The organism is Streptomyces sp. NBC_00996 (assembly GCF_045162675.1).
In the GTDB taxonomy this organism is placed as follows: Bacteria; Actinomycetota; Actinomycetes; order Streptomycetales; family Streptomycetaceae; genus Streptomyces.
Genome location: NZ_CP108723.1, coordinates 7,845,710 through 7,902,084, shown reverse-complemented (window position 1 = coordinate 7,902,084; position 56,375 = coordinate 7,845,710). Strand labels below are relative to the sequence as shown.

General features: G+C 70.2%; 54 protein-coding genes and 5 pseudogenes (2 of these 59 running past the window's edge). 26 read left to right on the top strand and 33 right to left on the bottom strand.

Translation table 11 applies throughout. The features are described from left to right. A protein-coding gene (gabT, locus tag OG390_RS37070; RefSeq protein WP_406174003.1) for a 4-aminobutyrate--2-oxoglutarate transaminase crosses the window boundary here: on the top strand, positions 1–176 show its 3' portion. 1,159 nt of this gene lie to the left of the window's left edge; only the last 176 of its 1,335 coding nucleotides appear in the window; its start codon lies off the left edge, out of view; its stop codon occupies positions 174–176. A gap of 198 nt (positions 177–374) precedes the next feature. Beyond that, the gene (locus tag OG390_RS37065) at positions 375–1,199 is read left to right on the top strand and encodes a phosphatase PAP2 family protein (RefSeq protein WP_406174002.1); all 825 of its coding nucleotides are present in this window, start codon (positions 375–377) and stop codon (positions 1,197–1,199) included. Here OG390_RS37065 and OG390_RS37060 read toward each other — a convergent pair. The 3 genes from OG390_RS37060 to OG390_RS37050 all read right to left on the bottom strand — a co-directional run bounded on the left by OG390_RS37060 (position 1,138) and on the right by OG390_RS37050 (position 4,604). Further along, a complete protein-coding gene (locus tag OG390_RS37060; protein WP_406174000.1) occupies positions 1,138–2,958 on the bottom strand; it encodes a chitinase in 1,821 nt (606 codons plus the stop codon). The two genes, OG390_RS37065 and OG390_RS37060, sit on opposite strands and share 62 nt — an antisense overlap. A gap of 175 nt (positions 2,959–3,133) precedes the next feature. After that, a complete protein-coding gene (locus OG390_RS37055) occupies positions 3,134–3,592 on the bottom strand; it encodes a hypothetical protein (RefSeq protein ID WP_406173998.1) in 459 nt (152 codons plus the stop codon). A 283-nt stretch (positions 3,593–3,875) separates the two neighbouring features. After that, complete coding sequence (locus tag OG390_RS37050) at positions 3,876–4,604, bottom strand: SDR family oxidoreductase (protein WP_406173996.1); 729 nt, start codon at positions 4,602–4,604, stop codon at positions 3,876–3,878. A 152-nt stretch (positions 4,605–4,756) separates the two neighbouring features. Between OG390_RS37050 and OG390_RS37045 the strand changes: the two genes are divergently transcribed. Continuing rightward, positions 4,757–5,233 carry an RrF2 family transcriptional regulator gene (locus OG390_RS37045; protein ID WP_406178077.1) on the top strand — a complete coding sequence of 159 codons (477 nt, stop codon included), beginning with the start codon at positions 4,757–4,759 and terminating at the stop codon, positions 5,231–5,233. Between the two features lie 154 nt (positions 5,234–5,387). Here the strand turns inward: OG390_RS37045 and OG390_RS37040 are convergent, their stop codons facing one another. The 7 genes from OG390_RS37040 to OG390_RS37010 all read right to left on the bottom strand — a co-directional run bounded on the left by OG390_RS37040 (position 5,388) and on the right by OG390_RS37010 (position 13,712). Continuing rightward, complete coding sequence (locus OG390_RS37040) at positions 5,388–6,056, bottom strand: nitroreductase (protein ID WP_406178075.1); 669 nt, start codon at positions 6,054–6,056, stop codon at positions 5,388–5,390. Between the two features lie 466 nt (positions 6,057–6,522). Beyond that, a complete protein-coding gene (locus OG390_RS37035) occupies positions 6,523–7,950 on the bottom strand; it encodes an NAD(P)/FAD-dependent oxidoreductase (protein ID WP_406173994.1) in 1,428 nt (475 codons plus the stop codon). Positions 7,951–7,980: 30 nt separating this feature from the next. Beyond that, positions 7,981–8,781 (bottom strand): ABC transporter permease, encoded by an 801-nt coding sequence (locus OG390_RS37030; RefSeq protein WP_406173993.1) that lies wholly within the window; start codon positions 8,779–8,781, stop codon positions 7,981–7,983. Beyond that, positions 8,782–9,705, bottom strand: a complete 924-nt coding sequence (locus OG390_RS37025; protein WP_406173991.1) for an ABC transporter permease — start codon at positions 9,703–9,705, stop codon at positions 8,782–8,784. It abuts the gene before it with no gap. Next, positions 9,705–10,865 carry an ABC transporter ATP-binding protein gene (locus OG390_RS37020; protein ID WP_406173990.1) on the bottom strand — a complete coding sequence of 387 codons (1,161 nt, stop codon included), beginning with the start codon at positions 10,863–10,865 and terminating at the stop codon, positions 9,705–9,707. The genes OG390_RS37025 and OG390_RS37020 overlap by 1 nt, the downstream gene beginning before the upstream one ends. Then, positions 10,862–12,109 (bottom strand): spermidine/putrescine ABC transporter substrate-binding protein, encoded by a 1,248-nt coding sequence (locus tag OG390_RS37015; RefSeq protein WP_406173987.1) that lies wholly within the window; start codon positions 12,107–12,109, stop codon positions 10,862–10,864. The genes OG390_RS37020 and OG390_RS37015 overlap by 4 nt, the downstream gene beginning before the upstream one ends. Before the next feature lie 76 nt (positions 12,110–12,185). After that, positions 12,186–13,712, bottom strand: coding sequence for a gamma-aminobutyraldehyde dehydrogenase (locus OG390_RS37010; protein WP_406173985.1), 1,527 nt, complete (start codon positions 13,710–13,712; stop codon positions 12,186–12,188). Between the two features lie 178 nt (positions 13,713–13,890). Here OG390_RS37010 and OG390_RS37005 point away from each other — a divergent pair, with 178 nt between their 5' ends. Beyond that, positions 13,891–14,511: an NADAR family protein gene (locus OG390_RS37005; protein ID WP_406173984.1), complete on the top strand. Its 621-nt coding sequence runs from the start codon at positions 13,891–13,893 to the stop codon at positions 14,509–14,511. A gap of 206 nt (positions 14,512–14,717) precedes the next feature. Here the strand turns inward: OG390_RS37005 and OG390_RS37000 are convergent, their stop codons facing one another. Further along, the gene (locus tag OG390_RS37000; RefSeq protein ID WP_406173982.1) at positions 14,718–15,404 is read right to left on the bottom strand and encodes a DUF4190 domain-containing protein; all 687 of its coding nucleotides are present in this window, start codon (positions 15,402–15,404) and stop codon (positions 14,718–14,720) included. A gap of 347 nt (positions 15,405–15,751) precedes the next feature. Between OG390_RS37000 and OG390_RS36995 the strand changes: the two are divergent. Beyond that, positions 15,752–16,880 (top strand): annotated as a pseudogene (locus OG390_RS36995) (adenosine deaminase). Between the two features lie 26 nt (positions 16,881–16,906). Further along, positions 16,907–17,590, top strand: a complete 684-nt coding sequence (locus OG390_RS36990; RefSeq protein WP_406173980.1) for a glycerophosphodiester phosphodiesterase — start codon at positions 16,907–16,909, stop codon at positions 17,588–17,590. A 97-nt stretch (positions 17,591–17,687) separates the two neighbouring features. Here the strand turns inward: OG390_RS36990 and OG390_RS36985 are convergent, their stop codons facing one another. Next, positions 17,688–18,329, bottom strand: a complete 642-nt coding sequence (locus OG390_RS36985; RefSeq protein WP_406173978.1) for an NADPH-dependent F420 reductase — start codon at positions 18,327–18,329, stop codon at positions 17,688–17,690. A gap of 69 nt (positions 18,330–18,398) precedes the next feature. On the opposite strand from OG390_RS36985, the gene OG390_RS36980 reads away from it, so the two are divergent. Next, positions 18,399–18,755: a winged helix-turn-helix transcriptional regulator gene (locus OG390_RS36980; RefSeq protein WP_406173977.1), complete on the top strand. Its 357-nt coding sequence runs from the start codon at positions 18,399–18,401 to the stop codon at positions 18,753–18,755. On the opposite strand, the gene OG390_RS36975 is transcribed toward OG390_RS36980, so the two are convergent. After that, a complete protein-coding gene (locus OG390_RS36975; RefSeq protein ID WP_406178073.1) occupies positions 18,737–20,458 on the bottom strand; it encodes an RNA polymerase sigma factor in 1,722 nt (573 codons plus the stop codon). The genes OG390_RS36980 and OG390_RS36975 overlap by 19 nt on opposite strands. Positions 20,459–20,712: 254 nt before the next feature. Here OG390_RS36975 and OG390_RS36970 point away from each other — a divergent pair, with 254 nt between their 5' ends. Continuing rightward, positions 20,713–21,861, top strand: coding sequence for a serine hydrolase domain-containing protein (locus tag OG390_RS36970; protein WP_406173975.1), 1,149 nt, complete (start codon positions 20,713–20,715; stop codon positions 21,859–21,861). On the opposite strand, the gene OG390_RS36965 is transcribed toward OG390_RS36970, so the two are convergent. From OG390_RS36965 to OG390_RS36935, 7 genes and pseudogenes are all read right to left on the bottom strand, one after another. Further along, a complete protein-coding gene (locus OG390_RS36965) occupies positions 21,854–22,384 on the bottom strand; it encodes a hypothetical protein (protein WP_406173974.1) in 531 nt (176 codons plus the stop codon). The genes OG390_RS36970 and OG390_RS36965 overlap by 8 nt on opposite strands. A 37-nt stretch (positions 22,385–22,421) precedes the next feature. After that, complete coding sequence (locus OG390_RS36960; protein WP_406173972.1) at positions 22,422–22,874, bottom strand: hypothetical protein; 453 nt, start codon at positions 22,872–22,874, stop codon at positions 22,422–22,424. Then, positions 22,858–23,349: an RNA polymerase sigma factor gene (locus OG390_RS36955; RefSeq protein ID WP_406173970.1), complete on the bottom strand. Its 492-nt coding sequence runs from the start codon at positions 23,347–23,349 to the stop codon at positions 22,858–22,860. Before OG390_RS36955 ends, OG390_RS36960 begins: the two co-directional genes overlap by 17 nt. Positions 23,350–23,457: 108 nt before the next feature. Beyond that, positions 23,458–24,063 carry a class F sortase gene (locus OG390_RS36950; RefSeq protein ID WP_406178071.1) on the bottom strand — a complete coding sequence of 202 codons (606 nt, stop codon included), beginning with the start codon at positions 24,061–24,063 and terminating at the stop codon, positions 23,458–23,460. Beyond that, on the bottom strand, positions 24,060–24,449 hold the full coding sequence (locus OG390_RS36945) for a sortase-dependent protein (protein WP_406178069.1): 390 nt from the start codon (positions 24,447–24,449) through the stop codon (positions 24,060–24,062). Before OG390_RS36945 ends, OG390_RS36950 begins: the two co-directional genes overlap by 4 nt. A gap of 175 nt (positions 24,450–24,624) precedes the next feature. Then, positions 24,625–25,062, bottom strand: a pseudogene (locus OG390_RS36940) (OsmC family protein); the annotation flags it as partial. A 465-nt stretch (positions 25,063–25,527) separates the two neighbouring features. Then, complete coding sequence (locus tag OG390_RS36935; RefSeq protein ID WP_406173968.1) at positions 25,528–26,901, bottom strand: carboxypeptidase regulatory-like domain-containing protein; 1,374 nt, start codon at positions 26,899–26,901, stop codon at positions 25,528–25,530. 179 nt (positions 26,902–27,080) lie between these two features. On the opposite strand from OG390_RS36935, the gene OG390_RS36930 reads away from it, so the two are divergent. Then, positions 27,081–27,689 (top strand): TetR family transcriptional regulator, encoded by a 609-nt coding sequence (locus OG390_RS36930; protein WP_406173967.1) that lies wholly within the window; start codon positions 27,081–27,083, stop codon positions 27,687–27,689. Positions 27,690–27,811: 122 nt separating this feature from the next. On the opposite strand, the gene OG390_RS36925 is transcribed toward OG390_RS36930, so the two are convergent. From OG390_RS36925 to OG390_RS36915, 3 genes are all read right to left on the bottom strand, one after another. Next, complete coding sequence (locus OG390_RS36925) at positions 27,812–28,252, bottom strand: pyridoxamine 5'-phosphate oxidase family protein (protein WP_406178067.1); 441 nt, start codon at positions 28,250–28,252, stop codon at positions 27,812–27,814. A gap of 144 nt (positions 28,253–28,396) precedes the next feature. Beyond that, positions 28,397–29,083: a helix-turn-helix domain-containing protein gene (locus OG390_RS36920; RefSeq protein WP_406173965.1), complete on the bottom strand. Its 687-nt coding sequence runs from the start codon at positions 29,081–29,083 to the stop codon at positions 28,397–28,399. A 16-nt stretch (positions 29,084–29,099) separates the two neighbouring features. Then, positions 29,100–30,170, bottom strand: coding sequence for a zinc-dependent alcohol dehydrogenase family protein (locus OG390_RS36915; protein WP_406173963.1), 1,071 nt, complete (start codon positions 30,168–30,170; stop codon positions 29,100–29,102). Positions 30,171–30,602: 432 nt separating this feature from the next. Here OG390_RS36915 and OG390_RS36910 point away from each other — a divergent pair, with 432 nt between their 5' ends. From OG390_RS36910 to OG390_RS36895, 4 genes are all read left to right on the top strand, one after another. Next, positions 30,603–31,187, top strand: a complete 585-nt coding sequence (locus OG390_RS36910) for a hypothetical protein (RefSeq protein ID WP_406173961.1) — start codon at positions 30,603–30,605, stop codon at positions 31,185–31,187. Positions 31,188–31,904: 717 nt separating this feature from the next. Next, on the top strand, positions 31,905–32,369 hold the full coding sequence (locus OG390_RS36905; RefSeq protein ID WP_406173959.1) for a Crp/Fnr family transcriptional regulator: 465 nt from the start codon (positions 31,905–31,907) through the stop codon (positions 32,367–32,369). 28 nt (positions 32,370–32,397) lie between these two features. Then, a complete protein-coding gene (locus tag OG390_RS36900) occupies positions 32,398–33,051 on the top strand; it encodes a CBS domain-containing protein (RefSeq protein ID WP_406173958.1) in 654 nt (217 codons plus the stop codon). 129 nt (positions 33,052–33,180) lie between these two features. Then, positions 33,181–33,882: a response regulator gene (locus OG390_RS36895; RefSeq protein WP_406173956.1), complete on the top strand. Its 702-nt coding sequence runs from the start codon at positions 33,181–33,183 to the stop codon at positions 33,880–33,882. A 45-nt stretch (positions 33,883–33,927) separates the two neighbouring features. On the opposite strand, the pseudogene OG390_RS36890 reads toward OG390_RS36895, so the two are convergent. From OG390_RS36890 to OG390_RS36880, 3 genes and pseudogenes are all read right to left on the bottom strand, one after another. After that, positions 33,928–35,672 (bottom strand): annotated as a pseudogene (locus tag OG390_RS36890) (GAF domain-containing protein). Between the two features lie 346 nt (positions 35,673–36,018). Beyond that, entirely contained in the window at positions 36,019–38,397 is a 2,379-nt protein-coding gene (locus OG390_RS36885) for a glycoside hydrolase family 65 protein (protein ID WP_406173954.1), read from the bottom strand. 2 nt (positions 38,398–38,399) lie between these two features. Further along, positions 38,400–39,136: pseudogene (locus OG390_RS36880) on the bottom strand (HAD family hydrolase). A 176-nt stretch (positions 39,137–39,312) separates the two neighbouring features. On the opposite strand from OG390_RS36880, the gene ppk2 reads away from it, so the two are divergent. Next, complete coding sequence (ppk2, locus tag OG390_RS36875; protein WP_406173953.1) at positions 39,313–40,116, top strand: polyphosphate kinase 2; 804 nt, start codon at positions 39,313–39,315, stop codon at positions 40,114–40,116. 5 nt (positions 40,117–40,121) lie between these two features. Here ppk2 and OG390_RS36870 read toward each other — a convergent pair whose 3' ends face one another. The 3 genes and pseudogenes from OG390_RS36870 to OG390_RS36860 form a co-directional block, all read right to left on the bottom strand. Beyond that, on the bottom strand, positions 40,122–40,349 hold the full coding sequence (locus tag OG390_RS36870; RefSeq protein ID WP_406178065.1) for a universal stress protein: 228 nt from the start codon (positions 40,347–40,349) through the stop codon (positions 40,122–40,124). A 30-nt stretch (positions 40,350–40,379) separates the two neighbouring features. After that, complete coding sequence (locus OG390_RS36865; protein ID WP_406173951.1) at positions 40,380–40,664, bottom strand: hypothetical protein; 285 nt, start codon at positions 40,662–40,664, stop codon at positions 40,380–40,382. A gap of 129 nt (positions 40,665–40,793) precedes the next feature. After that, positions 40,794–41,432, bottom strand: a pseudogene (locus OG390_RS36860) (universal stress protein); the annotation flags it as partial. 47 nt (positions 41,433–41,479) lie between these two features. Here OG390_RS36860 and OG390_RS36855 point away from each other — a divergent pair. After that, positions 41,480–41,647 carry a BON domain-containing protein gene (locus OG390_RS36855; protein ID WP_406173949.1) on the top strand — a complete coding sequence of 56 codons (168 nt, stop codon included), beginning with the start codon at positions 41,480–41,482 and terminating at the stop codon, positions 41,645–41,647. Positions 41,648–41,804: 157 nt separating this feature from the next. Here the strand turns inward: OG390_RS36855 and OG390_RS36850 are convergent, their stop codons facing one another. Then, positions 41,805–41,966, bottom strand: coding sequence for a hypothetical protein (locus OG390_RS36850; RefSeq protein ID WP_406173947.1), 162 nt, complete (start codon positions 41,964–41,966; stop codon positions 41,805–41,807). A 91-nt stretch (positions 41,967–42,057) separates the two neighbouring features. Here OG390_RS36850 and OG390_RS36845 point away from each other — a divergent pair, with 91 nt between their 5' ends. The 6 genes from OG390_RS36845 (at position 42,058) to OG390_RS36820 (ending at position 47,709) form a co-directional block, all read left to right on the top strand. Beyond that, positions 42,058–43,254, top strand: coding sequence for an exo-beta-N-acetylmuramidase NamZ domain-containing protein (locus OG390_RS36845; RefSeq protein WP_406173945.1), 1,197 nt, complete (start codon positions 42,058–42,060; stop codon positions 43,252–43,254). Positions 43,255–43,357: 103 nt separating this feature from the next. Further along, on the top strand, positions 43,358–43,504 hold the full coding sequence (locus OG390_RS36840; protein WP_406173943.1) for a hypothetical protein: 147 nt from the start codon (positions 43,358–43,360) through the stop codon (positions 43,502–43,504). Then, entirely contained in the window at positions 43,501–44,481 is a 981-nt protein-coding gene (locus OG390_RS36835) for a GNAT family N-acetyltransferase (RefSeq protein ID WP_406173942.1), read from the top strand. Before OG390_RS36840 ends, OG390_RS36835 begins: the two co-directional genes overlap by 4 nt. Continuing rightward, entirely contained in the window at positions 44,478–45,890 is a 1,413-nt protein-coding gene (locus tag OG390_RS36830) for an ABC transporter substrate-binding protein (RefSeq protein WP_406173940.1), read from the top strand. The genes OG390_RS36835 and OG390_RS36830 overlap by 4 nt, the downstream gene beginning before the upstream one ends. Further along, the gene (locus OG390_RS36825) at positions 45,884–46,843 is read left to right on the top strand and encodes a carbohydrate ABC transporter permease (protein ID WP_406173938.1); all 960 of its coding nucleotides are present in this window, start codon (positions 45,884–45,886) and stop codon (positions 46,841–46,843) included. Before OG390_RS36830 ends, OG390_RS36825 begins: the two co-directional genes overlap by 7 nt. Further along, positions 46,840–47,709: a carbohydrate ABC transporter permease gene (locus OG390_RS36820; protein WP_406173937.1), complete on the top strand. Its 870-nt coding sequence runs from the start codon at positions 46,840–46,842 to the stop codon at positions 47,707–47,709. Before OG390_RS36825 ends, OG390_RS36820 begins: the two co-directional genes overlap by 4 nt. Positions 47,710–47,873: 164 nt before the next feature. On the opposite strand, the gene OG390_RS36815 is transcribed toward OG390_RS36820, so the two are convergent. Beyond that, entirely contained in the window at positions 47,874–49,064 is a 1,191-nt protein-coding gene (locus tag OG390_RS36815; RefSeq protein WP_406173935.1) for a spermidine/putrescine ABC transporter substrate-binding protein, read from the bottom strand. A 101-nt stretch (positions 49,065–49,165) separates the two neighbouring features. After that, a complete protein-coding gene (locus OG390_RS36810) occupies positions 49,166–49,831 on the bottom strand; it encodes a sensor histidine kinase (RefSeq protein ID WP_406173933.1) in 666 nt (221 codons plus the stop codon). Between OG390_RS36810 and OG390_RS36805 the strand changes: the two genes are divergently transcribed. After that, a complete protein-coding gene (locus OG390_RS36805; RefSeq protein WP_406173932.1) occupies positions 49,821–50,246 on the top strand; it encodes a hypothetical protein in 426 nt (141 codons plus the stop codon). The two genes, OG390_RS36810 and OG390_RS36805, sit on opposite strands and share 11 nt — an antisense overlap. Positions 50,247–50,323: 77 nt before the next feature. On the opposite strand, the gene OG390_RS36800 is transcribed toward OG390_RS36805, so the two are convergent. Further along, complete coding sequence (locus tag OG390_RS36800; protein ID WP_406173930.1) at positions 50,324–51,763, bottom strand: gamma-aminobutyraldehyde dehydrogenase; 1,440 nt, start codon at positions 51,761–51,763, stop codon at positions 50,324–50,326. 188 nt (positions 51,764–51,951) lie between these two features. Here OG390_RS36800 and OG390_RS36795 point away from each other — a divergent pair, with 188 nt between their 5' ends. The 4 genes from OG390_RS36795 to OG390_RS36780 form a co-directional block, all read left to right on the top strand. Next, positions 51,952–52,467, top strand: coding sequence for an Lrp/AsnC family transcriptional regulator (locus tag OG390_RS36795; RefSeq protein ID WP_399080988.1), 516 nt, complete (start codon positions 51,952–51,954; stop codon positions 52,465–52,467). Beyond that, the gene (locus OG390_RS36790; RefSeq protein WP_399080990.1) at positions 52,452–53,834 is read left to right on the top strand and encodes an aspartate aminotransferase family protein; all 1,383 of its coding nucleotides are present in this window, start codon (positions 52,452–52,454) and stop codon (positions 53,832–53,834) included. Before OG390_RS36795 ends, OG390_RS36790 begins: the two co-directional genes overlap by 16 nt. 234 nt (positions 53,835–54,068) lie before the next feature. Beyond that, entirely contained in the window at positions 54,069–54,806 is a 738-nt protein-coding gene (locus OG390_RS36785; protein ID WP_406173928.1) for an ABC transporter ATP-binding protein, read from the top strand. Beyond that, on the top strand, positions 54,788–56,375 hold the 5' portion of the coding sequence (locus OG390_RS36780) for a hypothetical protein (protein ID WP_406173926.1). Its footprint extends 119 nt past the window's final position; only the first 1,588 of its 1,707 coding nucleotides appear in the window; its start codon is at positions 54,788–54,790; its stop codon lies beyond the right edge, outside the window. The genes OG390_RS36785 and OG390_RS36780 overlap by 19 nt, the downstream gene beginning before the upstream one ends.

Sequence of the window (56,375 nt, the reverse complement as noted above, 5' to 3'; positions counted from 1 at the left end):
AGCCGAACCCCGAGGCGACCGCCGCGCTGGCCAAGGCCTGCCACCAGGAGGGCCTGCTGGTCCTGACCTGTGGCACCTACGGCAACGTCCTCCGTTTCCTGCCCCCGCTGGTCATCGGCGAGGACCTCCTGAACGAGGGTCTCGACATCATCGAGCAGGCCTTCGCTCGCATCTGACGCCCCACCCGCCCCAGCACAGCGAACCGGCCGACGCCCACGGCGATTCCGCTTGATTCCGGTGCTGGGGCGGGCGACGTCAGAGCGTGTGAAGAACGTGTGCGAGGTGCATGACGGGACGCGATTCCGTCTGTCGGAGCCGCACCCCCTGCCGTAGGTTCTACCCAGATGAGAGATACACCCCGCCCACAGGGGACTGTGGGTGACACCGGGCCGAGGCCTCCCCAGCTTCGCCCTGGTCGTGCCCTCGCGCACACACCCGGAGCTTCCGGCTCCGGATCTCCTCACCGATCGGACAGTCGCCCGCCCCAAACCCCCCGGGGCGCGCGGCATTCCGGTCTGGACGGCCGCCTCGGAACTACCCCCCCTGTTCCGGGGCGGCCGACCTTCCTCCTCGGCCTCCCGGCCCTCCTCCTCGCGCTGATCACCTGGCAGGTCGCGGCCCACGGCCCCCTCGCCCGCGCGGACGAACGCCTCAGCGGCTCCCTGGTCCACCCGGACCACCCCTCGGAACTTCTGGCCGACCTCGGCAACATCACGGTCGCCGTCCCGCTCCTCGCCGTCGTCCTCGTCTACGTCGCCTCGCGCGCCCTCGCCGCCGGAACCCACCGCTGGTGGCTGGAACCGACCGCAGCGGCCGTCCTCATGGCAGCGGTCCCGGCCCTGGTCGTCCCCTTCAAGGAACTGACCGCCCGCCCCGGCCCCCCGGTCATGGGCCCGGGCACGGGCTTCTATCCCTCGGGCCACACCGCCACCGCCGCCATCGCGTACGGCAGCGCGACCCTGCTCCTCCTCCCCTGGCTACGCACACTCCAGGCCCGCCGTACGCTGGTCATCGTCTGCCTCGGCCTCAACCTCGCCGTCGCCTTCGGGCTGGTACGCCGCGGCTACCACTGGCCACTGGATGTCGTGGCCAGTTGGTGCCTCTGCGCGGTGCTGCTGTCCGCCCTGTGGCTCTTCCTCAGCCGAAGTACCCGTCGAAGTTCTTCGAGAACTCCCCACTCCCGTACCGGTCCCAGTTGATCGACCACGTCATCAGGCCGCGCAGGGCCGGCCAGGTGCCGTGGGTGGCGTACGAGCCGCAGTTGGTCCTCTTGGTGAGGCAGTCGAGGGCCTTGTTCACCTCCGTCGGTGACACGTAGCCGTTGCCGGCGTTCGTCGAGGCGGGCATGCCGATGGCGATCTGGTCGGGGCGCAGGGGCGGGAAGACGTTGTTCGCGTCGCCGGCGACCGGGAAGCCGGTGAGGAGCATGTCGGTCATGGCGATGTGGAAGTCGGCGCCGCCCATGGAGTGGTACTGGTTGTCGAGGCCCATGATCGAGCCGGAGTTGTAGTCCTGGACGTGCAGCAGCGTCAGGTCGTCGCGCAGGGCGTGGATGACGGGGAGGTAGGCGCCGGCGCGCGGGTCCTGGCCGCCCCATCTGCCCGTGCCGTAGTACTGGTAGCCGAGTTGGACGAAGAAGGTCTCCGGGGCCATGCTCAGGACGAACTTCGAGCCGTACTTGGCCTTCAGCGTCTTCAGCGCCGAGATGAGGTTGACGATCACCGGCGTGGTCGGGCTCTTGAAGTTCGTGTCACTGGCGTCGAGCGAGAGCGAGTGGCCCTCGAAGTCGATGTCCAGGCCGTCCAGGCCGTAGGTGTCGATGATCTTCGAGACGGACGACACGAACGTGTCCCTCTCCGCCGTCGTCGTGAGCTGTACCTGCCCGTTCTGGCCGCCGATGGAGATCAGGACCTTCTTGCCCGCCGCCTGCTTCGCCTTGATCGCCGCCTTGAAGTCGGCGTCGCTCTCGACCGTCGGGCACTCGGTGACCGGGCAGCGGGTGAAGCGGATGTCGCCCGAAGTGGTGGAGGTGGGCTCACCGAAGGCCAGGTCGATGACGTCCCAACTGTCGGGGACGTCGGCCATGCGGATGTAGCCGGCGCCGTTGGCGAAGCTCGCGTGCAGGTAGCCGACGAGGGCGTGGGTGGGGAGGTCCGAGGAGCCTCCGCCCGAGCCTGCGGACGTGGTCGCGGTCACCGTCGCCGACTTCGCCGACTCGCCCGCGTCGTTCGTCGCGGCGACCTGGAAGGAGTACGCCGTCGAGGGGGACAGTCCGCTCACGGTCGTCGAAGTGCTGCCGGCCGTCCGGACCTCGACGCCGTCGCGGTAGACGGCGTAACCCGTCGCGCCGGTCACCGCGGACCAGGACAGGGCGACGCTCGAGGACGTGACCGTGCCGACCGTCAGACCGGTGGGCGCGGCCGGCGGCTGACCCGCGTCGACGCCGGGGCCGACCAGGGAGAGGTCGTCGGCGTAGTAGGTGCCGGTGCCGTACCAGCCGTGTGTGTAGATCGTGACCTTGGTGGTGGACGCGCCCGTGCGGAAGGTGGTGGTGAGCTGCTGCCAGTCGGTCGCGGACTGGGTCCAGGTGGAGACGTCGGTGGTGCCGGTGCCGCTCGCGCCGAGGTAGACGTAGCTGCCCCGGACGTAACCGGAGAGGGTGTACTGGGAGTCGGGTTTGACGGTCACCGTCTGGGAGCACTGCGCGAAGTCGCTGCCGGCCGGGGTCGCCCGCAACGCCGAAGTTCCGCTCCGAACCGGTGAATTGACGGTGCTGCCCGCCGTACAGGACCAGCTGTCCAGGCCCGACTCGAACCCGCCGTTCTTCGCGAGGTCCGCGTCGGCCGCACGGGCGGCCGACGAGAGTGCGGCGAGGCCGGGTACGGCCAGGACGGTGGCCGTGCACACGGCGATGAGTCTGCGACGCAGGAACGGTCCGGCGCGTCCGGTGCGATCCACAACTGCCTCCGGGCATGGGGGAATTAGGAGGGTGGAGCGCGCCCAACTTGGTCCAGACCAATCCTGTTGTCAAGACCTCTGCACATACAAGGCCTCCGGTACGTACGAGATCGCGGACAAGTACAACGCTTCTGGTACGCGCAGGACCTCCGACAGTTACCAGGGGCCGGCCCTCTCACGGCTGTCGGTCCTCGTCTCCGGCGAGACCCACCCCCGCCTCGTGCATGGCCAGTTCCAGCAGCGCCGGATCAGTGAGCATGCCGGAGCCGTCCGGCGGTATCAGCCAGCGGACCCCGCCGGTCGACCGCCCCGGGTACGGCACCACGATCCAGGTGCCGCGACCCGCCGTGCGCACCCCCGTGCCGAGCCAGCGGGCCGCGGTACCCGCGGGCACGAAGAAGCCCATCCGCGCGTCGCCGAAGTCGACGAGCACCGGCCCCGGTCGGTCGATCACCCTGGAGAGCACGTCGAGGGTCGGACAGCCGAGCTCGCCCGGCAGGATGAGCACGTCCCAGGCCTTGCCCGCCGGCAGCAGCGCGAGCCCCTGTGGATTGCGCTCCCACTCCCACCGGCAGGCCTCGGGGTCCGGAGCTACGGATGCCAGCCACTCGACCGCCGCCTTGGCCCCTGTCATGGCGGAACCTCCCTTTCTCGAGTCGACGCCGGTCGCGTCACAAGAGAGAGGGAGGTCCGGGCCTGGCATTACGCGGGTTCCGGCCACTTGTCGGTGGTGAATCGGGTCACGGTGATCGCGCAGGGCGTACGCGGATCGGGGCGAGGCGCGCACTACATGGTCACGAACGCTTCAACGCGCCCCCACCAGGACCCCTGGCCGCCGTGCCGAGTTCCTGTCATCACCCACGACGGGCCAGGACTTGCCTGTGTGCGGTCCGCGCGCCCGAGACGGCGCGAGGGGTTCAGGAGAGCCAGTCGGCGTAGCGGGTCGGGGCGAGGTGAGCGTCCTTGTCGGTGAGGACGTCACCCTTGACGACGGCGAACATGCCCGCGGTGGGGTCGGTGACAACGGTGCGGTTGTCGCCCTTGCGGGACAGGGTGATCCGGCCCAGTTCGTCCAGGGCGAAGATCTCGGGGCCGCCGATGTTGCGAATGCCCCTCAGCGGGACGCCCGCGGCGACTTCCGTCACTGCGTCGGCGACGTCCTTGGCGGCGATCGGCTGGATCGGCGTGGCGGGCAGCCGGACGGTGTCGCCGTCGGTGGTCCAGGACAGGACGGCGTCCATGAACTCCATGAACTGCGTCGCACGGACGATCGAGTAGGGGATCGGTCCGGCCGCGAGGATGTCCTCCTGGAGCGCCTTGGCCCGGTAGTAGTCCAGCTCCGGGACCTGGTCCGTGCCGACGATCGACAGGATGACGAAGTGGCCGACGCCGCCCTTCCGGGCCGCGGCCAGAAGGTTGTCCATCGAGGTCTGGAAGAAGGCGGGGGAGGCTTCGTCGAAGGTCGGGGAGTTCGTCAGATTGACGACGACGTCGGCTCCCGCCACCGCCTCGTCCAGCCCCTGGCCGCTGATGACGTCGATTCCGGTGGACTGCGAGTGCGGTACCGCCTCGTGTCCGGCGGCGTTCAGATTCTTGACGACCTGCGACCCGATCAGGCCGGTACCGCCGATGACCGCGAACTTCATGACACACCTTTCGTGGGGAGATATGTCCGCAATATGGCATACAACCCCCGCGCGGGCGCTGCATACACCTAACTCGGACACGTTCTATCCGAGACTATAAGCGGACATTCATTGTCCGAGTCAAGCCGACTGGTTAAAGTGACCGAGTGAAGATGTCCGGCGGAGTCGAGTGGGCCCTGCATTGCTGCGTCGTGCTGACGTCGGTCGAGGAGCCCGTCCCCGCGACCAAGCTGGCGGAGCTGCACGACGTCTCGGCGAGCTATCTGGCCAAACAGCTACAGGCGCTCTCCCGGGCCGGGCTGGTGCGCTCGGTGCAGGGCAAGGCGGGCGGCTACGTACTCACCCGGGAACCCGCCTCGATCACGGTGCTCGATGTCGTCGAAGCGGTCGACGGCCCCGGCCAGGCGTTCACCTGCACGGAGATCCGCCAGCGGGGCCCGCTGGCCACCCCGGCCGAGTCGTGCACCGCACCCTGCCCGATCGCCCGCGCGATGACCGGGGCGGACGCGGCCTGGCGAGCGGCACTGCAGGCCGTCTCGATCGCCGATCTGGTTCAGGACGTCGCCTCCACCTCCGGCCCCGCCGCGATGGCCGGCATCAGCGCATGGCTGAGCGCGCCGGACGCGTGAGGATTCGGACGGACGGGAACGCCCGCTCGCCGCTTGATCCAGACGCTGGACTCCGACGCCGGCCGAAGGATCCGATCACGCCCCTTGGAGCGCGCTTCCTCCACATCGGTCAACCGTGAGAAACGACGCTTTGATGGGCTGAGAGCGGGCAGGGTCAATAGCCATCGACGAACGTGACCGTCTCGTCGAGCGGCGCCCTGCCCGTACGGGCGTAGTCCACCGCGACGTCCTCGAACCCGATCGACATGCCACAGAAGAGGATGAGGTCGTCCGGGGGCGACAGGATCTCCGCGACGGTCTTGCGATACACCGACCACGCCATCTGCGGGCAGCTGTGCAACCCTTCGGCGCGAAGCAGCAGCATGACGGTCTGCAGATACATGCCGACGTCGGACCATTGGGGCGCGCCCAGGTCGCGGTCGATGTAGCAGAACAGGGCGGCGGGCGCGCCGAAACAGTTCCAGTTCGCGGCAGCGGCCCTCTGGCGCGCCTCCCAGTCCTCGCGCGAAATACCGAGTGCGCTGTAGCGCTCCTTACCGAAGGCGGATCGGCGCTCGCGGTAGGGGGACTTCAGTTCGGGCGGATACATCTCGTACTCCCGGTCGTCCCAGGGGTCGCCGGCGGCCACGCGCTCGCCGGCGCGCTTCTTGAGCTCGGCCAGCGGCCGGCCGGTCAGCACATAGGCGCGCCACGGCTGGAGGTTCGATCCGGACGGCGACCACGCCGCGGCGGTCAGCACGCGCTCCAGCACCTCCCTCGGGACAGGCCGGTCGGTGAATCCGCGCACCGCCCGTCGGCTCGTCACCGCCTCATAGACGTCCAAGATCACCCATCTCCCCTCGACTTCAACGCACCCACCTTCGTCACGATCACGACCGTATCATTCAATACTATCTCGGGAGACATGTGAGCCCCGCACATCGTGAGGAAGAAGTTGCCCGGCCCGCCGCCAGGGCCAGGACGGCGCGAAGGGGCGACGGCCGTGGCTCTCAAGGCCGGGTTCGCCGCGAAAGCCGCATGCGACGAGGCGCGCCCACGCGGCCGGCAACCGGTGCGTGGGCGCGACGTCCGCTGATGCCCCGCTACCTCACGCCGGCAGGACCGCGGGGCGCGACGGCAGGTGGAGGTGTGCTTCCGGATCGCCAAGGGCGAGGACGGCCTGGACCACTACCAGGAACGTACCTGCCAGGCCCGGGCCCGCCCCCCTCAACGCCGAGGCCACACACCGCAGATGGGGTGGCAGGGGTTGCGGCGCCGCAACCCGAAGTCGGCGTGATCGAAGACAGGCCCTAACTGTCGAAGCCGAGCCCCAGCTTGTCCATCGTCTTCAGCCACAGATTGCGCCGGCCGCCGTGCGAGTCCGCCCGCGCCAGCGACCACTTGGTGAGCGCGATGCCGGTCCAGGCGAACGGCTCGGGCGGGAACGGCAACGGCTTCTTGCGGACCATGTCCAGCTCGGTCCGCTCGGTGCGCTCCCCCGCCAGCAGGTCGAGCATCACGTCCGCGCCGAACCGGGTGGCGCCCACACCGAGGCCCGTGTAGCCCGCCGCGTAGGCGACCTTGCCCTGGTGGGCGGTGCCGAAGAAGGCCGAGAACCGCGAGCAGGTGTCGATCGCCCCACCCCAGGCGTGGGTGAAGCGGAGCCCCTCCAACTGCGGGAAGCAGGTGAAGAAGTGCTGGGCGAGTTTGGCGTACGTCTCCGGACGGTCGTCGTACTCGGTACGCACCCGGCCACCGTACGGGTAGATCGCGTCGTAGCCGCCCCACAGGATCCGGTTGTCCGCGGAGAGCCGGAAGTAGTGGAACTGGTTCGCCGAATCCCCGAGGCCCTGGCGGTTCTTCCAGCCGATGGACGCCAACTGGTCGGCGGTGAGCGGCTCGGTCATCAGCGCGTAGTCGTAGACCGGCACGGTGTACGAGCGGACCCGCTTGATCAGGTTGGGGAAGATGTTGGTGCCGAGCGCGACCCGGCGGGCCCGGATCGAGCCGTACGGAGTGCGTACGGCCATGTCGGCGCCGTACGGCTTCAACTGCAGCGCGGGCGTGTGCTCGTACACCCGCACCCCGAGCTCCAGACAGGCCCGCTTCAAGCCCCAGGCGAGCTTCGCGGGGTGGAGCATGGCGACGCCGCGGCGGTCGTGCAGCCCGGCGAGGAATGTCGGTGAGTCGACTTGTTCCCGTACCGCTTCGGTGTCCAGGAACTCGACGCCGTCCGCGAGGCCCTCGCGCTCCAGCTCCTCGTGCCACTCGCGCAGTTCGGCGGCCTGGTGCGGCTCGGTGGCCACGTCGATCTCGCCGCTGCGCTCGAAGTCGCAGTCCAGGGAGTAGCGGGCGACGGCCGCCTCGATCTCGTCGAGGTTGCGGGCGCCCAGCTCCTCCAGCTTCTTGATCTCGCCCGGCCAGCGGGTGAGCCCGTTGGCCAGACCATGGGTGAGGGAGGCGGCACAGAAGCCGCCGTTGCGGCCGGAGGCGGCCCAGCCCACCTCACGGCCTTCGACGAGGACCACGTCGCGCCCCGGTTCGCGCTCCTTGGCGATCAGCGCGGTCCACAGTCCGCTGTAGCCGCCGCCGACGACCAGCAGGTCGCAGGTCTCGGCGCCGGTGAGCGCGGGCTCGGGGTGGGGCCTGCCGGGGTCGTCCAGCCAGTACGAGACCGGCTGGGCGTCGGAAAGAGACTTCGTCCAATGATTCCCACTTGTCATGGCGCTTGGGGCCATGATTTCAACTCCCTACAAGGGTGACGAGCGTTACGCCTTTTGCTTGTTCCGGCGATTGCCGATGACCATTCCGACCAGGACGAACAGTACGGCGACGAGGAACATGGCCGTACCGATGACATTGATCTGAACGGGTGTTCCGCGCTGCGCCGAGCCCCAGACGAACATGGGGAAGGTGACGGTCGAGCCCGCGTTGAAATTGGTGATGATGAAATCGTCGAAGGAGAGCGCGAAGGCGAGCAGCGCGCCCGCGGCGATTCCGGGGGCCGCGATGGGCAGGGTGACCCGGAGGAAGGTCTGCGCGGGACCGGCGTACAGGTCCTGCGCGGCCTGCTCCAGGCGCGGGTCCATCGACATGACACGCGCCTTGACGGCGGTGACGACGAAGCTGAGGCAGAACATGATGTGGGCGATCAGAATCGTCCAGAAGCCCAACTGCGCACCCATGTTGAGGAAGAGGGTGAGCAGCGAGGCGGCCATCACGACCTCGGGCATCGCCATCGGCAGGAAGATCAGCGAGTTCACGGCGCCGCGCGCCCGGAAGCGGTAGCGGACCAGCGCGAAGGCGATCATCGTGCCGAGGACGGTGGCCCCGATGGTCGCCCAGACGGCGAGCTGCAGGCTTAGGGAGAGCGAGCCGCACATGTCGGCGACCCCGCACGGGTCGCGCCACGCGTCGGTCGAGAACTGCTGCCATTCGTAGTTGAAGCGCCCCTTCGGCTTGTTGAAGGAGAACACCGTGACGATGACGTTGGGCAGCAGCAGATATCCGAGCGTCAGCAGTCCCGCGATGACGACGAGATGGCGCTTGAGCCAGCGTACGAAGGCCATTTAAACCAGATCCTCCGTCCCGGACTTGCGGATGTAGAGCGTGACCATGATGAGGATCGCGGCCATGAGAATGAACGAAAGGGCCGCGGCCGTCGGATAGTCGAGAATCCGCAGGAATTGGGTCTGGATGACGTTGCCGACCATCCGGGTGTCCGTGGAGCCGAGCAGATCGGCGTTCACGTAGTCACCGCTGGCCGGGATGAAGGTGAGCAGCGTGCCGGAGACGACACCGGGCATCGACAGCGGGAAGGTGACCTTGCGGAAGGTCGTGAACGGTGTCGCGTACAGGTCGCCCGCCGCCTCGTGCAGCCGTCCGTCGATCCGCTCCAGCGAGGTGTAGAGCGGCAGAATCATGAATGGCAGGAAGTTGTACGTCAGTCCGCAGACCACCGCGAGGGGCGTGGCCAGCACGCGGTCGCCGGCCGTGAAGCCCAGCCAGTTGGTGACGTCCAGGACGTGCAGCGAGTTCAGGGCGCCGACGACCGGGCCGCCGTCCGCGAGGATCGTCTTCCAGGCGAGCGTCCGGATCAGGAAGCTGGTGAAGAACGGCGCGATCACCAGGATCATGATCAGGTTGCGCCAGCGGCCCGCGCGGAAGGCGATCAGATACGCGAGCGGGTAGCCGAGCAGCAGACACAGGATCGTCGCGGCGCCGGCGTAGAGCACCGAGCGCAGGAACTGCGGCCAGTAGTCGGCGAGCGCGTTCCAGTACGTCTGGAAGTGCCAGGTGACCTTGAAGCCCTCCTCCAGGGAGCCCGTCTGCACGGACGTGGAGGCCTGGTAGATCATCGGCAGCGCGAAGAAGACGATCAGCCAGAGAATGCCGGGCAGGAGCAGCCAGTACGGGACGAGGCGGCCACGCTTGCGGGGCGGCTTCTCCGCGGGCTGTGGCGCGAGCGGTGGCGCCTCGGTGATGGCGGCCATCAGGCTGCCTCCTCGTCCACCGTCTCGACGCCGGCGTCGATGTCCTGGTCCGCGTCCAGGCCGAAGGTGTGCGCCGGGCTCCAGTGCAGGACGACGTCTGCGCCGGGGGTGAGCCGGGCGTCGCGGTCGATGTTCTGCGAGTAGACCTCGAACTCGGGGCACACTGCGCTGTCGATCACGTACTGCGTGGAGACGCCGATGAAGCTGGAGTCGGCGATCTTGCCGGTGATCCGGTTGCGGCCCTCCGGAATCTCGCCCGCGTCGTCGGCGTGCGTGAGGGAGATCTTCTCGGGGCGTATGCCGACCAGCACCTTGCCGCCGGTCGCCGTGGGTGCCGAACATCGCGCCTGCGGCAGCACGAGCTTCCCGCCACCCGCCTGGAGGACGATGTCGTCGCCGCTCTTGGAGTCGACCGCGGCCTCGATGAGGTTCGAGGTGCCCAGGAAGTTGGCGACGAAGGTGGTGTTCGGGTTCTCGTAGAGGTCGGCGGGCGAGCCGAGCTGCTCGACGCGGCCCGCGTTCATCACGGCGACCGTGTCGGCCATGGTCATGGCCTCCTCCTGGTCGTGCGTGACGTGGATGAAGGTGATGCCGACCTCGGTCTGGATGCGCTTGAGCTCCAGCTGCATCTGGCGGCGCAGCTTGAGGTCGAGGGCGCCGAGGGGCTCGTCGAGGAGCAGCACCTTGGGGTGGTTGATCAGCGCGCGGGCCACCGCGACGCGCTGCTGCTGACCGCCGGAGAGCTGGTGCGGCTTCTTGCGGGCCTGCTCGCCGAGCTGCACGAGCTCGAGCATGTCCTCGACCTGCTTCTTCACCGACTTGATGCCGCGTCGGCGCAGGCCGAAGGCGACGTTCTCGAAGATGTCGAGGTGCGGGAAGAGGGCGTACGACTGGAAGACGGTGTTCACCGGCCGCTTGTAGGGCGGCAGGTTCGTCACCTCCTGGTCGCCCAGGAAGACGGTGCCGGAGGAAGGTTCCTCCAGGCCCGCGATCATGCGCAGGGTGGTGGTCTTGCCGCAGCCCGAGGCGCCGAGCAGGGCGAAGAACGAGCCCTGAGGCACGGTCAGGTCGAGCGGGTGTACGGCCGTGAAGGCGCCGTACGTCTTGCTGATCCCGGAGAGGCGGACGTCGCCGCTGCTGTCGTTGGTCATCGTGGTCACGCCCCTGTGAGCTTCGCGAACTTCTCTTCGTAGGCCGTCTCTTCCTTCTGGCTCAGCGAGCGGAAGGCGTGCGACTTCGCGGCCATGGCCTTGTCAGGAATGATCAGCGGGTTGTCCGCCGCGTCCTTGTCGATCTTCGCGAGATAGGGCTTCACTCCGTCGACGGGACAGACATAGTTGATGTAGGCGGCGAGCTCCGCGGCCGGCTCGAGCTCGTAGTAGTAGTCCATGAGCCGCTCGGCGTTCGTCTTGTGACGTGCCTTGTTGGGGACCAGCATGTTGTCCGTGGACGTCAGATAGCCGCTGTCCGGGATGATGAAGTCGACGTGCGGGCTGTCCGCCTTGAGCTGCACGACGTCACCGGCCCACGCGACGCAGGCCGCGAGGTCGCCCTTGGTGAGGTCGGACGTGTAGTCGTTGCCCGTGAACCGGCGTATCTGGCCCTTGTCGACGGCCTTCTGCAGGCGGGCGATCGCCGCGTCGAAGTCGTCGTCGGTGAAGTTCGCCGGGTCCTTGCCCATGTCGAGCAGCGTCATGCCCATGCTGTCGCGCATCTCCGAGAGGAAGCCGACGCGCCCCTTGAGCTTGGGGTTGTCGAGCATGTCGGAGATGGACTTGACCTCGATGCCGTCGAGCGCCTTCTTGTTGAAGGCGATGACGGTCGAAATGCCCTGCCAGGGATACGAGTAGGCCCGGCCGGGGTCCCAGTCCGGGTCGCGGAACTGCTGCGACAGGTTCGTGTAGGCGTGCGGCAGGTTGGAGGCGTCCAGTTTCTGGACCCACCCGAAGCGGATCAGCCGCGCCGCCAGCCAGTCGGTGACGACGATGATGTCGCGCCCGGTGTCCTGGCCGGCCGCGAGCTGCGGCTTGATCTTGCCGAAGAACTCGACGTTGTCGTTGATGTCCTCGGTGTACTTGACCTTGATGCCGGTCCGTTTGGTGAACGCGTCGAGCGTGGGGTGGTGCTTCTCGCTGTCGTCGACGTCCATGTACTCGGTCCAGTTGGAGAAGTTGATCGTCTTCTCCTTGGCCGAGTGGTCCTCGGCGGAGACGCCGCCCTGGGTCTTGCCGGCCGCGGGGATCCCGCAGGCGCTCAGCGCCCCGAGACCGCCGACGGCGAGCGCGCCGCCCGCGGAGGCGCGCAGCAGCGAACGACGGCTGAGGGAGGCCCTGCCGTTCCTGAAGCTGCGCCGCATGGCGGCCACTTGGGCCGGGGTCAGGCGCTCGGGCTCGTACTGCTCCATGCTCGTGGTGCCCTTTCGGGAGGGTCGCGGCCGTGGTCGCGGCCTGGTCTGGCAAAGGGCCCCAGCCGGCGTTCGGCTAGGGGCGGTCCCCGAAGATCGTGCGGTGCCAGTCCTTCCTGGCCACCGCGGTGTTGTCGAACATGACGTGCTTGATCTGCGTGTACTCCTCGAAGGAGTAGGCAGACATGTCCTTGCCGAAGCCGGACGCCTTGTAGCCGCCGTGCGGCATCTCGCTGATGATCGGGATGTGATCGTTGACCCAGACGCAGCCCGCCTTGATCTCGCGAGTCGCACGGTTCGCGCGGTAGACGTCGCGGCTCCAGGCGGAGGCCGCGAGCCCGTACGGGGTGTCGTTGGCGAGCGCGATGCCCTCGTCGTCGGTGTCGAAGGGCAGCACGACGAGCACCGGGCCGAAGATCTCGGCCTGCACGATCTCGCTGTCGTGGGCGGCGTCGGCGACGAGCGTGGGCGCGTAGAACGCACCGCTCTTGAGTTCGCCCTGTGGGGCGGCTCCGCCGGTGACCACGCGCGCGTAGTCGCGGGCCCGGTCGACGAATCCGGCGACGCGGTCGCGTTGGGCGTGCGAGATCAGTGGGCCGAGGTCGGTGTCCGGCGCGAACGGGTCGCCCACGCGGACGCTCGCCATCAGGGCGGCGGTCTTCGCCACGAACTCTTCGTAGAGCGGCCGTTGCACGTACGCGCGCGTGGCTGCCGTGCAGTCCTGTCCGGTGTTGATGAGCGAGCCGGCCACCGCGCCGTTCACGGCGGCGTCCAGATCCGCGTCGTCGAAGACGACGAAGGGAGCCTTGCCGCCCAACTCCAGGTGGAGCCGCTTGACGGTCGAGGTGGCGACCTCGGCGACGCGCTTGCCGACGGCGGTGGACCCGGTGAAGGAGGTCATGGCGACGTCGGGGTGCCCGACGAGGTGCTCACCGGCTTCCTTGCCCAGGCCCGTGACGATGTTGATGACACCGTCGGGGATCCCCGCCTCGGTGGCGGCCTCGGCGAACAGCAGCGAGGTGAGCGGAGTCAGCTCGGCAGGCTTCAGGACGATCGTGTTGCCGGCGGCGATGGCCGGGAGGATCTTCCAAGCGGCCATCTGGAGAGGGTAGTTCCAGGGCGCGATCGAGCCGACGACGCCGATGGGCTCGCGGCGTACGTACGAGGTGTGGTCACCGGAGTACTCGCCCGCGGACTGGCCCTGCAGGTGCCGGGCCGCGCCCGCGAAGAAGGCAGTGTTGTCGATGGTGCCCGGGACGTCGAACTCGCGCGTCAGCTTGAGGGGCTTCCCGCACTGGAGCGACTCGGCCTGGGCGAACTCCTCGGCACGCTCGGCGAGCACGGCGGCGAAGCGGTGCAGCGCGTCGGAGCGCTCGCCCGGGGTGGCACTCGACCAGCCGGGAAACGCCTCGCGGGCGGCGGCGACGGCCGCGTCGACGTCGACGGTGCTCGCCAGCTCGTATGTGTACACCTCTTCGCCGGTGGCGGGGTTCACGACCGCGTGCGTGCGGCCGGAGGTGCCCTTGGTGAATCGGCCCGCGATGTACTGCGCGCCGTCCGCCAAGCGGTCCTGCGCCTGGAAGCGATGGCCCGGTTTGTGCATGTCGCTCTCCTCCGCCGTTCTCCCCGTTGCTGCGGGGGTCGGCGTAGCTCCAGCTCGATTTGAGTGCCGATCCTGACAGAGCAAAGGGACTCCAACAAGTGATTCCGTTGTTTCCTTTTGGTTACGCGACGGAATCTGTCGACCAGGTGTCGAGTCCGGCTGGAAAAGGTGGGACGGAATGTCAGTGGTGCGTGCCAGAGTGGCGTGCATGGGGAAGATCGATTCTTGGGAAGCGCTGGTCAGCGCGGTCCGCTCGGGGGCGAGGGTCAAGTACCTGCACTTCTGGGGGCACCGCCCGCGACCGGACGGTCGGGTGAGCGCGAGCTGTCTCAGCCAGTGGTGGCCGTCACCCTTCGTGGTCGACGATGTCGAGTACGCGACGGCGGAGCACTGGATGATGGCGTCGAAGGCACGGCTCTTCGGCGACGAGGAGGCGGAGCGACGGGCCTTGGCGGCTTCGAACCCCGCACTCGCCAAGAAGGCGGGGCGGCTGGTGCGCGGCTTCGACGAGGCCCTCTGGGAGCGCGAGCGGTTCGGGATCGTGGTCGAGGGCAGCGTCCACAAATTCGCCGCGCACGCCGATCTGCGGGAGTTTCTGCTGGGCACGGGTGAGCGAAGCGAGATGGGGGTCACCCCGGCCGAAGGCTGGGGGAGGGTGCTGGTCGAGGCCAGTCCGATGGACCGCGTGTGGGGCATCGGACTCGCGGCGGACGACGAGCGGGCCTCGGATCCCGAGCGGTGGCGGGGGCCGAATCTGCTGGGGTTCGCCCTGATGGAGGCGCGTGAGCGGCTGGCCTAGGGTCTGTCTTTCGGATCACGCCTGGGCCGCGGGGCTTGGCACGCACATCTGCCGCGTTGTCGTCACTCGCCGACTCCCTCCTCCGCCATGCACCTGCACGCGCCGAGCCCCGCTCACCGGCAGTGGTGAGGCGCCGCAACCCGAAGTCGGCGTGATCCGAAAGACAGGCCCTAGCGGTTCATGGGCTGCGCCGCTCCCTCACGGGGTTACGACTGCTCCATGACGAGGGACGTCGAGAAGCCGTCGCCGCCCGAGTCGCCGTTGCCGCTGTCGTCCGGAACCACGATGAGGTAGACGAGCATCCCGGCCCCGAGGGCGATACCGACCGCTCCGCAGATGATTCCGGCCAGCGCCTGCCCCGGGTTCGTCGCCTCGCCGCGGCGCGCCTTGCGGCGGCCGATCACGCCGAAGATCACACCGAGAATGCCCAGCACGATGGCGAGCGGCCAGAGACAGAACACGACCGCCGCGACAATGCCGAGCACAAGGCCGGCGGTGCCCATGCCGTTGCTCGGCCCGAGCGGCAGCACCGGGGGCCAGCCGTAGCCGGGGACGCCTTGGTGGGCGGGGTGCGGCGGGGCCGGAGCGTACTGCGGGTAGCCGTACCCGTACGGCAGGCCCGGGCCATCGGGGGCGATGGGCGGCGGGGGGACGGGTTCTCCAGGGGCGGGCTGGGGGTAAGGGGTGCGGGCCGCGGGAGCTGCGAAGGGGTTTCCCGAGACGCTCGGGGGCGTCGGGCCGGCGGTGGGCGGGACACCGCCCGGGGGTGCGAAGGGGTTGTCCCAGGGCTGGGGGCCGAGGGCGCCCGCCCCGGGGAGGGAGGCGAAGGTCGGCTGGTCGTGCACCGCGGGAGGCACGGGCGCGGCGCTTCCGCCGTACGGAGCGGTTTCCATGGGCGGAGCCCAAGGGTTCGGCTCGGGGCGGGGGCCGGCGGTGGGCTTGTCCAGGGGGACCTTGGGAGCGGGGGCGGCCTGGTCGGGTCGGGCGTCCGGGGCACCTCCCCCCGCGGGCAGCGCATCGGTCGGATCCGTACCCGGCGCGTGGCCGCCCTCCCCGGGCAGCGCATCGCTCGGAGAGGTCGGACCCCCTTGGCCCGGTGGAGCCCACGCGGCAGCGTCACGTGGCGCTTCCGGCGTCTGGGCGTCGTCGGACATGCGCGGAGCCCCCTCTTCTGTCGTACGTTCCGTCATGCTACGGCCCGAGCCCGAGCCGCGGGGCCCCCGCCTACGATGATCCCTGAATCACCGATCAGCCGATCACCCGCGTCCCGCCGACCACGGTCCGGGACGCCGTTCCGGGGAGGAACCTTGACCGACTACCGCACCGCCCGCGATGACGCCCGCGATCTGCACGCCTTCATCGCCGGACTGCCCAAGGCAGAACTGCACGTGCACCACGTCGGCTCCGCCTCCCCGCGGATCGTGTCCACCCTCGCCGCACGGCACCCGGACTCCAAGGTGCCGACCGACCCCGAGGCCCTCGCGGACTACTTCACGTTCACGGACTTCGCCCACTTCATCCAGGTGTATCTGTCCGTGGTCGACCTCATCCGCACCCCGGAGGACGTACGGCTGCTGACGTACGAGGTCGCGCGCGACATGGCTCGCCAGCAGGTCCGTTACGCCGAGCTGACCATCACCCCGTGGTCCTCCACCCGCCGCGGTATCGACGAACTCGCCTTCATGGACGCGATCGAGGACGCCCGCAAGGCGGCCGAGGCCGAGCTCGGTGTCGTACTGCGGTGGTGCTTCGACATTCCGGGAGAGGCGGGGCTCGAGGCCGCCGAGGAGACCGCGCGGCTCGCCACCGAGGAACGGCTACGGCCGGAGGGACTGGTCGCCTTCGGGCTCGGCGGCCCCGAAATCGGCGTACCGCGCCCGCAGTTCAAGCCGTACTTCGACCGGGCGATCGCGGCCGGACTGCGGTCGGTTCCGCACGCCGGCGAGACGACGGGGCCGGAGACGGTCTGGGACGCGCTGAACGAGCTGCGGGCCGAGCGCATCGGGCACGGCACCAGTTCCGCACAGGACCCGAAGCTCCTTGCCCACCTCGCCGAGCACCGGATCGCCCTGGAGGTCTGCCCCACCTCCAACATCGCCACCCGCGCGGTCCGCACCCTCGAGGAGCACCCCATCAAGGAGTTCGTGCGGGCCGGGGTGCCCGTCACGATCAACTCCGACGACCCGCCGATGTTCGGCACCGACCTGAACAACGAGTACGCGGTCGTCGCCCGTCTCCTCGACCTCGACGAGCTGGGCCTCGCCGCGCTCGCCAAGAACGCGGTCGAGGCGTCCTTCCTCGACGAGGCCGCCAAGACGAGGCTCGCCGAGGAGATCGACACGTACGCCTCGACGTGGCTCGCGCCCTGACGCGTCGCACCACCACAATGGGCGGCATGCGCACCGTGACCGCCGTCGCCCATCGCGGCGCCCCCTACCGTGTCCGCGAGAACACGATCGACTCGCTGCGTTCCGCGCTCCGACTGGGCGCGGACGTGGTCGAGATCGACGTACGACCGACCCGTGACGGCGTGCCCGTGCTGTTGCACGACGCGACGCTGAAGCGCCTGTGGGAACAGGACCGGCCGCTGCGCTCGCTCTCCTCGGACGAGGTGCGCGGGCTCACGGCCGGCGGCGTGCCCACGCTGGTCGAAGCCCTCAAGGAGACGGAGGACAGCCGGATCCTGCTCGACCTGCCCGGCGAACCCGACGGCAGGGCCGTACGCCGGATCGTCGACGTCATCCGCGAGTGCGGGGCGCAAGAGCGGGTGTACTACTGCGCGGGTGCCCCGGCCATGCTGGCGGTGCGCGCCGCCGACCCCGCCGCGGAGATCGCGCTGACCTGGACGAGCAGCGCGCCACCGCGGCCGGCGCTGCTCGAAGCCGTACGGCCGCGGTGGCTCAACTACCGCTTCGGGCTGGTCGACCGAGAGCTCGCCGCCCGCGTCCACCGCGACGGCTACCTGCTGTCCGTGTGGACCCCGGACACCCGCCGCTCCATGCGGCGCCTCCTGGACATGGGCGTCGACTCGATCACGACGAATCGCATCGACGCGCTGTGCGCCCTGCGCAAGGGCTGACTCGGGCGACGGTACGGCGTCACTCGCGTCACGCGGAGGGCAGGACCATGTGCCGGCGCCGGCAGCGCTCCGAGGAGTGGCCCAGCGGCTGCGGGCCTCAGCGCTCGCCCGCGAACTCCCTCGGCGGGGCGATCGCCTGGGCATCCGCCCCCTCCCCCACCCACAGACCGATCAGCAGCGCCGCCGTCGCCTCCAGCAGGCCCGCCCGGGCCAGCTCCCCCGCGTTGAGGGGCTCGCAGCCGAGGTCGCGCGCGAGTCGTCGTACGACGTCGAGCGCGTCCTCGTCGTCGCCGCACAGCGGGACCGCGAGCGGACGGCCGCCGAAGACCGGTGGGGTCATCCGCCAGACGTCCTCGTGGCAGAGGTTGAAGGCCTTGACCACGTGTGCGTCGGGGGCGACGGCCGCGAGCCGTTCGGCCGCGGACGGGCCTCCCGCCGTCTCCAGGACGAAACCCGGGCCCAACGGATTGACGCAGTCGATCAGCACCCGGTCGCGCAGGGCGCCCCGGAGCCCTGTGACGACCTCGGCAACGGCCGCGTACGGCAGCGCGAGCAGCACCGCGTCCACGCCGAACTCGGCCGCCGCCCGCAGATCGCCACCGCATCCGCCGAGCCGCCGGGCGAGCCCGGCCGCGCGTTCCAAGTCCCGCCCGCCCACGCACACTTCGTGACCCGCCCGCGCCCACCGCGTGCCGAGCGCGTCCGCCATGCCGCCCGTACCGAGAATCCCGATCCTCATCAGCCTCATATCCCTTCTGTCGCCGAATCCAGCACGACAGTAGGAATCCGCTCGGGCACCATTCGGTACGTGACGACCGAAGACTTCCTCGCCGACTGCCGGGCCCGGCTCGCCTTCGATCTGCTCGCCAACACCTGGAACTCCGTTGTGCTGTGGGCGCTGCGGCACGGCCGGGTGCGCCACGGCGAGCTGCGCGAGCTCATCGGCGGCATCAGCCAGAAGGTGCTGACCGAGACGCTGCGGCGGCTGGAGTTCAACGGGCTCGTGCTGCGGCGGGCGTACGGCGGTTCGCCGCCTCGGGTCGAGTACGAACTCAGCGCGCTCGGGCGGTCGTTGCTCGACCCCATCGGCGCCTTCGGCGCCTGGGCCTTCGAGCACGGCGACGAGGTCATGGCCGCGCAGGAGCGCTATACGCGGGAGCGCTGAGCGACCGTCGCCGGATCGATGGGGGTGGAGCGGGTCAGGTACTGCGGTACCGGGGCCGTGTTCTCGCCGTTGTCCCGGACCAGGCCGTAGCGGATCGCGCCCTGGGCCGGGCCGGTCGTGACATCCCTGCTCGCCTCGTCCCAGCTCGACGGAAAGACGATCAGGCCGTAGTCGGCGCCCCGTTCGTTCACGGTGAGGGTGACGGTGCCGTCGAGGTAGTAGTACTCGTTCTGCCACATCTGCTGGGTGCCGGACGGCAGTACGGCGTATCCGATGTCCGGCCCGCCCATGCCCGTGGCGTAGCCGTCGGGGCTCCCCGCGAGGGCGTCGTCCATCCGTCGGCCACCGCCCGACGCCACGTGGAAGAGCTTCCCCTCGAGGCCGGTCCAGGCCGGCATGACCAGTGCCCCGGGCCGGGACCTCGGCGAGATCTGCCAGCGCACCAGGACGTATCCCTTGCCGCTGAGGGTCACGCTGTCTCCGCGGTGCTGCATCACGGCCTTCGCGCCGCCGGTGCTGGTGATCCCGGACTCGGGCCGGTGCGGCAGGGCGCCGGGTCGCGCGTCCGGTTCCGGAGCCCGGTCGACGGCATCGACGACCGTGCCGTACACGTCGGTCCTCGTCGGCGACGGTGAGGGCGAGAGCGAGGGCGAGGGCGAGGGCGAGGCGGACGGCGTGGCTGACGGAGTACGCGACGGGGGGCGGGCCGTACTCGCCGCCGTGGGCGAGACGGCGGCCCGCGAAGGCGGTTTGTCCGGGGTCTGCGTCACCACGTACGCGCCGCCGGCCACGATCGTCGCGCCGGCCGTCACCGCCACGGCGGGCTTGCTGAGCGCGCTGATCACCTTGGCGGACCATCCGACGCCGGTTGCGGCCGCCGCCGTCTTGCCGCCGAGGGCCAGCGAGAGCGTGAAGCCGACCGGCACCGGCACGAGCGCGATCCCGACGAGGAGCCGTTCGGCCGGTACGACGACCTCGCGCGCACCCGAGCAGGACGCGCAGCCCCGGACGTGCCGGGCCAGCCGCTTGCGCCACACCGAGTCCGGCCGTCCGTCCCAGCGGGCGGTCACCTCGGGCAGCTCGGGGCAGGACGAGTCGAGTGCCCGGACTATGCCACGCGCGGTATCCAGGCGCTCCTTCATGCGCTGGACGCGGACGGCGGCGTGCTGCCGGCTGATACCCACGGCGGCCGCCAGTTCCCGCCGGGTGAGCTCGCCCGCGACCTCCAGCCACCACAACGACAGCAGCTGACGGTCCTCGTCGTCGAGCCAGCGCACCGCCTCGGCGACCTCGCGCCGCTGCCCCTCCAGCTGGAGCCGCAGTACGGTCAGTTCGGCGAAGTCGGCGGCCTGGTCGCCCGCGCTGTCGTCGAGCGTCTCGGAGGTCCGGCGGCGCGCCCGGTCCCGTATCTGGCGCATCGCGATGGCCACCAGCCAGGACCGGAAACTGTCCGGATCGCGCAGCGTGCCGAGGTTGTCGACGGCGCGCAGCATGGTCTCCTGCACGACGTCGTCGACGTCCGCGTGGCCGTTCAGCGCGCGGCCGACGATGTTGTAGACGAGGGGCAGCCAGCCCGCGACCAGCTCGTCGAGCGCGCGCCGGTCTCCGGCCTGCGCGGCCGCGACGGTGGAGCGCCACTCCCGCCCGTCCACGTCCGTCCCTCCCCTGGTCTCTTCGCCTTCGGAACGTACCTTCTTGGCCATGGCCGCGGCGTACGGGGCCATGGCCACGACGTTTCACCTCGGGAGACGGAAGCGGACGCTCCGCGATAACAGTTTTTTGCGAGGGCGGTCAGGGCGAGACCTTCGCCCCGCGAGAACCGTGTCCAGGCCCCCTAGGGGCGACCCTTGCGCCGATGCGGGGGACGGCGCCCTCCTCAGTGACGATCCCCGGGGACCGCGTACGGCCGGAGGATGAACACCCTCTTCGATCGCCACACAGTCCGCAGGAGTACTCAATGGCCGTACGCCGTCCCGCAGTTGCCCTCGCCGTGGTCCTCGCCCTCGGTCTCGCCGCCGGCCCCTTGAGCGCGTCCGCGCTCGCCTCCCCCGGCACGGTCGCCACGCGGACGGCCGGACCCGACACCGGGGCCCTGCGCGCCGCTCTCGCCGGGCTCCCGGACGCGGACGCGACCGCCGCGCTCGTACGGGTCGGGGGCACCGACGGACGCTGGCGCGGCAGCGCGGGCGTGCACGATCTGGCGAGTGGACGGGACGCCGACCCGAACGCGTTCTTCCGCGCCGGTTCCACCACGAAGGTCGTCACGGCGGCGGTCGTGCTCCAGCTCGCGGCGGAGGGCAAGGTCGACCTGGGCACCCCCGTGCAGCACTACCTGCCCGGACTGCTGTCGAGCGCCTTCAAGCCCATCACCGTACGGCAGTTGCTGAACCACACCAGCGGGATCCAGGCGGGCGACGGCTTCGGCGACTCCTTCGAGGACGCCTACGCACACCGCTTCGACACGCTGACGCCGAGGGAGGTCGTCGCCTCGGCGGTGGCGAAGGGCCCGGAATTCTGCCCGGGCAAGCAGCAGGATTATCTGAACATCAACTACACGATCCTCGGCATGCTGATCGAGAAGGTGACCGGGCGCACGTACGCACAGGAAGCGACCCGTCGGGTCCTCCGACCCGCCAGGATGCACCACTCGTCCTTCCCCGGCACCGACCCGCGCATCCACGGACCGCACAACCACGGCTACCAGGCGGTGAAACGGGCCGGCGGTTCGACCGAGTTCGTCGACGTCACAGACTGGAATCAGGCGGACCGCTGGGCGGCGGGCGACATGATCTCCACGACGGCGGATCTGGAACGGCTGATCACCCACCTCTTCCGGGGCGATCTGGTCCCCGAGCCGCAGCTGGAGGAGATGTTCACGGTTCCCTCGGGCATCAAGGACGCCGACATGAGCGCGGGACTCCAGCGCTTCGAGTACGGGGGCAGGATCTACTGGCTCAAGTCGGGCGCCCGGTACGGCTACAGCACGGTCGTCGCGGCCACCCGGGACCTGTCGCGCACCCTCGTCTACTCGGTCAACACGACCGACGCCAAGGGCGAGTCGATGAACCCGGTGGCCCAGCGGATCGCGCTGGCGGCGCTCAAGTAGCCAGAGCCGGAGCGGCCTGACCCGGGTTCGGGGTGAGCGCCTCGAGCCGCTTGATCTTCTTCCGTACGACGTACAGCGGGATCACCCCGATGACGCCGAAGGACATGTCAATGAGGGTCCACCAGAAGGGGATTGCGCGGATCGGTCCGCAGATCAGCGCGAGCGGGACGATGCCGGCGCAGGCGATCATGCCGAACTCGACGACCCAGATGTTGCGGACCGGATCGCGGTAGGGCCCGTAGAAGGCGACCGCGATCACGAGATGCGCGAACGCCAGCCAGTCCGTTCCGTACAGCACGAAGGGGTACTTGGCGTCGGTGGCGTCGAGACCGCGGCGTACGTGCTCGATCCAGTCCATCAGGACGGGCAGGTGCTCGGGCACCGACAGGGACCGCAACAGGTCCTCGGTCCAGTGCAGTTCGTGCACCAGGGGGAATGCCGTGGCGCCGCTGAGCACCAGGCAGACGACAAAGGTGACCAGCCATGCGCGGATGCCCTTGAGGAGGGCGGCTCTGTCGCTCATGGCAGGAGCGTACGCCCCGACTTGAACATGTTCAAAACTACTTCGGTGCGGGGGTCGGTGTCGCCGACGGCGCACGGGTGGGCACGGCCGTGCTGGTCGGGGTGCCGGGGCTGTCGGTACGAGTCGTCGCGCTGGGACGGGGGGTGGTGCTCCGAGTGCCGCTGCCGGGGCGGGGGCTGACGGGCTCGGGCGACGCCGGAGTGGGCGCGACCGAGGGACTGCTCGCGGGCGGCGGAGCGAGCGGGACCGTCGGGGACGCCGGTGCCTCGGAAGTGGTCGCCAGGCGCAGCGGCAGCGCGACAAGGGCGGCGACGGCGCACGACAGGCCGACCCCGACCGCGGTGCGCAGCAGCCTGCGGCGGGCCGCACCGCGGCGGATCGCCTCGTAGCGGCCCGCGGGTGGGCCGAGGTAGTCGGAGGAGGGCCGCAGGATCACGGCGAGGGGGTCGTCCGGTTCGAAGTCCGGTCCGTCGTCAGAGTGTGTGATCAAGGCTTCTCCCCAGGTGGGCGCGGAGCAGTTCGCGGGCCGCGTGGAGGTCGGCCTTGATGGTTCCTTCCTTGCGCCCGGTCAGCGCGGACACCTCCCGGATCGGCATGTCAGCGTAGTAGTGCAGCAGGATCGGGACGCGCAGTCGTTCCGGCAGCGACTGCACGAGCAGGCGTACCGACGGGTCGGCCTGTTCGGTCTGCGGGCGGACCGCGGCTTCGGCGGTGGCACGGCGCACGGCTCTGCGTTCGCGTTCGAGCTTGCGCCAGTGGTCCCGGACGAGGTTGGCCGCGGTGACGTAGAGGAAGCCACGGGGCTCCGCCACGGAGGTCCAGCGGGCCCAGAGCCGGGTGAACGCCTCCGAGGCGATCTCATGGGCCGTCTCGTCGTCGTCGACCAGCCGGCGGCACCAGCCGGCGAGACGCGGGTAGAGGGCGGCGAACAGCTCGGACGCTGCCTTCTCGCGGGACCGTTTCAACGCTCTCCATGGTCGTGAGGGCACTCGTGGGGACTCGAAGAGAAGTCGTGGGGGAAGAGCCCGGGCCGTCGGCGCAGGTTCCGTCGGCCCGGGATCCGGGAGGGCGGGTCAGGGAGTCGCGGAGCTCAGCGCCGCGAAGACGATCACGTTGTCGAGGTATCCGTCACCGGTACGGGGGCCGCCGCACGTGATGAGTCGCAGCTCGGGCCGGTTCACGTCCCCGTAGACCGCGTCCGCAGGGAACTCCGCCTTGGCGACGGTCCGTACGGAGGTGACCGCGAACTCCGCCGTCGAGCCGTTCTCCAGGCGCACCACGATCCGGTCACCCCGACCCAGCCGCGCGAGGTGACGGAAGACCCCGTCCCCGTAGGCACCGACCGTGACATGGCCGAGGATCACCGACGGGCCGATCCGACCCGGCGTCGGCGAATGCCGGTACCAGCCCGCCCGGTCGTGTGCCGCGATCGGAGGCACCTGCACGCTGCCGTCCGCGGCCAACCCCAGCTGTACGACCGGGGTGTCGACCCCGATGGCGGGGATCCGCAGCGTGGCCGGCACCGAACGCCCGAGGGTGGGCGCAGCCTTGTCGGGGGACGATGGCGGCGCGCTCCTGCGGTGTGCGGTCGTGGCCCGGCCGGCCCCGTGGCCGCCGCAGCCCACGAGCAACGAGGCCAACGCCGCGGTGGCGAAGGCCCGCCTGGAGGGCAGGGTCATGCCCCGGTCGCCCGCCGACGCCGTACGACGAACACCGCCGCGCCTCCCACGGCGAACACCGCGGCAGCACCCCCGCCGATCAGCCCGCCCCCGGCTCCGGACTGCTTCGACACCGGTGCCACACCGGTGTTCGGCGCACCGCTCGGTACGACGGAGACCTGGCTCGGGGCCGACGCCCGCGTCGGTACGGCGCTGGGAGCCGGGGCGGCGGTGGTCGGCGCGGAGCTGGCGGTCGGGGTCGGGGCGGTGGTGGCCGGGGCGGGTGCGGAGGTGGCGGTCGGGCGGCTGGTGGGGGTGGGGCTCGCCCCGTCTGCGAACGCGGGCACCGTGCTCGCCAGCACGGCGGTGCTCGCGAGTGCCATGGCGCTGAGGACAGTTCGGCGCATGAATCGCTCTCTTTCGTCGGTCCGCCCACCCGATGACTCGGCGGGCTGGGTCACGGATCGAGCGGAGAGACGAGGCGGCGGCGGAGCGGGTTGTAAAGGGATGGCAAAGCTGCCGGAAGCCGCCGCGTCGGCGAGCGGCAACGCGGTGGCTACGCAGTCGTGTTCGGCGTGGCCAGGCGTCCTCGACCGTCGCGGTGACGGGCGTACCGATCTCGACCGTGCGGCTGACGGTGCAGAGCCGGTCGTGGGAGGTCTTGACCGCCCTGGGCAGGATCGCGCGGGCGCGATCGCCGAGTTCGCCGTCCGGGAAAGCGACGGTGAAGGTCACCGCGAGATGGGTCATCCGGTTGCCGAGCTCGTCACTGATCTTGTCGCCGGTCACGGTGACGGTGAACCCGGTGGGCTCCGCGTGGCGGCCGGTGGCGACATCGACATCGGCCGCGGTGCAGCCCCCGATCGCGGCGAGCAACAGCTCGACCGGGGTGAAGTCGGAGCCGCCGTGGGGATCGGAAGCGGTGCCGAAGCTGATCTCGCCACCGCGTGGGTTCGTCGCGGTGAAGTGGCCGGCGCCGGTCCGCTCGATGGTCACCGAGCGCAGGGTGTTTTCGGTCATGGCGACGACACTAGGGCCTGTCCGGCGGATCAGGTCGGAGGGGACCAGCGGCGCCTCATCAGCGCAGGTGAGCGGGTCCTGGTGCGTCCAGCTGCAAGGAGGGGGAAGGCGACGACGCGATGGGGGTCCCCCGCGCGAGCGAAGCCGAGCGTGGGGGAGTCGGCAACCGACGACAACGCCGCCGATGAGCGCACCAGGACCCCGCGTCTCCGACACGAACCGCCGGACAGGCCCTGGTGTCGTGCGGCGCAGACAGCCGTGGATGTCGGCCCGGTCGAGGCGGGACCTTGTGCGCGGCCGGCACGCCGCCGAGGCGGCACGCGGGACGGCACTCCGAACACGCCGGAGCGACGACACCCGGGACAGCCTTCCGACCCGACCGGAGCGACGGCACCCGAGACAACCCTCCGACCCAACCGGAGCGACAGGACGCGAGACGGCGCTCCGGTTGTTGCCGCGCAGTGCCTAGTGCGCCTGTCGCGACACCTCCTGCCGGCTGCGCAACGCGAAGTCCGCGCGGGCAACCGCACCGGGCCGCAGCAGCTTCTGGTGGACCATCGGATTCCGGCCGGCGGACGAGACCACGACGCTGAGGTATCCCTCGGGGAGACCGGTCGCGGCGTACTCCCCGTGTTCGTCGGTGACGGTACGCAGCAGTTGCCGACCCGCGGTGTCCATGACGAGCACTGCGGCACCGCGGACGGGGCGCAGCTCGGAGTCGTGGATGGTGCCGACCAGCATCGGCACCGGCTCGCCGAAGTGATGGTGACGGTGGACGGGCAGCGCGGTGGGAATCGGCATTTCCAGCGCCGGGTCGTCCACCGGGGGCTCCTCCACCTCCTCCTGGTCGCCGTCGGCGGACAGTCCGGCGGCCCTGCGGTTCCGGAGCCGGGCGTCGAGGCCGAGCAGGACGGCGCCCGCGGCGATCCACGCGCACAGCACCAGAACGGGCTTGAACACCCCGGCGCCGTCGAAGTAGAGGACGCCGCGCAAGGCGTCGAGCGCGTTGGCCAGGGGCATCACTGCATGCACGTGCTGGAAGAACGTCGGCAGCATCGGGGCGGCCACCGCGCCGCCGCTGGTGGGGATGCTGAGCACGATGAACAGGCCCATGCCCACCGCGGGAAAGAACTGCCGGGTGAAGAGGGCCAGACCCGAGGCGGACGTGGCCACAGCCATGGTGAGCAGGAAGGCGATCGCCATGGCGGAGGGGTCGGCGGGCAGGTAGCCGAGACCTGTGCCGATCAGATGGCCGGCAACGCTGAACAGGGCGGCGGCACCCACGATCGTCAGCAGTTTCCTGCCCCGGGTGAACGTCACCGCACGCAGCAGGGTGGTCGCGAGGATGTAACCGGGGACGCTCCAGGCGATTCCGAAGTAGAGCAGGGTCGAGCCCAGCAGGTCCTTGCTCGCGGTGGGCGCCACGTCCTCGACCGTGAGCCGGTGGTGACTCCGGGCGGCGACCTTGGTGAACACGGTGCGCAGCATCTGCTCGAACGACATGCCGTTGGCCTTGGCCACATACAGCACCGGATGCCGGCCGTGGCCGACGAAGCCCGCCGCGGCATGCCGGTCCAGCACCGCCTGCCGGGCTGCTCGCTCGTCGGTCACCGCCGTGATGTCGAAACCGCCGGGGTGCTGCCGCCGCAGCTCGCTGTCGACCCGCCGCGCGCCGGCCCGATCCGCGACCGCCACCTTCACATGGTGGGGCTGTGGTGCGTGAAGGGCGGGGGCGAAGCAGAACAGGAAGCCGAGGAAGAGGATCACCGGAAACCACAGCGCCTCAGCCAGCACTCTGGCCGAGGCCGGTCCAGGGGGCCGCTCGGTCTGTTCCGCCATGGGGGCCCTCCTCGGACTGCTCGCTGCTCGAACCAGGGCTGCCGGAAGGACCTGATCCGGCCCGGGTCGGCAGCCCAAGGGCCCATGATAGACAAACTTGCAGCACTGCATTTTTGCAGTACTGCAACCAATCCTGGACGACAGTAGACTCCGGCGGTGTGATGACACCCGTGACACCCGTGACGAGCAGCCCCCCGGAGGGATTGCGCGAGCGCAAGAAGCGGGCGACCAGAAGAGCTCTGCAGGCCTCGGCGGTGACCCTCTTCCGCCGGCACGGCCCGGACGCGGTCACGGTGGAGGACATCTGCGCGGAGGCAGGTGTCTCTCCCCGCACTTTCTTCAACTACTTCTCGACCAAGGAAGAGGCGGTCTTCTCGCTGGAGGAGGGCATCCCCTCCCTGATCCAGCAGAGGATCACCGACCGCCCCGCGCACGAGACTCCGCTGGAGGCGATCCACGCGGTGCTCGCCGAGCGCCTGGGCGAACTCACCACGGGCGGGCTCCTGCTGGGGCGCGCGGCGCTGCTGCGCGAGCGCCCCGAACTGCTGCCGCGCATCACCCAGACGCACCGTGCGGTCGAGGACGCGGTCATCGCGGCGGTGGCGGCACGCACCGGCCTACCGGAGAGCGACCTGTACGTCCGCACCACCGCGGCGGTCGCCTTCGCCGCCCAGCAGGCGGCCGTCACCTGCTGGCAGCCCGGCTCCGGCGACGACGCGGTCACCGTGCTCAACAGAACGTTCGACCTGGTCCGCAGCGGGCTCTCATGGGAGCCACCGACCCGCTGAAGACACGGCCGCACGGCGTGAACTGTGCCGGCCACTCTGCCGAGTCGTGGGGGTACAACGGCCCGACGAACCTCATGGGACGGTCGAAGGCCGGGTCACCGGCCCTAACCACGAGACAGCGCTCAGGAGGAGAGGTCGGCCCCGTAGAGCGTGCGTCCTCCGACGAGTTGACGGCCGGTGACCAACTCGGACTCGATGCGGATGAAGACTTCCTCACGCACAGCCACCCACAGGTGCGGAACGCTCAGGGACAACCGGGCGTGCTCGGCGGGGTCGGTCACCACCGTGGCGCAGCCGGTCACCACGACGCTCCAACCGGAGTGGGTCGTCACGTCCACCTCGTCCGCTTCGAAGGCGACCACCACACCATCGACGGCAGCGGCCAGCTCCGAGTCGGCGGAGGTGCGCAGCAGTACCGCGGAATCGTTGTCCAGGCAGAAATTGACGGGCAGGACCGCGGGCAAGGCGTGACGCGTGTGGACGATGCGGCCGATCGGTGCCCGCTGCAGCAGACGGAGGCACTCCTGCCGGTCGAGCTCATGGAAGTCGTCGTGGGGATTCATCACGGAGGTCACTTTCACGCGGTACAGCGGTACGTCTTTCATCCTGTGCAGCGGCCAGGGACGGAGGCGAGGGCCCATCGGTCCAGGGCGGCCGGAGAGTGGCCGGGGAGTGCCCGCCCCTGTGGACCCTGCGGTCGACCGGGGTCAGCGCACCGCGATCCGGCGGCCGGTGATGCTCTCGGGCTCGATACGCACCCACACGTCACGCTCGCCGCCCGCCCATGGACGGCTGTACGCAAGCGCCTCCAGCCGTTCCACGGCGTCCGGCTCCCGCACGGCTCGGGCGCGGCCGCGTATGAGCACGCTCCAGCCCTGACTGAGCGCCTCGTCTATGTGGTCGACCTCGAAGGCGACGAGCGCCCCGGCGGCTGTCGCGGGAACGGCGTCGGGTGCCGTCCTGAAGGTGATCGCGCCATCGACGACGTTGTAGTTGAGGGGCACGATGATCGGCCCGTCCGGCGTGTCCGTCGCGAGCCTTCCGATGCCGTGCCTCGAGAGCCGTGCCCGGCACTCCTCGGCGCTGAGTTCGATCAGCTCGGGGCGCCGGGCCGCCCGACCGGTACCCGGTGGCAGGTCGGCATCACCGCCATGCAGGGCGGCCACACTGGTCGCCAGTGCGTCGGCGAGCCGGATGAGGACGGCGGTCCCGGGCATCGCGGTGGACTGTTCCTCCAGGTACTGGACGTAGCCAGGAGTCGTGCCCGCCCGTGCGGCCGCCTCCTCCCGGCTCATACCGAGCTCCTCGCGTCGCCTGGCGATGCGACGCCCGATATCGCTCTTTGCGCCGCCCGCCGTGGTGGAAGCCATGCGCGGCGCTGCCTGTTCGGACATGATCCTTCACTTCCTGTCAGGGCATCCTGACTGTGAGGGCGTCGTGCTGCGGCCCGCCGAGGACGACCTTGAGCGCGCCGGTATCGGCGGCCCCCGAGAAGACGTCGTACGCCTCCTCCATGGCGTCCAGCGGGAAGGTGTGGGTGACCATGGACGACGCGGGCAGGTGGCCGGCGGCCATCATGCGCAGCAGGGTCGGAGTGGAGTGCGTGTCGACCAGGCCGGTGGTGATCGTCACGTTCTTGTTCCACAGGTCTTCGAGGTGCAGTGTGGCGGGCTTGCCGTGTACGCCGACGTTGGCCACGTGCCCGCCGGGCCGCACCATGCGCGTACACGTCTCGAAGCTCTCCGGCACCCCGACCGCTTCGATGACCACGTCGGCTCCGAGGCCCTGCGTCAGGTCGGCAGTCAGCTGCTCGGCCTCGTCGCCGGCCACCGCCACGGCGTCGGCACCAAGGTGTTTGGCGGCATCCAGCCGGCCGGGGGCGAGGTCCACGGCGATGATCTTCTCGGGGGCGAAGAACCGCGCCGTGGCGATCGCGGCCAGGCCGATGGGCCCCGCACCGACCACGACGACGGTGTCTCCGGGCCGCACCCGCCCGTTCAGCACACCCACCTCGTAGGCGGTGGGGAAGATGTCGGCGAGCAGCACGGCGTCCTTGCTCTCCAACGCGCCGGGCAGCAGATGTGTGGACAGGTCAGCGTGCGGCACACGCACGTACTCGGCCTGTGTGCCGTCGATCAGGTGGCCGAGGATCCAGCCCCCGCCGTCGCGGCACTGCCCGTACATGCCTTCGCGGCAGAACCGGCAACGGCCGCACGCCGTAATGCACGAGAGCAGGACACGATCGCCGGGGCGGACCGTGCGGACGTCGCTGCCCACCTCGACGATCTCCCCGACGGCTTCGTGCCCGAGCACGGTGCCCGGGCGTACCTCCGGGACATCTCCCTTGAGGATGTGCAGGTCGGTTCCGCAGATGGTGACTGCGTCGACGCGGACGATCGCGTCGGTGGCCTCCTGGATGCCGGGGTCGGCGACGTCCTCCCATGCGGCCCTTCCGAGGCCGTGGAACACGAGTGCCTTCATGACGATCCCTTCCTGGGCCTGACCGATGCCCTTCCTGGGCCTGACCGATGCCGGTCGTGAGCGACGACGACGAGCAATCGGCCTCCTGCAGGCGCTGCTCCGCTCCGGCCGGAATAATGGGCTGTGGCCAGGTTCCGCTGAACGGCCTCCTGGCGCGCGGAGTGACCTTGTATGTCCAGCCTGACCGTGGCGGATGCTGTTCACATGGGCCGGTCGGCCCCCATTGCCGGACCGAGGGGGCCCGTCCAGAGGGACCGACGTCTGTGCGTGAGCGCACCGAGCCGGCCGCTCCTCACCACCTTGGGCTGGACAGCCCGATGCCCGGCGAGTGGCGGCGCCGGACGGCCCAGCAATGCCGTCCGGTCGGCCTCTGCCGTCACTCGCTCCCGAAATGTCACGTTGCTGTCCTCGACGACGAGGAGGTGCGGTGCGATGCGCAGGACAAAGTGTGCGGGGCAGCTGCTGTGGCGGTGGCGCAGCAATCCGTTGCGACGGCACAACGACGTCGTCGAGGCCTGGATCATTCTGGTCGTCTGGACCGTCATCGCATTGGGCGGCACTCTGGTCGGCGTGATGGCAGGCCATGCCGCCGACGAGTCCTTCGGGCAGCTGCGCCACGAGCGGCACTCGGTCTCAGCCGTCCTCGTCGAGAACACGGCACGGATTGCGCCGACGGCCGAGGGCACGGCCCATGACTGGGTCAGGGCGACGGTCCGCTGGACGACCCCGGACGGCTCCACCCGTACCGGCCGGGCCCTGGTGGACTCCGGGCACCGGGCCGGATCGAGGGTCGTCATCTGGCTGGACAGCGGCGGCCGCCCCACCACGGAGCCGCCGACCGCATGGGCGGCGGCCTTCGAGGCGGGCATGCTCGGTGCGGGGGCCGCAGCGGCCTTCGCGGGCCTCGCGTTCGCTACCGGCCGCGTCGCGCAGTGGCGGCTCGATCAGCGCCGCTACGCCGAGTGGGGCCGTGAGTGGGACCGACTCGGAGCTCAAGGGGGCCGCAAGACCACATGACCCGGAGAGGTTGGCCCCGGCAATACTCCACCGTCCAGGCGGAGTCGACGTTGCGGGGCCGCCCCGTGAGGGTCGCCCCACCGCGGCACGAGCACGCACCGAACACGGCCGGTCACACAGGTCGACCGGCCTCCCAGCTCGGTCCCTGACGGCCCGTGTGACGTCATGGCACTGCTCTACGTCATGGGCCGGAGCGGATAGGGCCGCCGGCAGCACCCGCGGGGTCCGTTCGAGCACCGCGGATCGTGGGGAAGGTGCTCCATCGTGCGGGATCACCGCGACCGGGGCAGCGGCACCGTGCACCGCGCCGCGCGGCACCGCTTCCTCGGCGGCCGGTCCAGCGTCCGTGAGACGGTCTCGCCGCCGTGCTCCTCGCAAACGAGGGAGAACCGTCGATCCCCGCGGCGACGTGCCGCATCATGATCCGCACCCCTGCCTGCCCGTGGATTCCTCTGCTGCCCCGAGCCCGGTATCGGGGCGAGCACGGGTGCAGGGGCCGGGCCGGGCAAGCCTTTTCGAGGGGCTCTTCGGCCCAAGGCGGCCCTGCGTCCACGGCACGAGCGGCGTCGCTCCCGCACGGTGCCGGCAAGGACCCGGCTGTCTGCCCCGGCCGTTGCCATGCGGCCCCTCTGCGGGGCCGGGTGGCCCATGGTGGAAGCAGGGCGTCAAGAAGAGATTGGAGTTGGCAGAACCACGCCCCAGGAAGAGGCCAGGACCATGAACGCTTCCCCCACTTCGAACAAGCTGCGAGCGTTGCCGGCCGAGCACAGCGAGCGCCTGATGGGCGTCGCGAAGGAGGTGTCGTTCCCCGAGGGAACCCGCCTGTTCGAGGAGGGACGGCGCGCGGACCGGTTCTGGATCATCCGAACCGGCACAGTGGTCCTCGACATCCATGTGCCCGGCCGCCGCGCGGCCGTCATCGAGACGCTCGGGCACAACGAACTCATCGGCTGGTCCTGGCTGTTCGGGCCGCACACCTGGCACCTGGGCGCCGAGGCCACAAGCCCCGTGCGCGCGTACGAGTTCGACGCCGACGCGGTACGGGCCATGTGCCAGGCCGATCCCACGCTGGGAATGGAAGTGGCCCAGTGGCTGGGAGACATCGTCGCCCGCCGGCTGCGTTCGGCCAGGACCCGGCTGCTGGACCTCTACGCACCGTACGGCAGCGGAAGCGCTCGCTGACCGCTTCGGAATCCACCAGGGAGTCACCGTGCATGGCAGCCCGCACATCGTGAGCGATGTGATGACCCACACCGTCGCAGCCGTCGGCCGCGGGGCCGACTTCAAGCAGATCGTGCAGCTGATGGAGCAGTGGAAGGTCAGTGCCCTTCCGGTCCTGGAGGGCGAGAACCGAGTGGTCGGCGTCGTCTCCGAGGCCGACCTGCTGCACAAGGAGGAGTACCGCGACAGCGACCCTGACCAACTTCGGCGCCTCTCGGACCTCGGCAAGGCCGACGCGGTGACCGCGGGAGAGCTGATGACGTCGCCTGCTCTCACCGTCCAGGCGAACGCGACCCTGGCACAGGCCGCCCGGATCATGGCACACGCCAAGGTCAAACGGCTCCCCGTCGTCGATGACACGGGCAGGCTCGAAGGTCTCGTCAGCCGCAGCGATCTCCTCAAGGTGTTCCTCAGGGACGACGAGGACATCGCCGAGGAGGTCCGCAGGGAAGTCGTGTCGTACCTGTTCCGTGCCCCGTTGTCCCCGGTCCGTGTACAGGTGCACGATGGCGTCGTCACACTCGCGGGCCAGGTCAGGGACACCTCCTTGGTGCCCGTGGCCGCACGCCTGGTGCGGGCCGTCGAAGGTGTGGTGGACGTGGACTTCGAGCTGACCGGCCCGGTTCGCCGGCCGCAGCCGTGACCCGCGGCCGAACGAGACAACCACACTCCGGTTGGGCCGGTCGGCCCTAGTGCGTCCGGTCCCCCAGGGTGATGATCGTCGTCACAGGCAGCTCATGGTCCGCAGTCCACCAGTGAACAAGGGGGCGTCATGGCCGACGCACGTACCTTTTCGGAACAGAACCCCATCCGGGTCTTCCTGTTGGACGACCACGAAGTCGTACGCCGCGGTATCACGGACCTCCTGGACGCCGAGCCGGACATCTCGGTCGTCGGCGACGCCGACAGTGTCGAGCACGCCCTGGTGCGCGGTCCGGCGCTGCGTCCGCATGTGGCCGTCCTCGATGTCCGTCTGCCGGACGGTGACGGAATCAGCGTCTGCCGGGAACTGCGCAGCCTGATGCCGGAGCTGGCCTGTCTGATGCTGACGTCGTTCGACGACGAGGAAGCCCTGCTCGACGCGATCATGGCCGGAGCCTCGGGCTATGTGCTCAAACAGATCAAGGGCTCCGACCTGGTCTCGGCAGTACGCACGGTCGCTTCCGGTCAGTCGATGCTGGACCCCACGACGACCGCCCGGCTGATGCGCTCCCTGCGCGCGGACCCCGCCGAGGCACCGGCCGTGGCGCCCGAGCTCGCCAGTCTGTCGCCCCGCGAGCGGGACATCCTCGCGCTGATCGGGGACGGACTCACCAACCGCGAGATCGGCAAGAAGCTCTACTTGTCCGAGAAGACGGTGAAGAACCATATCTCCCGGCTGCTGGCCAAACTGGGCGTCCAGCGCCGCGTCCAGGCCGCGGTACTGGCCAGTCATCTCGAACACTCCGACGCCACCGACCACCCGACGCGATGAGTCCTCCCGGCCGCGGACCGCGGCCGCCGCCGCAGGCTTCGCCGGTCAGCGTCCGGCCGCGGCTCCGTCCGAGCTCACGGGAACGCGCCACACGAGCCGTGTGCCGCCGCCCTCCGGCCGTTCACCGAGCGTCAGCGTGCCTCCGATTGCAACGGCACGCTCCTCCAGGTTCTTCAGACCGCTGCGTCGGACGTCACCGGGCACCCCGCAGCCATCGTCCGTCACGGTGAGCGTCAACTCACCGCCGGTGCACTGGAGTCGGACGTCCACGGCTTGTGCTCCGGAGTGCCGGGCGGCATTGCTCAGCGCCTCGCCCAGTACCGCGACGGCATGATCCGCGACCTCGCCGGGAACGTCGGTCTCGACGAGTCCCTCGATCCGCAGCGCGGGCGGGAACCCGAGCGATGTGGTCGAGGCCTTCACCGCCTCGGACACCCGTCCGCGCAGGCCGCTCCCCTCCCTCGTGCCCGATCCGTGCGGGCGGAGGCCGAAAATCGTGGAACGAATGATCTTGATGGTGTCGTCGAGGTCGTCGACGGTCCGTGCCAGGCGTTCCATGCCCTCGGGATGCTCCATGAAGGGCTGCGCACTCTGCAGGGTCATGCCGGCCGCGAAGAGCCGCTGGATGCAAGGTCGTGCAGGTCGCGGGCGATGCGGTCCCGGTCCTGGAGCAGCGTGATCTGCTCCGCGTCCCGGCGCCGTTCGGCCAGCTCCAGCGCCAGGGCCGCCTGATCGGCGAAGCCGAGCAGCGGCCCGGTGTCCACGTCGCCGAACGGCCTGCCACCCGGCACACGGCCCAGCAGGAGCACACCACGCGCCTTGCCGCTGGTGCCGAGGGGCACCGCGACCACGGGCCCGAGCCCGGCCCACTGGGTTTCACCCTCACCCGTGCGGGCATCGCGCCGTACGTCGGTGCTGACCACCGGCTCCGCCGTGTTCAGCGCGGCCCCCAGGAAACCGTCCGTCGCGGACATCACCAGGCCGCCGAGTTCCTCCGCGCCGAGGCCGACCGCCAGCGCCGGCCGCAGTGCCTCCTCTCCCGGTACCCGCTCAGCGATCACGCCCATGTCCGCGGAGACGATCTTCCGCGCCTCGTCGGCGATGAGTTCGAGCACCTCCGCGCTGGGCGCGCCGGTCAGGAGCATGCTCGTGACCTCCCCGCTGGCCCGCTGCCAGCGTTCGCGGAGCTTGGTCTCCTCGTACAGCCGCGCGTTCTCGATGGCCACTCCGGCGGCCGCTGCCAGCGTCGACAGGACGGACTCGTCCTCCGCGTCGAACTCCGTGTCACTGCGCTTCTCGGTGAGGTAGAGGTTTCCGAACACCTCGTCGCGCACCCGGATCGGCACGCCGAGGAAGGAGTGCATCGGCGGGTGATGGGCCGGAAAGCCGTAGGACGCCGGGTGCTCCGACAGTTCGGGCAGCCGCAGCGGCGCCGGATGGCGGATCAGCTCGCCGAGAATGCCATGGCCGCTCGGTAGATCACCGATCTCCGCCCGCTGTTCGTCACTGATGCCCACCGCCAGGAACTCGGACAGTCGACGGTCGTCGCCGATCACACCCAGCGCTCCGTACTCGGCGTCCACGAGCACGACGGCGGCCTCGACGATGTGCCGCAGCACCTGCGGCAGATCCAGCTCCCGCCCGACCGACAGCACCGCTTCCAGCAGGCTGTGCACCCGGTCCTGCGTGCCGCGCGCCGCGTCGATCCGCGCCTGCAGTTCGTCGAGCAGCTCATCCAGCCGCAGCTTGGGCAAGTACTGCTGGGAAACCTCGGGCCCATCCCCGCTCATCGCTTCCTCCGACCGACTCGGCGGACCAGACAGCTCGGACCAGTTCTCCCACTCTCACCGTACTGTCTGCGGCCCCGCCGACAGCAGCACTGGCCGGGACGGGGATTCACACACCTGGTGGAAGCGATCCTGCGGCGGCCGGAACCGCCGACGCGGGTCACTCCATGCAGCCGCACGGACGCGGGCGTCGAGCCATGGCGATGGTGTTGTCGGCGTGCACGGTGACCGGTGCATGCGGGACAGGAGCAACAGGAGCTGTTCGAGGCCTGCGAGACCACGCTGCGCGCCGTGCCGGCGCACACCGAGTGCCCGGTGGCCGTGGTTCCCCACTGACGAGGGCGCCCGCTCATCGGTCCGGCAGGGTCAGCGTGCAGGACTCGCCGGGAGCGACGGAGACGATACGGTCCGAGAGGGCGATGTCGATGGGATCCAGGTCCGAAGCGGGCACAGTGACCCACAACTGGCCGGAGCTCAGCTGCATTCGTACGCCTCGATGGCCGCGGTAGCGGATCGTGAAGCCGTACTGGGACAGCTCAGGCAAGGGCACGGGGTCGAGCCGCAGCGCGCCGTCACGGGTTTCCAAACCGGTCAGCCCGCGCTGTACGAGGTCGACGGTGCCGGCCATCGCGCCGAGGTGGATGCCCTCGCCCGTGGTGCCGCCCTGGAGATCGGCGATGTCCCCGTCCAGAGCCTCGTGCACATACGCCCACGCCTCGGCGCGCCGGGCCCGGGCCAGTACCCACCCGTGCACCAGGCTGCTCAGCGTGGAGCCGTGGCTGGTGCGGCGCAGGTAGTGGTCGACCGTGCGACGCCAGAGCGTGTCGTCCAGCTCATGTCCGAGCCTGCGGAACAGGCTCCCGAGCTCAGTGGGCGAGAAGAGATAACCCAGCATGAGGACGTCCGCCTGCTTGGACGCCTGGTAGCGGTTGACGGTGTCGCCTTCGGCCTCCAGGATCCGGTCGAGCCGCCGGATGTCGCCGTACCGCGCGCGGTACCCGGCCCAGTCGAGCTCCTCCAGAGCGCCGTATCCCTCGAACTGGCTGATCACCCCGGAGTGGAAGGGCACGTACAGGTTCCTGGACACGTCCTCCCACCTTTCGAGTTCGGCGGAGTCGAGACCGGTGCGTTCGTAGAGGTCACGGCGTGGAAGTTCGGGCAGCTTGTGCAGCGCGTCGAGGGTGCGGGCCAGCACCCAGGCGGCGGTGACATTGGTGTACGCGTTGTCGTCGAGCCCGGGCCGGTCGATGCCGGGGTAGGCGTCGTGGTACTCGTCGGGGCCGACGACGCCGCGGATCCGGTACCTGCCGAGCGTCCCCTCGTATGCCGCGAGGCCGGACCAGAACCGGGCGATCTGCACCAGCATCTCGATGCCCTTGGTGTGCAGGAACTCCGCGTCGCCGCTCGCCTCGCAGTACTGCCACACGTTGTACGCGATCGCCGAGCCGACATGGTGCTGGAGCCGTGAGTGGTCGGGCAGCCAGCGCCCCGAGCGCGGGTTGAGGTGCAGTTGCTGTGTTTCCTCCCGGCCGTCGCTGCCGCTCTGCCACGGGTACATCGCACCGGTGCGTCCGGCGTCGCGGGCCGCGCGGCGGGCCTGCTCCAGCCGGCGGTGCCGGTAGGTGAGCAGGGCACGGGAGACCTCGGGAAAATGCAGGTTCAGATACGGCAGGACGAACAGCTCGTCCCAGAAGACGTGCCCTCGGTAGGCCTCGCCGTGCAGCCCGCGCGCGGGGACGCCGACGTCCAGGTCCGCCGTGTGCGGCGAGAGCGTCTGGAGCAGATGGAAGAGGTGCAGCCGCAGCACCGGGCCTGCGCTGTTCGGCACGTCCAATTCGGCGTTGCGCCAGAGCTGTCGCCAGGCCGTCCGGTGCGAGGTCAGCAGTGTGGTGAAGTCCGCGGCTCGGCCGACCCGGTCGAGGGCGGCGTGCACCGGATCCTTGATCGCCGGGTCGTGGGAGGTGTGCAGGGCGACCGTCTTGTCGACCGTCACCGTCCGGCCGTCGGTCAGGGACAGCCGCAGGAGATGGGCAGCGCGTGCGTTCCGGTGCCCGTCGCGCGTCTCGGCGGGCGTGTCGGTGACGGTACGCGCTGCCAGGCCGAATCCGATGTCGGACGTGCTGGTACGGCAGCCCAGCCAGACCGTGTCCGGCGCCGAGGTCCCGGTCTCGACGTGGGTGAGGTGCTGGGAGGCGAGTGAGCGATAGCGCTCCACTCCGGTATTGGCGACCGCCCCGTCGAGCGCCGACTCGATCTCGATCTCGCCCGACCAGCCCTCCGCCGTCACCTGCGTGCGCAGCAGGGCGAGATGGGGGTCGGCCATGTGGACCAGCCGAACCTGCCCAAGGGCGAGACACCGGCCGACACCGTCCTCGTAGCGCAGTGCACGTGCGAAGGTGCCGGCCCGCAGGTCCAGGGTCTGGCGATGGTCGAGGAGCTTGTGGGTGTCGGGGGAGAGCCAGTTCCCCGAGGCGGTACGGAGACGGAGCGGGAGCCAGTTGGGAAGGTTGACCATGTCCTCGTTCTCGACCTGACGTCCGGCCACCTCCGAGGTGAGCCGGTTGTAGCAGCCCGCCGCGTACGTGCCCGGGTAGTGGACGGCGTCCGCCACGCACTCGGGGGCTGCGCCGCGGGTGGCGAAGTAGCCGTTGCCGAGCGTGCACAGCGATTCGCGCAGCCGTTCCTGCGCGGGGTCGTAGCCCTCGTACTCCCAGGTCCAGTCGCGCATCCTCAGTCCTCCTGTGCGAGTAGCTCCGCAAGGTCGTCGACCACCAGGTCCGCGCCGTGCTTCAGCAGCGCGGCCCGCGTCGCGGGGGTACCGGCCCCGTCCACGCCCACGACGAGCCAAAAGCCCCCGCGTCGCCCGGCCTCGACTCCGGCGAGGGCGTCCTCGACGACGTCCGCACGGTCGGCGGGGACGCCGAGGCGGCGGGTCACCTCCAGGAAGAGGGCGGGGTCGGGCTTGCCGGGCAGTCCCGGCCGGGCCGCCTCTCCGCCGTCCACCATGACATCGAAGAGGCCGCGCGCTACGGCATGTTCGAGGAGTGCACCAGCGTGTCGGGAGGCGGAGGCCGCGGCGAGCGGAATTCCCGGCGGACCGCAGGACGCGCAGCAGCCGGACCGTACCCGGGTAGGCGTCGACGCCCTCGGCTCGCAGTCGCTCCGTGAACAGCCCCTCCTTGAAGGCAGCGACGGCTCGGACCTCGGCGTCCGAGGGCCGCAGCCCCCGGGCGTCGGAAGGCCGCGGCCCCGTCGAGACGTGACGTGCCGTCGACGTACTGCAGGTAGTCGCCCGACGCGTCGAAGGGACGCCGGCCACGCAGGCCGGGAAAGGCGTGGAAGGCCGCCTTCCAGGCGGCGGCGTACACCCGCGCGAAGTCGGTGATGACACCATCGGTGCCGAAGACCACGGCCGCCGTACCCCGCAACGTGCCGGGTACAGCGTTGCCGCGCCGTTCCTTGCTCATCGGTCGTGCGCCACCGGAGCAGATGGGCCGACGGGTGGATCCGGCCCAGGGCAAGGTAGTTGGCGGCCCGCCAGTGGACGTCCAGGGTGCGCGGTTCCGCATCGGTCAGTACGGTGCTGTCCTGGTGTTCGACCTTGGGCATGGTGACTCCGTGGTCATCGGGCGGAGGAGGTGGCATGGCCGACAAGAAGGCGGCGACATTGCCGCGCGCGGCGTACGAGCGGGAGCTGCTGCGTCTGCAGACCGAGCTGGTGAAGCTTCAGGAATGGGTACGAACCGAGGGCGCCCGGCTCGTAGTGGTCTTCGAGGGACGGGACGCGGCGGGCAAGGGCGGCACGATCAAACGCGTCTCGGAACATCTCAACCCGCGGATCGCCCGGACGGCGGCGCTGCCCAAGCCGACCGAGCGCGAGCGCACGCAGTGGTACTTCCAGCGGTACGTCGAGCATCTCCCGGCCGCCGGGGAGATCGTGCTGTTCGACCGCAGCTGGTACAACCGCGCAGGGGTCGAGCATGTGATGGGCTTCTGCACCAAGGAGGAGCACCAGCTCTTTCTGCGCCAGTGCCCGATCTTCGAACGCATGCTGGTCGAGGAGGGCATCCTGCTGCGCAAGTACTGGTTCTCGGTGAGCGACGCGGAGCAGCAGAAGCGGTTCCGGCGACGGCTGAAGGATCCGACGCGGCGCTGGAAGCTCTCTCCGATGGACCTGGAGTCGATCACCCGCTGGGAGGCGTACTCCCGGGCGAAGGACGAGATGCTGGCGCATACCGACATCTCGGAGGCCCCGTGGTTCGTCGTCGAGAGCGACGACAAGCGCCGGGCCCGGCTGAACATGATCGCCCATCTGCTCGGCTCCGTTCCCTACGAGGAGGTGCCGCCGCCGGTTCTGGAGCTTCCGCCACGCCCACCGTCGACCGGCTACGTGCGGCCGTCACGTGATCTGCAGACGTACGTCCCCGATTACGCGGCGGGCCTCTGAGCCCCTCATGCCCGTTCTGGTACGACCGCGACCGCGACCGGGCAGGCGGAGCGTTGCAGGACCGGGTGCGCGACCCGACCGCGCCGGCGTCCGATGTGTCTCTCGCGGCGCGGCGCGCCGACGACCAGCAGGTCGGCGTCGGCCGAGGCGTCCGGCAGGACCCGGCGGGCGGTGCCCTCGGCGTCCCTTCGGTGCAGCTCGACGGCCGGATGCTCGGCTGCGGTAGTGCTCAGCGCCGACTCCAGGCCCGCGACGGCCCGCTGCTAGTGAAAGCGGGCCGGTTCACCCGCGAGCAGACGGTGGTCGGCGCTCTCGTGAGCCGGGTAGCGCCAGGCCCGCACGGCGTCCAGGGCGACCTTGCGGACCTCGGCCTCCTCGAAGGCGAACCGAGCGGCCGCCGCACCGTACGGCTCCTCTTCCACCCCGAGGACCACGCGTTGGTGTGTCCCGGCCCTTGCCTGGTTGTCGTGGTTGCCGCGCAGCACGATCACGCTCGGCTTGACCGGTCGGTCGCCGTGCGCGGCGTGGATGTCGGTGTGGCCCAGCACGGAGGTCTCCACCCGGCCACGGACCTGGCCGGGGCCGGGCTCGGGGTCGGGGCGCTCCTCGATGGGCCAGGGGCCCGCCGAAGGCTCGTACGACTGCTGCCTTCCTGGGGGGATGTGCCTCCTCGGTGATCACTCGTGCGGGACGACGGCGGCGGGGGCGCAGGCGTGGTGCAGTACGGCGTGTGTGACGGGCCCGATGTGCGCACCCACGGGCGAACGGCGGACGCGGCGACCGACGACGACCAGGGAGGCCTCGCGGGAGGCATCCACCAGGTGGTGGGCCGCCTTGCCGGACAGCGAGTCCTCGGCGACGTCCACCGCGGGGTACTTCTGCCGTCACGGCCGCACCGCCTCGCTCACCGCGGCGGCTTCCTTCGCGGCGATGTGAACGTTCATTTCGAGGTCCGGGGGCATGCCGTACGCGATGCAGGGCGGCTCGTTCCAGCCGTGCACAACACGCAGAGACGTACCGCGCAGGAGGGCCGCTTCGAAGGCGAAGCCGATCAATGAGCCGTCGGGGTCCGCGGAGTCGAGTCCCAGCACGACCGGCCGGAAGGGGGCCGAGGCGGACGGGACGCCGGCCGGGTTCACCGTGTGCTCGTCGGCGGCCTGCTCCCCGGCACGTACGAGGACGACGGGGCGCTCGGCGTGTGCCACGACGGCCAGGCCGACGGAGGCGACCATGAAACCGCCCGCTCCGCTCATTCCGCGGGAGCCGAGAACCAGCAACTCGGCGTCCTTCGCGGCGCCCGGCAGCACCTCTGCGGGCCCGACGGGCGCCCAGGACAGCCGGCGGCGAGGAGGAACCGGTACGCGTGCAGGTCGCCGACGGCGTGGTCACCCTGACCGGGCAGTCCGACGACCCCTCGCTCCGGTCGGTGGCCACCCGTCTGGTTCGGGCTGTCGAGGGCGTGGTGGACGTGAAGTGGCAGCTTTCCGGGGACTCCGACACGCAACACGCTGCAAGGGCTCAATCGCGTTGAAGCACCGTGCCGGCCGCACGCCGACGATCCGTCGTCGGCCCGCCGACCTCTCGACGAGGTGGCGGCCGCTTCCGCACGACCTCCCCCTCCAAGCCCGCGGCCACCCCGTCGGACGGCACTTGGCAACGCGCGCGACCTGCGCTGATGCCAAGTAGCTTCAGCCACTCCCGTTGGACCCGTCCGGCTCGACGTGCTCCCCGCCGTTCGAGCCCAGCGTGAAGGGCACCGCCGGCGGCTCCCCCTTGGAGTAGTTCCGGCGCTCTTCTCGCCGCCGCGCCGCTCCGGCCGCCGCGAGCGATCCCGCGGCCGCCTTCGGCATGAACTGTTGGTGAGTAATTGCATAATTCTCGGACATACCAGTAAATTTCCAGCTGCCGCTTCGAGATGTCACCGGCAGACGGGGGCAAAGGATGAGCACGGACGACCGCGTCGCGGTGACGACCGGGATCGCACGACTGCACGCGTCGCCCGGACTCGCCGGGCCCGGCCGGCTCGGGCTGGTGACCAACCACACCGGCGTCCTCCCCGACCTGCGCCCGGCCGCGCCCGCGCTGCTCGACGCAGGAGCGCGGTTGGTCGCCCTGTTCGGTCCCGAGCACGGGCTGCACGGGACCGAGCAGGCCGGCGAGAGCGAGGCCGCTCAGGCGGACTCCACCACCGGCCTGCCGGTCCACGACACATACCGGTGCAGCGGCGAGCGCCTCGACAAACTGCTGCTCGGCAGCGGCGTCGACGCCCTGGTGTTCGACCTGCAGGACATCGGGGCCAGGTTCTACACCTATGTGTGGACCATGTTCGACCTGATGGTCGCGGCGGCCCGTACGGGCGTACGGTTCGTGGTCGCGGACCGGCCGAATCCCCTCGGTGGCCTCGTCAGCGAGGGCCCACTGCTCGACCCGGCGTGGGCCAGCTTCATCGGACGCGCCCCGATACCCGTCCGGCACGGCCTCACCTGCGGCGAACTCGCCCGGCATCTCAATGCCTCGGTCGTTCCCCAAGTGGCCGGCAGTTCTGCAGACTTGACGGTGGTCGAGGCTGTCGGCTGGCAGCGCGCCATGGACGCGAACGCCACCGGCCTGCCGTGGGTCGCGCCCTCGCCGAACATGCCGACGCCCGCCACTGCCACCGTCTACCCCGGCACCTGTCTGTTCGAGGGGACGAATCTCTCGGAGGGCCGTGGTACGACGCAGCCCTTCGAGATCGTCGGGGCCCCGTACATCGACGCGCGGTTCGCGCCCTCACTCGCCGAACTCGCCCTGCCCGGAGTGCACTTCCGTGATCTGCGGTACGTACCGACCTTCCACAAACACGCCGGACGGCCGCTGCGCGGGGTCCAGCTCCACATCACCGACCGCGAGGTGTTCGCCCCCGTACGTACCGCCGTCGCGATGCTCTCCACGCTACGGCGGCTGTACCCGGACGACTTCGCCTGGCTCACCGCGGACGGCGGCGCGGAGCGGACCGGCCACCGTCACTTCATCGACCTGCTGTGGGGGTCCGACCGGTTGCGGCGCGCCGTCGACGCGGACGACGACCCGCTGCCGCTGTGCGATCCGCCGGCGTCGCCCGCCCGGTGGGCCGGCGACGACGTGCTGCTCTACCCCTGAGATCTTCTGCCCCGACGCCGCGCACAGCGCCTCCGCCTACGCCTACGCCGCGGACGCCGTCCGCACCACGGTGTTACGCGAAGGGGGACTGCGCTCGGGCGAGATGGCCGGTCGCATCGCCCGACTCGCCCTCGTCGACTGCGTCCTGACCGCCGTGGCGCAGCGCACCCCGCACCAGACCGAGGCAGCGCTGCGGGCGACGTTCGACGCCGTCCGCGGCCTGCGGATGGAAGGACAACCCCGTCGATGACCGATCGCACGACGAAATCCCGGGCCGAGACGCGTGGCTTTCGCGCGGGCGACGGCCCACGGTTGGTGGAGGCGTGGCGCCGTAGTGCGCCGGCCGACTCCATCACCCCCGACCGCTTCCGCTCCCTGGTCCTGCTCGACGCCAACTTCGATCCCGAGGGGCTTCGGGTCGCCGTCGACGGCGACCGTGTCGTCGGCGCCGCCTACGCGGTACGCCGTCTGACGCCGATGACCGGCACCGACCTGGAGCCGGAGCAGGGCTGGATCCCGTTCTTCTTCGTCGACCCGGCCGCCCGCGGGCGCGGCCTCGGCCGCCGGCTGCTGACCGAGGCCCTCGACTGGCTGCACAGCCACGGCCGCACCCGGGTGGACTTCTCCTCGTACACCCCGAACTACGTCCTCCCCGGCCTGGACGCCGAGGCGTACCCGGTAGCGGCCGGGCTCCTGGAGTCCCTGGGCTTTCGCACCCTGTACGAGGCGGCGGCGATGGACCGCGGCCTGGTCGGCTATCGCATCCCGGAGGAGGTCGCGCGCCGCTCGGCCGAACTGACGGCGCGGGGCTACCGGTTCGCCACCCCGCGCGACGACGACCTGGTGGACCTGTTCGCGCTCGCCGGGAACCACTTCGGCCCGGACTGGGCGTGCACGATCCGGGAGTGTCTGGCCGCGGGCACGCCGCTCGACCGGATCGTCGTGGCCCGGGACCCTTCGGGCCGCCTGGTCGGCTGGGCGATGCACGGTGCGTTCGATTCGGTGGACGAGCGGTTCGGTCCGTTCGGCGTACTGGAGGAGATGCGCGGCACCGGACTCGGCCATGTCCTGCTCCACCTGGTCCTGGAGCGGATGCGGGCGCGCCGTGCGCACTCCGCGTGGTTCCTGTGGACCAGCGAGCAGTCCTCGGCGGGCCACCTGTACCGCAAGACCGGTTTCACCACGACCCGGGTGTTCCGCGTGATGCGCCGGGAGGCCACCCGATGACGCCGTCACGCCGCATGAGTGGTCTGAGCCCCGGTCAGCCATCCTGCCGCACCGGCGACCTGAGCCCCGGTCAGCCACCGGGCCGCACGGTCGGCCTGAGCCGCCGTCACTTCGCGCTCGGGCTCCCCTCGGCGCTGCTCGCCTCCGGCTGCGCCGCGCCGCACCAGGGCACCGGGCGGCCCGGGGATCCGATCGTCCTCACCCTGCTCTCCCACTACGCGAGCGGGGAGCTCAAGGAGGCCCTGCAGGGCCCGGTCGACGAGTGGAACGCCCTGCACGACCGGGTCAAGGTACGGACGACGGCCGTCGAGTTCACGGACCTGCTGACCACCTTCATGGTCCGGCAGGCCGCGGGCCAGGGCGCCGACATCATCCACCCGTACTGCCTGTGGAACGGCCAGCTCGTCCGGGCCGGCGTCCTGCGGCCCGCTCCGTCCGAGCACGCCGAGGAGATCACCCGCGGCTTCGGCGGGGCCGCGGTCGGCGCCTCGACGGTGGGGGGCAAGGTCTACGGCTACCCCACCGAGGTGCAGACGTACGCCCTCTACTACAACAAGCGACTGTTGCGCGAGGCAGGCATCGACGGCCCTCCGCGCACCTGGCGGGAGCTGGAGGAGACGGCCTACCGCACCGCCAAGCGGGACCGGTACGGCAACACGCTGGTCCAGGGATTCGGGCTGTCGACCTACGACGACTCCACCACCGTCGGCCAGACGCTCGCCCTGCTCAACGCCGCCGGTGGAAGGTTCGTCTCCGCGGACGGCAGGAGCACCGCCATCGACTCGCCGGCCGGCCGGGCCGTGTTCGACCTGGAACACCGCCTCGTCTTCAAAGGCGCGAGCGCGCCCGGCGTCAACGTCTACAAGGCGTTCCAGTCCGGGCAGGTGGCCATGGTGGTCAGCGCCGGCTGGTGGACCGGGAGCCTGAAGGCCGAGATGGGCAAGGACTACCGCGATGTCGGCGTCGTGCCGCTGCCCGTCCCCGAGACGCAGGACGAGCGCGCCACGCTCTCCACCGGCTTCATGCTGGGGGTCAACACGGCCAGTGAGCACCCCCGCGAGGCCTGGGAGTTCCTGCGCTGGCTCAACACCGAGAAGGTGGGCGTGAAGAGCGCCAAGAAGGGCGCGACGGCGACCCGGATGAGCTCCCTGCAGGCGTCGGTCGGCTCCCTGACCGGCCGCGCCGACGACATGCGGACGCTGCTCGGCCAGGGCAGTGATCCGAACCTGCGCCCGTTCCTGGACGCGCTGGCGTACGCGGTGCCGGAGCCCAATGTGCCGGGCGCGCAGCAGGCCAAGTCGCTGCTGCGCAAGAACATCGAGGCGTTGTGGACCGGTCAGCAGTCGGTCGACGAGGCACTGCGCACCACCCGTCGTCAGGTCGATCAGGAGGTGTCGCGCTCATGGTGAACGTCCTGGCGCCGGAGACGACCGAGCGGGCGCACAGCCCGCGGTCGGCCGCGCCCGCCGTCGACGGCCGCGTCCGGACCCGGCGCCGCCAGGCCGTCGTCGCCTATCTTTTCCTGGCGCCGACGCTGCTGTTCTTCGCGGTCTTCCTGATCCTGCCGCTCGGCTTCGCGCTGCTGCTGTCGATGTCCCGCTGGGCGGGGTTCGACCTCAGCGACATCGATCCGGTCGGCCTGGAGAACTTCACCGGCCTCTTCGCTGACGGATCGACGTTCCTGGCGCCGATCCTCACCAATACGCTGCTGTTCGCCCTGGGCACCGTGGCCCTCGCCCTCGCCGGCTCCGTGGTGGTCGCCACCTGCATCGACAACCTGCGGTTCCAGGGGCTGTGGCGCACCCTGTACTTCCTGCCGATCGTCACGACCGTCGTCGCCGTCGGCAACGTATGGAAGTACATGTACGAGCCGGGCGGCCTGGTCAACGGCGTCCTCAACGCCCTCGGGCTCGGCTCGGTGGCGTTTCTCCAGGACCCGGACACCGCGCTGCCCTCGGTCGTGGTCGTACAGGCCTGGGCCTCGGTCGGCTCGGCGATCCTCATCCTGACCGCCGGGCTGAAGTCCATTCCCGAGTCGTACCACGAGGCCGCCGCGCTCGACGGCGCCGGGCCCGTCACCGTCTTCTGGAAGATCACACTGCCGCTGCTGCGACCGTCCCTGCTGTTCGTGTGCATCACCCAGTTCCTCACCGGCCTGCAGTCGTTCGCACTGATCACCGTGATGACCAAGGGCGGGCCGGGTGACGCGACAGATGTGGCCGCGCTGGAGATGTACCGGCAGGCCTTCTCGTACGGCGACTGGGGCACTGCGAGCGCCGCCGCCTTCGTGCTGTTCGTGGTGGTCCTCGCGGTCACCCTGGTGCAATTGTGGATCTTCCGGAGCAAAGGGGAGGACGCATGATCCGCCGCCGTTTCCCGTGGTTCTCGTACCTGCTGGTCGTGACCGGCGCCGTGCTCACGGTGGTGCCGTTCCTCGACATGGTGATGACGTCCTTCAAGGGGCCCGGCGAGTCCGGCACGCTGCCGTACCGGTTCCTGCCCAAGGCGTTCGACCTGTCCAACTACCGGGCGGCCATCGACCAGCTCGATCTGCCGGTGCTCTTCCGCAACAGCGTCACCGCCACCGCCCTGATCACCGGATCGGTGCTGCTCACGTCGTCACTCGCCGGCTATGCGCTCGCCAAACTCCGCTTCCCCGGCCGGAACTTCATCTTCCGCCTCGTGCTGTCGACAATGATGTTCCCCCCGTTCCTCTTCTTCATCCCGCACTTCCTGATCCTCGTGCACTGGCCGCTGGCGGGCGGCAACGACCTGTTCGGGCGCGGCGGCGCGGGCCTGACCGTCAGCATCGCGGCGCTCGCCATGCCGTTCCTCGTCAACGGCTTCGGGATCTTCCTGATGCGCCAGTTCATGGTCTCGATCCCGGACGAGGTCCTCGAGGCCGCGCGCATCGACGGGGCCGGTGAGTTCGCCGTGTGGTGGCGGATCGTGGTGCCGCAGACCAAGCCGGTGCTGGTGACGCTCGGGCTGCTGACCTTCGTCGACGCCTGGAACGAGTACATCTGGGCGCTGCTCGTCTCGACCGCCGACCCGGACGTGATGACCCTGCCCGTCGGCATCCAACTCCTGCAGGACTACGTCGACCCGACCCGCACGATGCCCATCGTCATGGCGGGCCTCGTCCTGAGCATCCTGCCGGTCCTGATCCTCTTCCTGCTGCTGCAGAAGCACTACATCCGCGGCGTCATGCTCAGCGGCCTCAAGTAAGAGCGAATCCGTGACTGGCGCGAAGACGAGGACGATCCTCGCCCTCGGTGACCACATCGGCGGCATGGACCTCACCGCAGGCCCCCTGCCGGCCGAGCACATCTCCGGCTGGACATCCTGAGTGCCGACCAGAAGTCCTCGTCACACACATCACGACAGGACTGTCAGAGCCCCGCGATCGCGTTCCAGCGCTTCGCGAACTCCGTGCGTTCGCCGGACGTGATGTCGCGGGCGATCGCGAGGCGCTTCCGCATGGTGGCGTCGGGGAAGATCAGCGGGTCCTCGGCGAGGGCGGCGGTGTCCTTGTCCTTGGAGGAGGCGAGGACGTCCTGCGCCGCGGGGACGGGGCAGACGTAGTTGACCCAGGCGGCCAACTCGGCGGCGACCTCCGGCTCGTAGTAGTAGTCGATGAGCTTCTCCGCGTTGGCCTTGTGACGGGCCAGGTTGGGAATCATCAGCGACTCGGCCCACAGCTCGGCGCCCTCCTCGGGGACGACGAAGCGGATGTCGGGGTCGTCGGCCTGGAGCTGGATCACGTCGCCGGAGTACGCCTGGCAGGCCAGGACATCGCCACTGGAGAGGTCCTTGATGTAGTCGTTGCCGGTGAAGCGCCGGACTTGGCCGCTGTGGACGTGCTTCTCGACCTGGTCGCAGACCTGGTGGAAGTCGTCCGCCGTCCACTTGGTGATGTCGACGCCGTTGCCCTGCATCAGCAACGCGAACGCCTCGTCCAGGCCGGAGAGAAGGGTGACCCTGCCCTTGAGGTCGTCGGCCCACAGGTCGGACACGTGCTTGATCTCGCGGCCGACCTTGCGGCGGTTGTACGCGATACCGGTGATGCCCGACTGCCACGGCACGGAGGATTTGCGTCCCGGGTCGAAAGCGGGCGAACGCAGCAGCGGGTCAAGGTACTTGGTGACGTTCGGCTGCTTCGCCCGGTCCATCTCCTGGACCCAGCCGAGACGGACGAAGCGGGCACACATCCAGTCGCTGATGACGATCAGATCGCGACCCGTCCGCTGGTGGTTCATCAGGGACGGGCTGATCTTCCCGAAGAACTCGTCGTTGTCGTTGATCTCCTCGACGTAGTCGACGGAGATCCCGGTGCGCTTCTCGAAGGCCCCCAGGGTGGGCCGCTTCGTGGTGTCGTTGTCGTCGGTGTCGATGTACAACGGCCAGTTCGCCCATGTCAGCCGCTTGTCACGGGCGGAGAGGTCGGCCCCGGCCCGGTCGCCGGGTGACACATAGGCGGCGGGCACCCCGCATCCGGCCAGGGCGCCGAGCGCGGCACCACCGCCGAGGGCGCGCAGCAGGGACCGGCGGGACAGGGGCGAGAACTTCCGAATCACTGGCACCCGGGCAGCATGCCGCCACCGCCCGTGGCCGGACAATGGACGCTGCGTCGAGCGGTCGTCCCCCGGCCCGACACCCTGTCGATCAGTCGGCAGAGGTCCGATCAGGTCGTACGGCGCCCCCTGGCGACCGGTGGCGCATGAGTCGGCGCGTACCTCGGGAGCGTGACCCTCACACTCAGCCCGCCCTCCGCGAGGGGCCACGCCTCGACCCTGCCGCGGTGGGCGACGGTGACGGCCGCCACGATGGACAGGCCCAGGCCCAGGCCGTCGCGCCCACGGACCCGTTCGGCGCCGAGGCGGCGGAACGGCTGGAAGAGTCCGGTCACCTGGTCGGGCGGGATCACCGGACCGGTGTTGGCGATCCGGAGGACGGGCTGTCCGCCTTCCACCCCGGTCCACGGGCGGACCCAACTCTCCTCGGCCTCGGGACGGTTGTGCCGTACGGCGTTGTCCGTCAGGTTGACCACGAGCCGCTCGATCAGCTGCGGATCCCCGAGTACGGGCGCGGAGTTGAGGTCGGCCTGGACCAGTCGCCCGCCCCGCGTTCTCCGGCCGGCCCTGCGGCAATCGCTCGCGGACGATCTCCGCCAGGTCCAGGAACTCCCGCCGCTCAACGCCCTGTTGGCTGCGCCTCCGGCCACCCGGCCACGACGGCTCGCCCTGGCCGTCGCCATGATCTCGGCAGTCACGCTCGGCACGGTCAGCGCGTCGGCGGCCACGGCGTCCGGCCCGTCAACGGTGACGTGCGCGGCGCCCGTGTCGTCCAAGCGCCCTGAGCCTTCGAAGGGAACAGCACTGGCGATCGCGTACAGGCCGACCAAGCACGCCCCGGGCGATGTGAACACCGCGAACGACAAGTTCGCCGCCTGTATGCGCGACCGGGACCAGGAGCACTTCCCGGACTTCCACGCGTCGAAGGACGAGGACGGGCACGTACGCCTGGACGTGAAGGTCACCTGCAAGGACTTCGACCCGCCGACGGATGCCTACCAGGACGCCCTGGACGCATGCGCGCCGATCCTGGAGAAGGCGGGCATCACCTTCCCGGCGACGCCCGACCTGCCGCCGCTGCCCGAGCCGCGCAAGGGACCGCGCCCTGGCACGTCACTGCCCGTCCGGCCCGGAAAGCCCGTCGGGAAACCGGACCTTCCGTCGCTCACCGGCGTCATCGAGAACGCCTGACCACCACGGGGGGGGAACACCGCGGCCCCGGACGGGATCACCTCCCGTCCGGGGCCGCGCGGTTCACGTCGTGCGGACTACGAGTCCAGCGACGTCATCACGTGCTTGATGCGCGTGTAGTCGTCGAAGCCGTACGCCGACAGGTCCTTGCCGTAGCCGGACTTCTTGAAGCCGCCGTGCGGCATCTCGGCGACCAGCGGGATGTGGGTGTTGATCCACACGCAGCCGAAGTCGAGCGACTTCGACAGGCGCATCGCGCGGCCGTGGTCCTTGGTCCACACCGAGGAGGCGAGGGCGTAGTCGACGCCGTTGGCCCACTCGATGGCCTGGGCCTCGTCCGAGAAGGACTGGACGGTGATGACCGGGCCGAAGACCTCGTTCTGGATGATCTCGTCGTCCTGCTTGAGGCCCGAGACGACGGTCGGGGCGTAGAAGTAGCCCTTCTCGCCGACCTGGTGGCCACCGGCCTCGACCTTGGCGTGGGCGGGCAGCCGCTCGATGAAGCCGGTGACCTGCTTGAGCTGGTTCGGGTTGTTGAGGGGCCCATAAAGGACATCCTCGTCGTCCGGCCGGCCCGTCTTCGTCTCGGCGGCGGCCTTGGCGAGCGCGGCGACGAACTCGTCGTGGATGGACTCCTGGACGAGGACGCGGGTGGCGGCCGTACAGTCCTGGCCGGCGTTGAAGAAGCCCGCCACCGAGATGTCCTCGACGGCCTTGGCGATGTCGGTGTCCTCGAAGACGACGACCGGGGCCTTGCCGCCCAGCTCCAGGTGGACGCGCTTGACGTCCTTGGCGGCGCTCTCGGCGACCGACATACCGGCGCGCACGGAGCCGGTGATCGACGCCATCGCCGGGGTCGGGTGCTCGACCATGGCGCGGCCGGTGTCGCGGTCACCGCAGATGACGTTGAAGACGCCCTTGGGGAGGATGCCGCCGATGATGTCGGCGATCAGGACGGTGGAGGCGGGGGTCGTGTCCGAGGGCTTGAGGACGACCGTGTTGCCCGCCGCGAGCGCGGGGGCGAACTTCCATACGGCCATCATCATCGGGTAGTTCCACGGCGCGACCTGGGCGCAGACGCCGATCGGCTCGCGGCGGATGATCGAGGTCATGCCCTCCATGTACTCGCCGGCCGAGCGGCCCTCGAGCATGCGCGCGGCGCCCGCGAAGAAACGGATCTGGTCCACCATCGGCGGGATTTCCTCGGAGCGGGTCAGCCCGATCGGCTTGCCGGTGTTCTCCACCTCGGCCGCGATGAGCTCCTCGGCCCGCTCCTCGAACGCGTCCGCAATCTTCAGGAGGGCCTTCTGGCGCTCGGCCGGGGTCTGGTCGCGCCAGGCCGGGAAGGCCGCGGCGGCGGCCGCCATCGCGGCGTCGACGTCCGCCTGTCCGGAGAGCGGCGCGGTCGCGTACGCCTCGCCGGTCGCGGGGTTGACCACATCCGTGGTCCGTCCATCGGCGGCATCGCGGAACTCTCCGTCGATGTAATTGCGCAGACGACGCAGCTCGGTGCTCACTGCCCGGCCCTCCTGTCGGATGTCCAACGACTCAGGTGTCCACTACCTGAGATGCCTGAGGCCCCACCCTAATCCGTGCGCCCACGTTTTCAACACCCCTGGTCGCCCCAGAACTGCGAAATCCGCAAGACACGTCCCCGTAAACAACGAATTTCATCGCCGCGGCCTTGCGGAACTGTCGAGACGTCGTGCACAGTGAGCTCGTGGCCAGTCGAAGCGCAGACCCCAGGGACTCCCGCGAGTCCAGGAACGGCAGTCCCCAGCTGGACGCCGTCTCCCTCGCCATCATCGAGCAGCTGCAGCAGGACGGACGCCGCCCGTACGCCGCGATCGGCAAGGCCGTCGGCCTCTCCGAGGCGGCCGTGCGTCAGCGCGTCCAGAAGCTGCTCGACCAGGGCGTGATGCAGATCGTCGCCGTCACGGACCCACTCACCGTGGGTTTCCGCAGACAGGCGATGGTGGGCATCAATGTCGAGGGCGACCTCGACCCGGTGGCCGAAGCGCTGACTGCCATGTCGGAAGTCGAGTACGTGGTGATGACCGCGGGCTCGTTCGACATCCTCGCCGAGATCGTCTGCGAGGACGACGACCACCTGCTGGACGTCATCAACAAACGCATCCGGGCCCTGCCCGGGGTGCGCTCCACCGAGAGCTTCGTCTATCTGAAGCTCAAGAAGCAGACCTACATGTGGGGAACCCGATAGCCGTGAGCACCAAGGACCTCAGCAAGACCGCGTACGACCACTTGTGGATGCACTTCACCCGCATGTCCTCGTACGAGAACGCGCCCGTTCCCACCATCGTCCGTGGTGAGGGCACCTACATCTACGACGACAAGGGCAAGAAGTACCTTGACGGTCTCGCGGGCCTGTTCGTGGTCCAGGCCGGCCACGGCCGCACCGAGCTGGCCGAGACCGCCTTCAAGCAGGCGCAGGAGCTGGCCTTCTTCCCTGTGTGGTCCTACGCCCACCCGAAGGCCGTCGAGCTGGCGGAGCGCCTCGCGCACCACGCCCCCGGCGACCTGAACAAGGTCTTCTTCACCACCGGTGGCGGCGAGGCCGTCGAGACCGCGTGGAAGCTCGCGAAGCAGTACCACAAGCTCACCGGCAACCACACGAAGTACAAGGTCATCTCGCGTGCGGTCGCCTACCACGGCACCCCGCAGGGCGCCCTGTCCATCACCGGCCTGCCGGCCCTGAAGGCCCCCTTCGAGCCGCTGGTCCCGGGCGCGCACAAGGTGCCGAACACGAACATCTACCGCGCCCCGATCCACGGCGACGACCCGGAGGCCTTCGGCCGCTGGGCCGCCGACCAGATCGAACAGGAGATCCTCTTCGAGGGCCCGGAGACCGTCGCCGCCGTCTTCCTGGAGCCGGTACAGAACGCCGGTGGCTGCTTCCCGCCGCCGCCCGGCTACTTCCAGCGCGTGCGCGAGATCTGCGACCAGTACGACGTGCTGCTCGTCTCCGACGAGGTCATCTGCGCCTTCGGCCGCCTCGGCACGATGTTCGCATGCGACAAGTTCGGCTACATCCCGGACATCATCACCTGCGCCAAGGGCATGACCTCGGGCTACTCCCCGATCGGTGCCGCCATCGTCTCGGACCGCATCGCCGAGCCGTTCTACAAGGGTGACAACACCTTCCTGCACGGCTACACCTTCGGCGGCCACCCGGTCTCCGCGGCCGTGGCACTCACCAACCTCGACATCTTCGAGCGCGAGGGCCTCAACCAGCACGTCCTGGACAACGAGGCGAACTTCCTCCAGACGCTCCAGAAGCTGCACGACCTGCCGATCGTCGGTGACGTCCGCGGCAACGGCTTCTTCTACGGCATCGAGCTGGTGAAGGACAAGGCCACCAAGGAGACCTTCACGGACGAGGAGTCGGAGCGCGTGCTCTACGGCTTCGTCTCCAAGAAGCTCTTCGAGTACGGCCTCTACTGCCGCGCCGACGACCGCGGTGACCCGGTCATCCAGCTGTCGCCGCCGCTGATCTCCGACCAGTCGACCTTCGACGAGATCGAGGGAATCATCCGTCAGGTGCTGACGGAGGCGTGGACGAAGCTGTAGTCCGTTCCAGGACGCTCCGGCCCTCCGGCCGACTGACCAACACCGGCCCCGGTGCCGCCCGTTCGAGTGAGAATGGGCGGCCCGGGGCCGCGTGCTGTCCGGCCTCCCGGCCCCGACTCCCTAGCGTGCGCAGTGACCGATCGGCCCTGCCTTCGTTCCCCCGACCGGGGGACTGAGCGACCTTCCCGAGGCCGCTCGGGCAGCGCAAATCAGATCTGAACCGAGGTGTACGCGATGGTGGTCCCGCCGGACAACGACGTGCTCTGGGCACGCGCCCTGCACGTCAAGCACAACGGCTCGCCCGCGCTCAGCGGTGTCTCGCTGGGAATCCGCGACGGCGAGATCCTGGCCGTCGGCGGCCCGCGTGGCAGCGGCAAGACGACCCTGCTCCAGTGCCTGTCGGGCCAGCTGCTGCCCCAACAGGGCGAGGTCTGGTTCAACAGCATGCCCGTGCACACCATGGGCCCGCTGACCCGCGAACGGCTGCGCCGCGACCGCTTCGGCTGGATCGATCCGGCACCGGTCCTGGTCCCCGAGCTGAACGCCTGGGAGAACACGGCGCTGCCGCTGATGCTGCGCGGCTGGGGACGCCGGGCAGCCAAGACCACCGCCCTGGAGTGGCTGGAACGCCTCGACATCGGCGGCTGCGCCCGCAAGCGCCCGCACGCCCTGCTGCAGGCCGAGCGGCAGCGCGTGGCCATCGCCCGCGCCCTGGCCCCCGCCCCGACCGTGCTCTTCGCCGACGAACCGACCGCCCCGCTGCACCGGGCCGACCGCGCCCATGTGCTGCGCACGCTCACCACGGCGGCCCGCTCGCACGGCATCACGGTCGTCCTCGCCACACACGACGCGGACGCCACGGCGCTCGCCGACCGCACGGTGTCACTCCTCGACGGACGGCGCGTGAACACGGTCCACCTGCCCCCGGTCGCCGAGCCGGAAGGCCGGGCCGCGTGCTCGCTCTCCGTCTAGCCCGCGGGGCCCGGCCCCTTGTCCAGCTCCGTCGGCTCCTGGTCGCCGCCGCATCCGGGGGCACCGGCTTCCTGCTGCTGTGCACGCTGGGGTACGCGATGACGCACCCGGACGCCTCGGCCGCCAGTGTCCTGCGCCTGGCCTGGTGCGCCGCCCCGCTCGCCGCCACGGTGTACTTCGCGCTCGCGGTCGCCCGCACCGACCCCGGCACCCGCCCCCGCCCCGGCCTCTCGGCCATCGGCCTCGGCCCGGGCCGCCTGATGGCCGTCTCCGCCGTCACCACGGCCCTCTCCACCGCCCTGGGCTCGATGCTGGCGCTGCTCTTCTTCCTGCAGCTGCGCGGCGATCTGACGGGCATGCCGTTCGACGGCGCGGCGGCGGAGTTCCTCGCCGCCGACGTGTCCCTCCCGCTGCCCGCGGCCCTCACCCTGCTCAGCCTGGTCCCGATCGCGGCCTCCGCGACCGTGGCTCTGGCCCTGCGACCGCGCGGCGGGAAGCCACAGGACGCCACGCGGTCGTACGGCCGCACCTGGATCACGGCACGGCAGAACGCGACGCGCCATGCCACCGGACGCGGGACCCGGCAGGGCGGGCGCCCCGTGCGGGGCAGTGCATCCGGTCCCGCCGACGGCCTCGAGCACGCGGGGGCGTACGGCGGCACGGACGCCCTCGGGGACCCGGGCGCACGCTCCGGCACCCATGGGAGCGGGGGCTCCGGCGTTCACGAGGACGCGGCACCGTACGCCGGTGGCGATGCCCACCGAAGCCCGGGCACCGATACCCGCGGCCTCTCCGGCACCGACCGCGACACGGCTGCCGCCCTCGAAGGCTCCGACTTCCACTGGACCGCGGAGGCGTACGCCGCCACAGACGCCCACCAGGACGACTCCTGCGACCTCCGCCCTGCCGCCCTCACGCACCGGCACGCGGCCGCCGACGACCGGTCCGGCGTCCCCACCCCCCACGGCACGTCGGACGCGTCCGACGCGTCCGACGGGTCCGACGGGTCCGGCCGATCGAACCGCTCGCGGCGCAACCCAGCTCCCGAGCCGGCCCACCGTCGGCTCCTGCCCCCGGAATCCACCCCGAGCGGCCTCCCCTGGGGCGCGGCCGCACTCGCGGCGGGCCTCGCCGTGGAGACATATGCGAGCCGTTCGGGCCGCCCGGCGCCCGGGCTCGCGCTGCCCGGCGGTTTCGTGGGCGGGCCGGGCGGGGTGCTGGTCGGCTGGGTGCTGACCGCGGTCGGCCTGGCGCTGGCGGGTCCGGCGATCACGTATCTGTGCGGGCGACTGCTGCAGGCGGTGCGGCCCGGCGCGCTGCGGCTGATCGCCGGGCGGGTGCTGCAGGCGGAGTCGCGGCGCATCGGGCAGCCGCTCGGCGTGGTGTGCGCGGTGGCGTCGGGCGGATACGCGACGGCGACGCTGTACGCGGGCGCGCGCCCGGACTTCGGGCCGCTGACCACCCTCGGCGCCCTGCTGGTCGCGGGGTGCACGCTGCTGACCCTGGCGACAGCGGCCGTCGAGGCGAAGCAGGCGCGCGCGGACACCACGGCGCAGCTGCTGCGGCTCG

Coding starts and splice junctions, on each gene's coding strand:
- OG390_RS37030 (WP_406173993.1), bottom strand. CDS start 8,781: ATGGCCTTCGTACGCTGGCTCAAGCGCCATCTCGTCGTCATCGCGGGA.
- OG390_RS37035 (WP_406173994.1), bottom strand. CDS start 7,950: ATGGCCCCAAGCGCCATGACAAGTGGGAATCATTGGACGAAGTCTCTT.
- OG390_RS36845 (WP_406173945.1), top strand. CDS start 42,058: ATGAGCACGGACGACCGCGTCGCGGTGACGACCGGGATCGCACGACTG.
- OG390_RS36885 (WP_406173954.1), bottom strand. CDS start 38,397: ATGCGCGACTGGACCTGGGAGTACGAGGGCTACGACCCCGCGCAGGAA.
- OG390_RS37005 (WP_406173984.1), top strand. CDS start 13,891: ATGTCAGTGGTGCGTGCCAGAGTGGCGTGCATGGGGAAGATCGATTCT.
- OG390_RS37045 (WP_406178077.1), top strand. CDS start 4,757: ATGTCCGGCGGAGTCGAGTGGGCCCTGCATTGCTGCGTCGTGCTGACG.
- OG390_RS36965 (WP_406173974.1), bottom strand. CDS start 22,384: ATGAGCGACAGAGCCGCCCTCCTCAAGGGCATCCGCGCATGGCTGGTC.
- OG390_RS36830 (WP_406173940.1), top strand. CDS start 44,478: ATGACGCCGTCACGCCGCATGAGTGGTCTGAGCCCCGGTCAGCCATCC.
- OG390_RS36945 (WP_406178069.1), bottom strand. CDS start 24,449: ATGCGCCGAACTGTCCTCAGCGCCATGGCACTCGCGAGCACCGCCGTG.
- OG390_RS36835 (WP_406173942.1), top strand. CDS start 43,501: ATGACCGATCGCACGACGAAATCCCGGGCCGAGACGCGTGGCTTTCGC.
- OG390_RS36990 (WP_406173980.1), top strand. CDS start 16,907: ATGCGCACCGTGACCGCCGTCGCCCATCGCGGCGCCCCCTACCGTGTC.
- ppk2 (WP_406173953.1), top strand. CDS start 39,313: ATGGCCGACAAGAAGGCGGCGACATTGCCGCGCGCGGCGTACGAGCGG.
- OG390_RS36950 (WP_406178071.1), bottom strand. CDS start 24,063: ATGACCCTGCCCTCCAGGCGGGCCTTCGCCACCGCGGCGTTGGCCTCG.
- OG390_RS36905 (WP_406173959.1), top strand. CDS start 31,905: ATGAACGCTTCCCCCACTTCGAACAAGCTGCGAGCGTTGCCGGCCGAG.
- OG390_RS36985 (WP_406173978.1), bottom strand. CDS start 18,329: ATGAGGATCGGGATTCTCGGTACGGGCGGCATGGCGGACGCGCTCGGC.
- OG390_RS36850 (WP_406173947.1), bottom strand. CDS start 41,966: ATGCCGAAGGCGGCCGCGGGATCGCTCGCGGCGGCCGGAGCGGCGCGG.
- OG390_RS37010 (WP_406173985.1), bottom strand. CDS start 13,712: ATGCACAAACCGGGCCATCGCTTCCAGGCGCAGGACCGCTTGGCGGAC.
- OG390_RS36935 (WP_406173968.1), bottom strand. CDS start 26,901: ATGGCGGAACAGACCGAGCGGCCCCCTGGACCGGCCTCGGCCAGAGTG.
- OG390_RS36920 (WP_406173965.1), bottom strand. CDS start 29,083: ATGTCCGAACAGGCAGCGCCGCGCATGGCTTCCACCACGGCGGGCGGC.
- OG390_RS36820 (WP_406173937.1), top strand. CDS start 46,840: ATGATCCGCCGCCGTTTCCCGTGGTTCTCGTACCTGCTGGTCGTGACC.
- OG390_RS37055 (WP_406173998.1), bottom strand. CDS start 3,592: ATGACAGGGGCCAAGGCGGCGGTCGAGTGGCTGGCATCCGTAGCTCCG.
- OG390_RS36785 (WP_406173928.1), top strand. CDS start 54,069: ATGGTGGTCCCGCCGGACAACGACGTGCTCTGGGCACGCGCCCTGCAC.
- OG390_RS36840 (WP_406173943.1), top strand. CDS start 43,358: ATGGCCGGTCGCATCGCCCGACTCGCCCTCGTCGACTGCGTCCTGACC.
- OG390_RS36910 (WP_406173961.1), top strand. CDS start 30,603: ATGCGCAGGACAAAGTGTGCGGGGCAGCTGCTGTGGCGGTGGCGCAGC.
- OG390_RS37015 (WP_406173987.1), bottom strand. CDS start 12,109: ATGGAGCAGTACGAGCCCGAGCGCCTGACCCCGGCCCAAGTGGCCGCC.
- OG390_RS36975 (WP_406178073.1), bottom strand. CDS start 20,458: ATGGCCAAGAAGGTACGTTCCGAAGGCGAAGAGACCAGGGGAGGGACG.
- OG390_RS36915 (WP_406173963.1), bottom strand. CDS start 30,170: ATGAAGGCACTCGTGTTCCACGGCCTCGGAAGGGCCGCATGGGAGGAC.
- OG390_RS37000 (WP_406173982.1), bottom strand. CDS start 15,404: ATGGAAACCGCTCCGTACGGCGGAAGCGCCGCGCCCGTGCCTCCCGCG.
- OG390_RS36895 (WP_406173956.1), top strand. CDS start 33,181: ATGGCCGACGCACGTACCTTTTCGGAACAGAACCCCATCCGGGTCTTC.
- OG390_RS36925 (WP_406178067.1), bottom strand. CDS start 28,252: ATGAATCCCCACGACGACTTCCATGAGCTCGACCGGCAGGAGTGCCTC.
- OG390_RS37050 (WP_406173996.1), bottom strand. CDS start 4,604: ATGAAGTTCGCGGTCATCGGCGGTACCGGCCTGATCGGGTCGCAGGTC.
- OG390_RS36970 (WP_406173975.1), top strand. CDS start 20,713: ATGGCCGTACGCCGTCCCGCAGTTGCCCTCGCCGTGGTCCTCGCCCTC.
- OG390_RS36825 (WP_406173938.1), top strand. CDS start 45,884: ATGGTGAACGTCCTGGCGCCGGAGACGACCGAGCGGGCGCACAGCCCG.
- OG390_RS37025 (WP_406173991.1), bottom strand. CDS start 9,705: ATGGCCGCCATCACCGAGGCGCCACCGCTCGCGCCACAGCCCGCGGAG.